This window comes from Pedobacter petrophilus (assembly GCF_009674725.1).
In the GTDB taxonomy this organism is placed as follows: Bacteria; Bacteroidota; Bacteroidia; order Sphingobacteriales; family Sphingobacteriaceae; genus Pedobacter; species Pedobacter petrophilus.
In genome coordinates this window covers 1-57,671 of sequence record NZ_WKKH01000009.1, presented here as the reverse complement: position 1 = coordinate 57,671, position 57,671 = coordinate 1, and the positions used below count along the sequence as shown (strand labels likewise).

Sequence of the window (57,671 nt, the reverse complement as noted above, 5' to 3'; positions counted from 1 at the left end):
TCGATGCTTTAATCAGACCGGAGTTGTCTTCATATTTATCCAGGCCCCTCGCCTGTTTAATGGCTGTATTTGCTGCTTCGTAGAATTTGTCTGAATTTGCTGCATCTGTATCTATTAGCGATGCATAAGAAGTCAGGTACGATTTAAGAGACCAGGTTTCTGCCCAATTCTTGGTTTTATTATCCTTTTCTGCTGATTCAATGGCTTTTAAACCTTCCGTAATAATAGCCAGTTGTTTCTTTTCGTCTTCCTTATTGGCTATTGACGCCTGAAGTTTCCCTACCGAGTTGCGGGCAATTAAAATCTGACTTTTTTGAGCGAAGGAATTTAATGAAGTGGAAATCAAAAGTGCTATTAATAGCTTAAAACCTTTTTGCATAATAGATCTATCTGTGATGATGGGCAAAAATACTAACGGGGTAAAAATAAGTAAAAAAAAAGAGTCCTGATAAAATCAGGACTCTTTTTTAAATTTTAGCACTTAATTACTGCTTAGGTAAGGCATCTAGCTTAGCCTTAACCTCATTATAGCTTTTTGTATCGTTTCTGAAAGCATAAATGGTTTTTAGCGTTTCTAATGCACCAACATTTTTGCCGTCAATTTCTAAAGCTTTTTTGTAAAAAGGAAGAGATTTATCTAGTAAACCATTCATTTTTACAGTTAACGCATTAAATTCTTTAACTTTTTTCTGATCAACTTTATTTCTATCTGCCTGAATTTTCAAAGCTTGTGAGAAATAAATGTTGCCCAATAATACCTGATAATTAGGATTTGTAGGCTCTTTAGTAGCTAAAGCGTTTAACATTTGCTCTGATTTTGCAACATCGCCTCTATCAATATAGATCTGAGTTTCAGTTTTAATTAATTCGGCGTTATCCGGATATTTAGCAACCGCTTCGGCAATAATGGCTAAAGCAGCAGTAGTATCTTTTTGCTTTCTTAAAGTTACATCAACCAATTCGTTATACAAATCTTTAGATTGTGGCGAGTTTAAAGAAATTACTTTCTTAAACTGCTGAATCATTCCAGGATAATCTTCCACGTTTCTGGCTGCAATACCTGCATTTAAATACATGGCAGTATCAGTTGGGTTAATGACTGTAGCCTGAACAAATTTTGTATAGGCTGTTTTATAATCCTTCTTATTGTAAGCCATTACCCCTGCATTTCTAACTGCGTTGGAAATGTTGGTTTCAGCCAAAGTGATGTTTTCTTTTTCTGCGCCTTTAGCATCTAATTTCTTAGCTTCAACAAGGGCATCCTGAGCAATTTTTAAGTTTGCATCAGCGTTTGCTACGTTCACTGTATCTAAAATAGCAGCAGAAGAAGCAAATAATGCACGGTAAGTCCAGGCTTCAGGCATTACTTTAGATTTCTCATCAGCAATAGCCTTATCAGTATGAGCCAAACCCGTTTTAACAGATTCTAACTTTTTATCTAAAGGTGTTGCACCTTGTGTAGTTAACTGGAAAATTCCCCATGCTTTTTTTGCTTCATTAACTTCACTTTTCTGAGCAAACGCAGAGCTTGCTGCTCCTGCCAAAATTATACCTAGAAATACTCTTTTCATAATTTTTATTCTAATTTTTATTTTAGTTAATTTTATTCTTCTGTTCGCTGATCAGCTTCACCTTCTTCTTCGTCGTCTTCAGTTTCTTCTGCTTCAGCAGCGGGGTCAGCTTCTAATTCCTCACCATCTACTACTAAAACATCTTCCAGATCAACAGTTTCTTCTTCATCTTCTTCGTGATCAATCTTGGTAACCGATGCAATTTCGTCATCACCTTTCAGCGAAATTAAACGAACACCCTGAGTTGCACGTCCCATCACCCTTAAAGCTGAAACAGGAATTCTAATTACAATTCCCGAACGGTTAATGATCATCAGATCCTCACCATCTGTAACGTCTTTAATCGATACTAATTGTCCGGTTTTCTCCGTAACATTGATGGTTTTTACACCTTTACCACCACGGTTTGTTACGCGGTAATCTTCAATGTCCGTCCGTTTTCCGTATCCTTTTTCTGATACTACTAACACCGTAACCTCCGGATTGTTTACAGCAATCATGCCAACAACTTCATCTTTATCGTGTGCAAGCCTCACACCACGTACGCCGGTAGCTGTTCTTCCCATTGGACGAACGGTACTTTCGTTAAAGCGAATAGCCCTTCCAGAACGCAATGCCATCACAATTTCACTTTGTCCGTTGGTTAAACAGGCTTCTAACAACACATCTCCATCATTAATGTTAATCGCATTAATACCATTAACACGCGGACGTGAATAAGACTCAAGAGAAGTTTTCTTAATGGTACCTTTTTTAGTACACATAATGATGAAATTGTTCTCCAGGTATTCCTGATCTTTAAGGTTTTTAACTTTGATGTATGCCTTAATTTTCTCGTCTTTCGGGATATTGATGATGTTTTGAATCGCCCTTCCTTTACTGGTACGGGAACCTTCCGGAATTTCGTAAACCCTCAACCAGAAACATCTTCCGGCTTCGGTAAAGAACAACATGTAATTGTGGTTTGTGGCTACCAGCATGTGCTCTATAAAATCTTCATTTCTAGAAGTACTGCCTTTTGATCCTTTTCCACCTCTGCCCTGTGCCCTGAATTCTGTTGCCGGTGTACGTTTAACGTATCCTTCATGGGAAATGGTAATAACCACTTCTTCATCATCAATGAAATCTTCCATGCTCATGTCTTCAGCTGAGTGAACAATAGTTGTTCTGCGCTCATCGCCAAATTTCTGCTGAATATCTGCCAACTCATCTTTGATGATCTGCATCCGCAAGCCTTCATCATCAAGAATAGATTTTAAGTATTCGATGGTTTTCATCAGCTCTGCGTACTCTTCTTTAATTTTATCACGCTCTAGTCCTGTTAAACGACGAAGTGTCATATCCAGGATAGCACGAGCCTGAAGATCGCTTAAGCCGAATTTTTCCATCAAGCCCAAACGAGCTTCTTCCGGCGTTTCTGAGGCACGGATTAACTTAATTACTTCATCTAAATGATCTAATGCAATTAAGTAACCTTCTAAAATGTGTGCACGTTTCTCTGCTTCTGCTAATTCATACTTGGTACGGCGAATCACTACATCATGCCTGTGGTCTACAAAATGCACAATTAAATCTTTGAGATTTAGCATTTGCGGACGACCTTTTACCAATGCAATGTTATTTACACTGAATGAAGTTTGTAACGCCGTATACTTATATAGGTTGTTTAGAACGATAGAGGCATTTGCATCACGTTTAATTTCATAAACGATGCGGATACCATCCTTGTTGGATTCATCTTTAATGTTTGAGATTCCTTCCAGCTTTTTCTCGCCAACTAATTCAGCAGTACGCTCAATCATCATGGCTTTATTCACCTGGTAAGGAATTTCTGTAACGATGATTACCTCGCGGTCTTTAATACTTTCAATTTCTGCTTTTGCACGCATTACGATACGTCCACGACCTGTTTCGAAAGCTTCTTTAACGCCGGTATAGCCATAAATAATACCACCTGTAGGGAAATCCGGAGCTTTTACAAACTTCATTAACTCCTCAATGGTAATGTCTCTGTTATCGATATAGTTTACAATACCATCAATACATTCGGTTAAGTTATGTGGCGCCATATTGGTTGCCATACCTACCGCAATACCAGATGAACCGTTAACCAAAAGGTTAGGAATTTTTGCAGGTAAAACCGTTGGTTCCTGTAAGGTATCATCAAAGTTTAACTGAAAATCTACAGTATCTTTATTGATATCGGCAAGCATTTCCTCTGCAATTTTAGAGAAACGTGCTTCCGTATAACGCATTGCAGCCGGCGAATCACCATCAATGTGACCAAAGTTTCCCTGGCCATCTACCATCGGGTAACGTAAACTCCAGTCCTGAGCCATACGTACCATGGTAAAATATACGGATGCATCACCATGCGGGTGATACTTACCCAATACCTCACCTACAATACGGGCAGATTTTTTATGTGGTTTATTACTCGTTACGCCCAGATCAAGCATACCATATAAAACACGGCGGTGAACCGGTTTCAATCCATCACGTACATCAGGCAAAGCCCTGGATACGATTACCGACATTGAATAGTCAATGTAGGCCGATTTCATCTGCTCCTCTATATTAATTTGGATGATTTTGTCGTTTTGTTGATTTTCTAAATCTTCTGCCATAAGTTATTATTCGTTATCGAAAACGATATTTAAAAAAGGTATTGTTATAACCTTGCGAATTTAGCAAAAATATGCCGAAATAAGGCATTGTGGAAAAGTTTTGGACATGGATAAGTGTTTTTAGGTGTCATATTTTTTTTAAGTTCTTACAGCCTTATTTAAATCATTTTTTAATTATAATCCTATTTTTGTATTAAACGCGAATACACAATGGCTAAGCAAAAACAATCTGCGATGGTTTTCATCATGATTACACTCCTGATCGATTTCACCGGATTCGGGATCATCATCCCGGTTTTACCCAAACTCATTCAGGAATTTACAGGAGGCAGTCTGAGTGTGGCTGCAGATTATGGTGGCTATCTGATGGTTGCATTTGCCCTGGCACAGTTTTTATTTTCGCCAATTATGGGTGGGCTGAGCGATCAGTACGGAAGGCGGCCTATTCTACTTTTCTCCTTATTCGGACTTGGGATAGACTATATTTTCCTTTCTTTTGCACCCAGCATCTTATGGCTTTTTGTCGGCCGTATTATTGCCGGAATTACAGGTGCAAGTTTCACCACCGCCATGGCGTACATTGCCGATATCTCAGCGCCGGAAAAGAAAGCGCAAAACTTCGGCTTAGTTGGCGCGGCCTTTGGTGTCGGTTTTATTCTCGGGCCGGTAATTGGCGGTTTATTCAGCACTTATGGACTTCGGGTTCCCTTTATGATTTCTGCCGGCCTGGCTTTGGTTAACTGGCTGTATGGTTATTTTATTTTACCCGAATCTTTACCCAAAGAGCGGCGAAGAAGTTTCTCCTGGAAGCGGGCAAACCCGGTTGGATCATTTTTAAACGCATCGAAATATCCTGCAATCTTAGGTCTGTTAGCTACTTTACTCCTTCTTTATATCGCCAGCCACTCGGTTCAATCTAACTGGTCTTATTATGTTATTGAAAAATTTAAGTGGGATGCCACCATGATTGGCTACTCGCTTGGTGTGGTGGGTTTAATGGTAGCTATTGTACAAGGTGGTTTAATTCGCTTCATTATTCCGAAGATTGGAAACAGAAAGGCCATCTATTTCGGACTGATGCTTTATGTTATCGGTTTTGTGTGTTTTGCATTTGCAAAAAACGGAACAATGATGATGCTATTTATTATTCCCTATTGCCTGGCTGGAATCGGCGGACCTGCAATGCAGAGTATTATTTCTAATCAGGTGCCTGAAAATGCACAGGGAGAAATCCAGGGAATTACGACGAGTCTACAGAGTTTAGCCGCCATTATAGGGCCCTGGGTGGCGAGCCATATTTTTGTATATTTCATTCAGGATGGAACACCAATGTATTTCCCGGGCGCACCATTTATTTTAAGTGCAATCTTAACTTTAATCGGGTTGTTCATCGCTATTCGTGCACTGCGGAAATATCACTAGCTAGCTTGGAGAATTTTGAATTCATTATAAGCCATAACAACGTTATAAACCAACAGGATGCTTCCCATAGTCAAAACTCTTTGATCTTGATTTATCTTTAAGGTAGCTATCATAATATAAATAGCGACTAGCAAAAATATTGAAATGATGAAGACCAATTTAAAAGACCGGTAAAGTATAGATAAGCGGAATAATATTTTTTGCTTGAATAATACCGGATCTTTAATCAATTGAACCATATTGCCGATTATGAAAAATAAAATCAGCACAACGGTAATTCCTGAAAGTATGCCCTGATTCAAATCCGGAATAACAAGATAACCGTTGTATATACAATAGCCTACAATTACAATACAGGCTAAGGTCTTCAACAGCTGCCAGTTCTTATTTCTCAACAACCAATTCAGCCAATTAAAATCCTGTTCTCCTGCGCTATCAATGATCTTTTTTCTCATTTCTGTGGAAAAAGATACAAACGGATTAATCAGACTGATGATATAGATTAACATCGTGCTAACAAACTGGAAAATTCCATCTGAAATCAGTAAGTTGATACGTGATCCGCTCATAATTCCCGGTATAAAACAAGAAAGCAAAATCAACGCAATGATGGTGAGGTGAAAAACCACTGGAAAATAACTGATAAGCTTATTTTCACCAAGATTTGGATTATTTAAAACCGCGGGCTGGGCAATGTCCTTATCCAAGTATTGGTTCATTAGTTTGATGGCAATCAAGAATAAGAATAGCGAAAATCCAGTGCCCATTTGAAAATAGTTGGTAATGAGTGTTAACGGTGCAATGTAATTATTTTCTTAAAATCTGAATTGCAACAGATTTTGTAATTGATTCGTCAGGCTTTGTTGGCCGAATAACAGAATCGTGTTGATGAAAAATCCCCAAACAAGTTTTGCATGGGGATTTAGTTCATAATCATCGGGTATTGTATCGACTCAAATACCCGATACAGCAATATATTTTACCCTTGCGGGATGAAACTTTCCGCTTTCTCCAGCACCTTGCCCAAACCAGCAGGATTTTTACCGCCGGCAGTTGCATAAAATGGCTGACCACCGCCTCCGCCCTGAATTTCTTTACCCAGCTCCCGGACAATGTTAGAGGCATTCATGCCTTTCTTTATCAGCTCTTCCGATAACATAACCGTTATCCCCGGTTTACCCTCAATTTCGGTGGTGAACACCAGAAAAAGGTTATCGACTATATCTTTTAATGAAAAAGCCAGGTTTTTAACAGCATCAGCATTTTGTAAATCAATATGTTTGGCAATTAAGTTCACACCATTTATTCCCCTTACATGGTGAACAATCTCATTTTTTAAATTACCTACACGCTCTAAAGTTGTTTTTTCAATTTCCTTTTTCAGTTTGGCATTTTCATCAAGTAATGCCTGAACCGATGCCGAAAGATCTTTTGAACCATTTAGAAGTGCTTTTAAGTGACCCAACTCTCTGCGCTGATCTAAAAAGTATTGTTCAGCTTTATCTGCGGTAATGGCCTCAATCCTGCGAACGCCTGCTGCCACTGCGCTTTCAGCAACAATTTTAAATGATCCGATTTGTCCGGTTGCTTTTACGTGTGTACCGCCACAAAGTTCTTTCGAGAAATGGTCATCAAAAGTAATCATCCGAACAAAATCACCATATTTTTCGCCAAACAAAGCAGTTACGCCACTTTGAATCGCATCCTGATAAGGTACATTTCTTTGTTCTTTTAACTTAATATTTTCTCTGATCTTCTGGTTGACAATTACTTCTACCTGAGCCAGTTCTTCATCAGTAACTTTCGAGAAATGTGAAAAATCGAAACGCAGGTAATCAGCATTTACCAAAGAACCTTTCTGGTTTACATGCTGACCTAATACTTGTTTAAGCGCAGCGTGCAATAAGTGCGTAGCCGAGTGATTATCTTCCGTTAGGATCCGTTTATCTTCATCTACAACCGCCCAGAATTTCCCTTCCAGATTATCGGGAAGAAGATCTGTGAAGTGGACTGTAAGGCCATTTTCTTTTTTAGTATCTGTAATGTCTACCCAAAACTGGCGACTATGATCTTCCAGTCGCCCGGTATCTCCCACCTGGCCACCGCTCTCCGCATAAAATGGCGTTTGGCGTAAAACAATTTGATATTGCTCTTTTCCTTTAGCTTTTACTTTACGGTATTTTAAAATTTCCGTTTCAATTTCTAAATCGTCATAACCTACAAATTCACTTTGATCGTCAGCGTTTATGATAATCCAGTCGCTGGTATCAATGGCTGTAGCGGCACGGCTGTCATCTTTTTGTTTTTTAAGCGCTTGCTCGTAAGCTTCCAAATCAACTGACCAGCCTTTCTCCCGGGCCATGAGTTCTGTTAAATCTATTGGAAAGCCGAAAGTATCAGATAGTAAAAACGCAAACCTTCCTGTTATCGTTCTATCCCTTAACTGCCCATCTTGTTCAATAGCATTTACAGCAAGACCATCCTCTTGATCCGAATCACTATTTATATGATTATTAAATAGATTTATGCCTTTTTCTAAGGTTCTTAGAAACGAAACTTCCTCTTCTAAAACCACTTTTTGAACAAAATCCTGTTGTGCAACCAATTCATCAAAAACACCTTTAAATTGTTCAGCTAATAAAGGAACCAATTGATTTAAAAATGGTTCTTTAAAGTTAAGGAAAGTATAGGCATAACGTACAGCACGGCGTAAAATCCTTCTGATCACATAACCTGCCTTATTATTTGATGGCAACTGACCATCAGCAATTACAAATGAAATTGCCCGGATGTGATCTGCCATTACCCGCATGGCAATATCCGTTTTTTCATTTGTACCATATACAATTCCGGATTTTTCAGCAATAAACTGAATCATCGGCTGGAAAACATCTGTATCGTAATTGGAAGTTTTTTCTTGTAAAATACGTACCAAACGTTCGAAACCCATTCCGGTATCTACATGTTTAGCGGGTAATGTTTGCAGTGAACCATCTTTTAAACGGTTAAATTGCATAAATACATTGTTCCAGATTTCTATTACCTGAGGGTGATCTGCATTTACCAGGGTAGCGCCATCAACTGATGCTTTTTCTTCATCCGTACGGCAATCTACATGGATTTCTGAGCAAGGTCCGCAGGGACCAGTTTCGCCCATTTCCCAAAAATTATCCTTCTTGTTTCCGGGTAAAATATGACTTTCATCAACATATTGTTTCCAAAGATCATAAGCTTCCTGATCTTTTGCCAAACCTTCTTTCTCATCACCTTCAAAATAGGTTACATAAAGTTTTTCCTTTGGAATTTTATAAACTTCTGTCAATAATTCCCAACTCCAGGCAATGGCATCTTTCTTAAAATAATCTCCAAAACTCCAGTTTCCCAGCATTTCGAACATGGTGTGGTGATAAGTATCAATCCCTACTTCTTCTAAGTCATTGTGCTTTCCAGAAACGCGTAAACACCGTTGGGTATCTGCAACTCTTGCGTATTTAATGGCGGCTTCTCCTAAAAACAAATCCTTAAACTGGTTCATTCCTGCGTTGGTAAACATCAACGTTGGATCGTTCTTAACTACAATCGGGGCCGAAGCAACCAGGTGATGTTGTTTTTGTTCGAAAAAATTCAGGAATGCTTGTCTTATTTCTTTAGCTGTCATTATTGTAAATCTTGGAGGAACAAAATTAAAATTTTATTGCGTTAATCAGGAAAAATCAAGCTACATTTGAATACTTTAATTAATCGATGTAAAACCCTAATAATCAAGCACAAGTTATGCCGTACAAAGAAAGAGACATTAATAAAATGTATTACACTATGGGCGAAGTGACTGAAATGTTTAAAGTAAACGCATCTCAAATCCGATTTTACGAAAAGGAATTCGACATTCTTCAACCGAAGAAAAACAAAAAAGGCAACAGGCTTTTTACTCCGGAAGACATTGAAAATCTTAAGATCATCTTCAATTTAGTAGATGAAAAAGGCTTTACCTTAAAAGGCGCCAAAGAACACCTGAAGCATAATAAATCTGATGTGAAGGAAAACCAAAAGATTATCGATTCTTTAGAAAAGCTGAAAGGCTTTCTGGTTAATCTGGCCAAGGAACTATAACAATATTCGTTAGTAAATGGCAGGTTTCTAGCCTTAATCAGGCGCTAGGTTTTAAGCTTTCTTACGTTTAAATTCTTTGGAAGAATGCGAAAAAATATCATTTTGTACCTGGCTAAGAAATCCCACACCCATCGGTTTCCATCTACGCCACGCTCGCCGCAATCCACTACCTCTGCACGTTCCAGCAGCTTGTTTACGATGTTCTGAATAAATTTAATCTTCACTATGCGATTGAAACGCAAGCCTAAGTAATCGCAATAGACATGAACGAGAATCTCTACAATTAGTGAATCATTGGTGATCTTAAGTTCGTTTCCAAAGGTAGTAGCATAATCATATTTGATGGTTTCAGCCAACAATTCAAATCTTTTTCCGGCATCAGTTTTCAGGAAAGTCCAAAGTGCAGTATCGCTATATACCCGCACCAGTTTGGGTTCCAGCCCTACTTTCACTTCACTATTTGCAAGATTGTAAATTTTCTCCATTAATTTTTTAGACCTCAGCTGTCTGCAATTGTTACTGATTTTATCATGAGCTAACAGCAGACCCTGCAAAATGTTTAACGCACAAGCGTTTATAGTGTGAGTAAAAAATTAGGGCCTTCATGAGTTATTTTCGCGATCTTTGAACTTTGAAAGACAAGCCAGATTCATGAAGATTGTAATTGCAGAAAAGCCCTCTGTTGGTCGTGAACTTGCCAAAGTTTTTGGGGCGACTACCAGAAAAGACGGATACATTGAAGGTAAAGGTTATTCATTTACCTGGGCATTTGGGCATTTGTTACAATTGGCTCCGCCTCAGGATTATGGCTTTATTGGCTGGAGAAGGCAACATTTGCCCATGCTACCCGCCAAGTTTAAACTCGCTATCCGTAAAATTAAAACGAAAGATGGTTTTGTAGAAGATCCGGCTGTACGCAAACAACTGGACACCATCAAGAAGCTTTTCGATGAGGCTACTGAAATCATCGTAGCAACGGATGCAGGGCGCGAAGGTGAATTGATTTTCCGCTACATTTACTATTTTTTAAAATGCAAAAAACCGTTTAAAAGGCTTTGGATTTCCTCTCAAACCGATGAGGCAATAAAAGATGGATTTCGAAATTTAAAACCCGGAACGGATTATGATACGCTTTTTAATTCTGCACATTGCCGCTCAGAATCAGATTGGCTGGTGGGAATGAATGCTACTCAGGCCCTAAGTATCTCAGCAGGCAACAGAACCGTTTTATCTTTAGGCCGGGTGCAAACACCTACCCTGGCCATGATTTGTGCCAGGTTTCTAGAAATTAAAAACTTCGTTCCGCAGACCTATTACCAGCTTAGCATTCTTTTGATAAAAGATGAACAAGTATTTAAGGCCGTATCCACCACTAATTATAAATATAAAGAAGAGGCAGAAAAACTATTTGCCCTTGTTGAGGACGTTTCTTCTGGCTTTCCGACGGGTGGAAACATTACTGCTGTGGAAGCCAAGCCAAGAAAAGAACCGCCTCCGCTGCTGCACGACTTGAGTAGCTTGCAACAGGAGGCAAACAAAAAGAAGGGATATACCGCTGATCAAACTTTGGGAATTCTGCAGAATTTATATGAGAGCAAACTGGTTTCTTATCCCCGTACAGGCTCCAGGTATATCGGAGATGATGTTTTTGCAGGTGTCCCAGACCTGATATCAAAGTTTACCAAACATCCTGATTTTGGCAGGCAGGCGCAGTTTTTGCAAACCATTAAGCTCAATAAACGGAGTGTGAACGCAAAAAAAGTGACAGATCACCATGCTGTTTTGCCTACCGGCGAAGAAGCTTATGGTTTAAGCAGCGATAGACAAGCCATTTACGATATGGTGGTTGGCCGAATGATTGAAGCTTTTCATCAGGAATGTTTAAAAGAGGTTACCAAAATAACTATTCAATCGGGCTTAACTTTCCAGGCCAATGGAACAGTGATCCGTTCTGCCGGATGGCGCGCTGTCTTTAATGAATCTGATGAAGAGAAAAAAGATGAAGATAATGCTGCTTTGCCAAAGGTGGCTGTGGGTGAGCAATTGCCCATTACGGAGAAATCCTTATTAGAAAAGCAAACCAAGCCAAAGCCGATGTACAATGAAGCTTCACTTCTTAAAGCACTGGAAACTTGTGGTAAAGAGATTGAAGATGAGGAGCTCCGTTACGCAATGAAAGACAGTGGATTAGGAACGCCAGCAACACGGGCATCTATCATTGAAACATTGATTACGCGAACATATATTACTCGGGAGAAACGAAATTTAGTGCCGACAAATAAAGGACTTGCGGTTTACGAGGTAGTTAAAGATAAACAAATTGCACAAGCTGAACTTACTGGTCAGTGGGAGAAAAGGTTAGAGGAAATCAGATCAGGATCTTCTGTTAAAGATTTCAAATCAGAAATTACAGAATATACCAAAATGATTACCAACGAATTGCTGATTGCCGGCGCAACAATTTCCGGAAAGCTTGAAGAAAATAAATTAGAAGTTATTGGCTAACAAATCTTATAAAGACGAAGAAATATTCCCGTCTTTGCCGGAAAACACACAGATCTTGAGATTATCCTGCATAGCCAAAATTTCTTTTACTGTACTTGGATTGCTATCTCGTTTAGGCATATTGATGTCTAATACTAAAATCGAAATGCTCTTTAGCCTGAAGATCAAAGGTTTCAGGTAAATTGTGAGTTTCAGAAATCTCGGGGGAACATATAAATTTACGAAGAAAACCTTTAATTAAAATTCGCAAAAGGTCGCTGTCATCTGCAATTAAAATTTTCAGACTTTGATTTATTAAAATTATTCTTAATCTCTAACATAAACCAAGGAAGGCAAATCATCCGTTTACTGGTCATCTAGTTATCAATATATTCCCATGCGCTATGGTAAGCATTTAGATTTTCTGCATAACCAATAAAATCAGCATAAAATTTAGCTTTAGAGAGTGTCGAACTGTCGCCGATAACAACCAGTTTCTTTTTCGCCCTCGTCATGGCAACATTCATCCGTCGGGTGTCTGCTAAAAACCCTATATTTCCATCAGAATTGCTTCTTGTCAAGCTAATATATACCACATCTCTCTCCTGCCCCTGAAAACTATCTATAGTATTTACGGCAATTTTACGCTGATACTTAGCTAAAATTTCTTCTTCTAAAACCAATGCTTTTAAAATCTGGATCTGTTGCTTATAAGGAGAGATAACGGCAATTGTAGGAAAATTTTCGGGAGTATAGATCGTCTCTAACGTGGTAACCAGGCCAACCAGATGCCGGATTAAAAATGCAGCCTCTTCCGGATTGGTGGTGCTGGTACCATCTAGCTTTTCATCATAGCTACAGCCTGCAGTATCGATAAAGTTAATCGGTTCATCACCATCAAAAAGCAGCTGGTTTGCCACAGATTGATGTGCAATTAATTTGTTATCATAAAAGACATTAGCAGAATATCCCATAATGCTTTTATTCATTCTGTATTGTTCATTTAATAACACAACAGATTCAGGATGAAGGTGTACGAGCTTTTCTAACAAGGTGTTACTTAAGCCATTTTTAGCTGCAACCATCGATTTTATTGTGGGTGATAACTGCAGATGATCTCCCGCAAGGACCACTTTTTGAGCCTTTAAAATTGGAATCCAGCAGGCGGGCTCCAAGGCTTGTCCGGCTTCATCAATTACAACCGTATGGTATTTTAGATTCCGAACAGTGTGGTGGTTGGCGCCTACCAGGGTTGCGGTAATAATTTGTGCTTTATTAAACAGACTATCCATGATGTAAGATTCTGTCTTTTCTATTTCTTTCCCAATCTTGTGGGCTTCATCAAATAGTGCTTTACGCTGGTCACGCTCCGCTTTTCCAAAACTTCGCTTATATTTATGAGCCATATTTTTGAACTCATTCGCTTGTTTCTTTAAAGCCTTGATCGTTTTCATCTCCGGATGATCTGCCATTTTATGATCCAGCGTCGCAGACAGCAATTTCTCGGAAACACGTGCCGGGTGACCCACCCGAATTACATTTAAACCTTCAATGGCAAATTTTTCAGTCAATAAATCGACTGCAGTATTGCTTGGGGCCACCACCAAAATCTTTTGATCATGGTGCTTCAGTAACGATTTTATGGCTTGTACAATTGTTGTTGTTTTACCGGTTCCCGGCGGGCCGTGAATAATAGCCAGGTGATCTGCCGAAACAATTTTATTTACCGCAAGCTTTTGAGATTCATTGAGCAGATTCGGTATTAAAAATTTCTCAACATTTTGAAAGGAAGGCTTTTCCTCACTGGTCAGAACTTTAATCAATTTATTTTCCGGAACCTGATCAGAAAGATTTGAGGCCAGCTTAAGTGCATGCTGCATTTCATCGTAGCTATTGTTATCAAACAATAGATCTACCCCCAATTTCCCATCTCTAGTCCAATCCGGTAATTCATCTATCCGAAGGCTTACTTTCATTTTACTGGAACTCTGGTGGGTGATGATTCCTTCGATCTTATCTACCTTTGGATCGTGATTTGAAAATAAAACCACTGCAGAACCGAACCTGAACTGATGTGAAAAATCCTGATGGGTGGTTCGCTCTAATTCTATACTCAGGTAATCGCCCCTGCCAATTTCGGTATTTCTGATCGCTATTGGGTACCAGGTTAAACCTAATGCTCTCCGATCTGCTGCAGAAGTATTTAAGGTAAGCTTGAGATAAGACTGTAAATCTTCTTCACGCTCCACATCGAGCAAATCCTGAAGATTTTTAAAGTATTCTTTTGACAATTGAATTCGATTAGGCGTTAACTTGTTATTTTAATTCTTATAAAACGAGTTCGTGGTGAAGTCTCATCATGGTTTGTTGTGCATCTGTGCAAAACCCAGGATGAACTTTGGAGCATTGTACCACTGTACTTCTGGTTGCTGTGAGCCACCTGAATCTTGATGCCTGATCATATTCGCCGATTGCGCCAGAGCCTTTTGCCCCTAAACTTATTCTTTGAAAAGCGTTTAGATTTGCGGTTAAATCATCCAGACCTATTTCGGAACAGAAGGCTTTTATCTTTTTTTCATTCAAAAAGAACACACTATTCAGGAACTTTTTCTTCGCGCAAAATAAAATGATACCAACGTTAATAAACTCTTCGCGTTCTACCCTCGGCATTACACGAATCACAGCGTACTCAAATAAGTATTTCTCTTGCATGCTGTGCTTCTTTTAAAAATATATGAGAATGGTTGAGTCTGGTTTCCAGGAAATAAGCATAAGCTTTCCGGTGCGCTTCCTTTGTTGGGAAGCTTGTTTCTCCCTCCAGCCAACCATCCGGGATTAAATCAATTACGGCATTAATTTTTTCGATATTTAGTATCGAACGAAATTCCTGGTCTGCCAGTTCAAGTTCTGATGCCCAAGGGAGTAGTACATGATCTTTTACTAAGCTGAAAGGACGAATGGCCTGTTCTTCCCAATTTTGCCAGGAGTGGTGAAAATATAATGCGGCACCATGATCAATCAGCCACAATTCTTTATGCCAAACCAACATGTTGGTGTTCCGGCAGGTACGATCCATATTGGTTAAAAAACAATCTAACCATACAATCTGAGATGCAAGTTTAGGATCTACTGTTGTTACGGTTGCATCGAAAGTGATCGCTCCCGAGAGGTAATGTAATGCCAGGTTCAGACCTACACTTGCTTTCAAAAGATCCTGAATTTCTTCATCAGGTTCGGTTCTGCCGAAAGCCTCATCTAAACTGGCAAAAACCAGTTCTGGTGCGCGCAAGCCTAATATCCGGGCAATTTCACCGCCAATTAATTCAGCAATTAATGCCCGCGGACCTTGTCCTGCACCGCGAAACTTTAAAACATATAAAAAACCATCATCCGCTTCAGCGATGGCTGGCATCGAGCCACCTTCGCGTAAAGGCGTAACATATCGGGTAACGTTAACGGTTCTGAGTTGCAAATCGTCCATAAGTGTAACCGGAATGGCATATAATTTGAAATTATGCTCATTCCAGACTTGCGGCAAATTTAACAGATTAAATCAATAATCAGGTTAAAGATTGTCAGCCTTTTTGCTTTAGTCGTGTCCAAGGTAAGCAATACCTGCAGGTGTGATCGAGGCTGACCACTGAACCGCTTCCCGGTGAATAATAATTAAACCCATGCTTTCCAGTTCTTCATAATCATCGTCTCTTCCGCCCAAAATGGCAGAACTTACCTGCTGATTAATAATCTCCAGAAGGTCTGTTATTTCTGATCTTTCCATAATATTCTAAATTGAATACTTAGCTAACAGCTCAACCCATAAAATGTTTAGTCGTATGCTAAACATTTGCAAGGCTAGAAGGTTATTACTGAAACAATTTATCCTTTCTATGGAATCACATATTTATTATCTTTTCATATTGGCCATTCCTGTAGCCTGCATTGCCTGGACGGTTACCAAAGAAGAAATTTTCAGGGAGGCAAGGGAATTTTGCGTCGATCGATCAAAACACGGCGAACGTTTGGTAAAAAGAAAATTTTTCTACGTTTTTACCTGTGAATATTGCTTCAGTCATTATGTAACTATTATTATTCTGCTGATCACCAATTATACCCTCCTCTATCAGGATTGGCGGGGTTATATTATCTCATTCTTTTCAATTGTATGGATTGCCAACGTTTACATGAGCTTATATAATATCATCCGGATTGATTTGAAAAAAGAAAAAATTAGGGTGGCAAAAGAAGAATCTGAATTACATGCAGATTAAAAGCCGGATTATTGATTGAGAAATCTTGATTATAAAATATGCCTTCGTCCGTCATCAAATATTTTAGCTATCAGCCGGAATCAAAATTGTTAACGATTACGTTTGTAACAGGATTGGTTTACCAATATACAAATGTTCCCGAACGAACTTTTAAATTATTCAAAGCGGCTACATCTAAAGGCAGATATTTCAACTACCATATTAAAGAAAAGTTTAAATTTCAAAAACTTGAAGATTGCTAATGTAATGCGTGCCGATCTTTTCAGGAAGCAGAGCAGCTTATAATTTAATGACAATTTTTGAATCAATAAAGGATAAAATCTTAGTTTTATTTTAACAATAGCATAAAATATTTTCGCAGCACTCAAAGAAATCAGAAATTAAGTTTAGACATAACTGCTTAACATATAATACATTAAGACAATAACAGCTTAATCTAACAGTTTTCAATATAATCTTAAAGTAAAAAAAATGTTAAGCAATTTGGAAATATCGGTCAACTAACCCTATATTTGCTTCCGAGAGCGTTAATTTAGATACGGGTATATGGCTTAGGCTGTATGCCCGTTTTTTGTTTTACCAGCTATTTTAACTGCTCAATTACCCTATCTAAACAGATCTTTAACCACGGGGTATAATGGTTCTGGTGATGTAAAAGTTCTTTCTCAAGCAAATCCATACTTATATATTTATAGTGTTCCACTTCCTCCTTATTGATGACTGGCAAAAGATCTGATTTCCCAAAGAAAACATAATCAAATTCATGCTCAATCAGGCCGTTTTCAAACTCGGCTCTATAGGTAAAATTAAACACCCCGGTTAGATTGACCTTCATTCCCATCTCCTCCATCAGACGCCGATTGGCGGCATCGAGATTGTCTTCTCCCGGCCGCTGGTGACTGCAGCAGGTATTGGTCCACAATCCGCCGGAATGATATTTATCTAAAGCCCGTTGCTGAAGCAGCAGTTCACCTTTAGAATTAAAAATAAAGATAGAGAATGCACGGTGCAGTTCGCCTTTCTGGTGTGCCTCCAGTTTTCCCATTTCTCCTATTGGCGAATCATTTATATCTACAAGAATTACCCGTTCTTCCATCCAGCCTAAATCACGTTCAACTTATGTCTGATCATCGAATCGAACATTAACCCAATTTTCAGGTGATTTGAAATTCGAATTCTTTCGGTCATGATTTTCTCTGCGCTCAAACCTTTAATTTTACAAAAAAGCTTTTTATAATACACATAAGATAGATATACCCCATTTCTTGAACTGATTGGCAACATCTTAATTCCAATCAAAGCTTCTGTAAATTCATCCTCAATTTCCTTTTCGATCGCACGTTTATCCAAATCACAGAATTTATTAAGGTTCACATTAGGAAAATAGCAGCGGTTGAGGCTCTGATAATCTGCCTTTACATCTCTTAGGAAATTGATTTTTTGAAATGCGGAACCCAACTTCATGGCATAAGGTTTTAAACGCTGGTATTCTGATTCATCACCACTGGTAAAAACTTTCAAACACATCAGTCCTACCACTTCAGCAGAACCTAAAATATATTCACCATATAATTCCGGCGTATAGGTGGTTTCCAGTAAATCCATTTCCATGCTGTTTAAGAAGAGCGAAATCAATTCATGATCAATTTGATATTGATTAACTACTTTCTGAAATGCATTTAAAATGGGATTCAAACTAATCCCAAGCGCGATCGCTTCGAAAGTATCTTCCTTGAATTTCTTTAGTAAATATTTTTTGTCATAATCGTGAAAACTGTCTACAATTTCATCTGCAAAGCGAACGAACCCGTAAATGGAATAAATAGGCTTCCGCAATTCCTTTCCTAAGAAATATATACCTAACGAAAAGCTGGTGCTGTAACGCTTAGTGGTGAGTTTGCTGAAATCTTCTGATAGCTGATCAAATATTTCTTTCATATATGGTTGGGATGTTGGATGGTAAATTCAAAATCATCAAGAGATTTTAAGCAATTGATGTGGCCGATGTGTTTAAGTTTGGTGATCACCTGCTGATTTCCAGCCAGGTGAATTTGAGCCGACATGCATAAGGCAGATAATTCAGCAATATATTTTTGTGCAGAATTCGTAAGCCTTGCGCCCACTAAAAAAGTCAAAAGGTGATTTACCTTGAGCGTGGACAATACATTTTTAATTGACTCGACTGGAACTTTACTGCCTAAATAGATTACTTTCTGATTGTTTAAGCGAAGGATATAATCTGCGAACAGCAAGCCAATTTCATGATCTTCGTCTTCTGGCAAAAATAGCAGCCATGTGGGGCTATCTCCATCAGGTGATACAAGATCGTTGGTTGCAGCGCACAGCTTTTTACGGATTATATTTGCCATAAAATGTTCATGAGCAGGACAAATATGATTTTTTCGCCACATGATCCCCAGGCGAACCAGTAAAGGATAAATCACGCGGCGGTAAACCTGCGCCACACCTAACTTCTGAAAGCCTTCTTCAATAATGGAGTTAAATTCACTTTCATGATAAGATAAGCCATGCTTAATCAATCTCGAAAGATAAAATTCGGTTAACTTATCATCTGATAGATTACTTTGTTGTTCGGCTAATAATTCTTCAACTGCCTGATCAGATAAACTGCAGATTTTAGAAATTTTGTAACCTGATTCATTCAGGCTAACAATATTGAGCAGTTTTTTTAAATGCCCATCATCATAAACCCGGGTGTTACCCTGCGACCGATGTGGAACCAATGCCTTATACCGATGCTCCCAAATCCTGATGGTGTGAGATTGTATCCCCGAAATTCTCTCCAGATCTGAAATGGTATAACTCATTTTTGTTTAAATATATCCAATAAAATCTAAACAGAAAATATATTCAAAAGTTTTGGACCGTTTGTTCACACCTGCTAGGAATACTACTTCCCATGTTGCCCGCTATCAATATGAAGAGGCCAATTTCAGGCGTAAACTTAGCAATTGTAATAGTTTTGATAGTTTGTGGCAAACGCAATTTATCCTATCTGCATTAGTGGTAAAATTGCCCTGTTTATTTAGTCTTCCGGTATAATATCTAAACCTAAGTTATCGTTTAAAGCACTGTTTCCGTAAGCAGCACTCCCCTTTCGCCGTTTCCGGTTTCGATAGTGTGTACGTTTTTGTAACTCTGGCTGAAGAAATCAAATCCATGTTCCATCATGTTAATAGAAACACTGCTTAGCAGATGTTTTGTGTTTGTCTGCATGCAAAGCAAGTTTCCGTTGTTAAGAAGTAAAAAGTCGCAGTCATATCCACGCTCCTGAAGTTCTATCACTTTATTGGTAATAGAGACATTTAATCTACTGATTTTATTTTTCATGAGCTTATGGCTTAGGTTTTCACAGGGATTGATGTAGTTTAAGCAAAATCTAATATACTGTATTACAAGTAATTAAATCTAATAATTTTATTCATTTTTAAAAACATTTACCAGTTCTATATAATAGTTACTTTGAAAATGAACACCGCGTGAACAGCCACCTTGATGGAAACAATATATTTAACCATAATTTAAGCTTCAATTACGCGTTCATTAAACCAACATAAGCCTCTGTTTACCCTTTAAGAGATCATTGTTATTACTAACGAATTTTTTTTCTATTAACTCTGCTAAATCGTAATTTGCAATAATCTAAACCTCAAAAAATGGCAATAAGTTGCATCGCGATTGATGATGATTTTCATTCGCTTGAAAATTTAATCTCTTACATAGACAAATTTCCAGAACTGGAGCTCAGGCAAACCTTTACAGAGCCGCTTTTAGCACTCAGTGAAATATCCGTCGCTGAACCTGTAGACATTATTTTTATTGATATTGAAATGCCATCTCTTTCCGGCATAGCGCTGGCTGGCTTGCTCAGACAAAAAGCAGAACACCTTATTTTTACCACCGCACATCCCAGGTATGCGCTTGATGCTTTTAAAGTAGAGGCAGATGCTTATCTGCTAAAGCCTTATTCAATTTTACATTTTGCAAAAGCGATTAACAGCCTTTATCCGGCAGGCTCAACAGCACATACCATTTTCCCGGTTTTTGAAGATCAGTTTTTCTATCTGCCTTCGCCTGAAAATGGCGAAGATTTAATGCGAATTGACCTCAACGATTTAGTCTCAATCGAGCATTTAGAGAATGAAATTAACTTCATAACCCTCCATCACTCTTTCTCCGCTCCCCGGATCAACTTTGCTAAAATGATTACCTTGTTAAAAAGGAATCTGGCTTTTATAGAAATTAGCGAACATATCACCATTGCCAAAAGCCATATTATAAGTGTATTGGATGATCAAATTTTATTATCCGGCGAAAGATTATACGAGGTTGCTGCCGATCATAAAGAACGGTTCGAGCAGTTCGTAGAAAACAATCGTTTGAAGGATTAACCATTGCATATGTAATTTTCTCTATTCAGTGAAACATTCTAACTAATACTTTGTATTAGGATAGTCCACTTAGTTATTAATTGATTGTCCGTTGTGAAAAGAATTTTAGTTGTAGATGATGATCCTGATATCTTGGAAGTATTTCAGCTTGCATTAGAGGCAGAACAATATGATGTTTACCCCTTACTCTCGCCAAGATATATATTTAAGACAATTAAAGATTACCATCCTGACCTGATTATTCTGGATATTATGCTGAACGGCATGGATGGGCGTGCTGTTTTTAAAGAGCTAAGACTGAACGAGGAAACCCGGAACATTCCCGTAATTATGGCATCTGCACGTTATAATGAAAATTACATTGCCTCCCAACAATATCACCCCGATGATTATCTGGAAAAACCATTTAACATGACTGATATGTTGCAAAAAGTGAATGCACTTACCAATAACTAACATATGAAACTAAGATTCTTAACTCCGTTGATATTGCTTTGCGCTGCAATATCTATTAACGCCCGCGCCCAAACCAGTCGCCCAGATAAGCTTTACAGCATGAGTGGTGTTGGTTTCTCGTTCCCTATGGGCGAAACATCAGATTATTTTAAACCGAAATTTTCCACCACCCTGGGGGTTAACCTTGGTTTAGGAGACGGTGGATTGTTCCTGTATCCGAAAGTGAGTTTACATGCCTTCACTTTTAATCAGATCACACCTGATCCGGGTTTCGCCTACACCATACAGAAAGGCAGATCTACAACGTATTTGCTTAACGTGGCCTTAGGTTACCGAAAGATTGTAAATAAATGGGCATTTTACGGTTTTGCAGGCGCCGGAGGTGGTTTTATTCTTACGCCACAAGCTGGAGTAAATGCAGCGACTATGCAGGTAAATATGGATAACAAATCCAATGCTTTAGGAATAGCAGAAGGTGGCGGAGGTATAGAATATAACCTTGGTGGTGCGAATCTATTTATAGAGGCAAGTTATATGTATGGTTTTAAGAAGATCCAGGACCGAACTTTTAATACCGTTCCTATTTCTATTGGGATTAAACCAAATTTGAGCAAACTGCTAAGCAAGCTTTAACAGCTTACCTATTATAATATAAAAGCGGGTGTACCAACGGTGCACCCGCTTTTTTTGTGCCAAAGAAAAGATCGAAAACATTGCATTGCTAACAATTTTAGTATAAATTTGTATTTCAATTAAACCTAATGTTATACGCAGTTGTAGATATTGAAACCACTGGTGGCCATGCGTCAGCAAATGGTATTACTGAAGTTGCCATCAATATTCATGATGGTAATCAGGTAGTAGAATCGTTCAGTACGCTTATTAATCCTGGTATTTCTATTCCAGATTACATTACCGCATTAACTGGTATTGATGATAATATGTTAGCTGATGCACCTACCTTTGATGATGTTGCTTTGCAGATTTATCAACTATTGCAGGATAAAGTTTTCGTTGCACATAATGTCAATTTCGATTATTCATTTCTTAAACATCACCTGGCTAAATCTGGTTTTGATTTGCAGTGCACGCGGTTATGTACGGTGAGGTTAAGCCGAAAGTTAATTCCTGGCAAGCCCTCTTATAGTTTGGGAAAACTTTGCAGCAGCTTAAGTATTCCAATTCACAATCGTCACCGTGCGGTTGGAGATGCCGACGCAACGAGCATTTTATTTAATATGCTTTTGGATAATGACCTGGAAGGTGTTATTGCTGAAATGCTGAAAAAGACATCAAAAGAACAGGTTTTACCGCCAAATTTGAACAAAGAATCGTTTGTACGACTCCCAAACCAGCCCGGCGTTTATTATTTTAAGGATGCCAAGGGCAAAATTGTATATGTTGGCAAAGCGAAAGATTTAAAAAAGCGTGTTGCCAGTCATTTTTCAGGCAGTAAACCCAATAAGCAACGTCAGGATTTTCTTAAAAATATCCACCACATTGATTATGTGCTTTGCGGTACAGAACTGATGGCACTTATATTAGAGGCAAATGAAATTAAACGCCTCTGGCCGGAGAACAACAGGGCAATGAAGCGATATGAACACAAGTACGACTTATGTGTTTTCGAAGATCAGAACGGCTATTTGCGCCTGGGAATTGATAAGCATAAACCCAATAGCAAAGCGATTCAAAGTTTTAATAACCTGCTGGAAGGATATAACTTTTTAAACCTCCTGATTGAAAAATACCAGCTTTGTGATCGCTTATGCTACCTGCAGAAAACGGCGTCGAAATGCAAAGCGCATGAAAACGGACAATGCTTCGGTCCTTGCAGCAGTATAGAAACAGTTGCCGTATATAATAAGAAACTAAATGCTGCGCTCGATGATATTCAAAACCTGCAGCCAAGCTTTGCTTTGGTGGATGAAGGGAGAGAACAAGATGAATTAAGCTGCCTATTGATTGAGAAAGGGAAGTTTTATGGGATGGGCTATTTTACAGATAAAAACTTCTTATCCGATGGCCTCGCTCCCATTAAAAATGATCTGGCAGTTTATCAATCGAATAGTTACATTTTAAACCTGATCCTGAATCACGCAGAACAGTTTCCTCAAAAGTTATATAAATTATAACGCTTGTGGCTTATTGCTGATATCAAACTTCTTTTAAAAGACTCGAGACACTTTATCTAACAAATTGATGTTTTTTAATTGCCGGAAAAAATCAAAATTGATGTAAGTTTGTTGAATTATTTCCAAGTATTCATTCCATTAAAAGAATAAATTTTAAACTTATATATTATGACTCCAGATTCTTTCAGAGATCTTGCGCTATCATTTGAAAATGTAGTTGAAGCACCTAATGCAAACAAAAATTCATTTAAAGTAGACGATAAAATTTTCATCACCATTGATAATTCAAATTTAAAAGCTGTTTTCAGGTTAAGCCCTAAAGACCAGCATAAATTTTCGGATTTAGACCCTTCAGCTATTTATCCTGCTCAGGCGGGTTGGGGAAAACAAGGTTGGACAATTTTCGAATTAAGTTTTATAGAACCTGAAACTTTACAGGATGCGTTAACTAAATCTTATTGCACGGTAGCGCCAGAAGAACTGGTAAAAAAGTACTCAAAGAAAGCAAGTAAGAAGTAACGTTTTTCTACATCCAAAGAAGTAGCCTCTGAAGATTTGTAAATGCTGAAATTAAATTTCTATTATTAAAAAAATATCATGACTAGATCAATCTGGATCAACCTACCGGTTAAAGACATTATCAAATCAAAAGCGTTCTTTACCAAAATCGGATTTACACTTAATACCAGTTATGGCATTCGTGAAGATTCTGCTTCTTTCTTAATTGGAGAAGATAAATTAGTAATGATGCTCTTTGAAAAATCTGTTTATGAGGGTTTTGCCGGAGTAGATCTTCCAGAGCAATTATCAGGATCAGAAGTTTTATTTTCATTAGACGCTGCAAGTCCTGAAGAAGTTGATGAAATTGCTAAAAATGTAGTTGAGGCTGGCGGAACCATTTATGGAGAACCTGGCTATAAAGATGGCTGGATGTATGGCTGCGGTTTTATCGATTTAGATGGTCAGCGTTGGAGCGTACTCTACATGGATACCAACAAGATGCCTTTAGGTTAGTAGATTTGGCGAGTTGGTTTAGGCAAAACCAATTCGCTAAATTAATTACATTCTGTTTTTAGGCGAGTTGCTTTAATTAAGTTACTCTAAATCAAAAAATTACTAAGGTTTTGCAAACTGATCTTTTAATAGCTGCGCAACAACCTTATCCGTTTTAAAGGTAATCTCGTCTATTGCTAAATCCTGAATTTTCACCCAACGAAATGCCTGTAAAATCTCTCCCTCAGAATCGAAATTAAATATTTTGGTTTTAAACACCAAGTCTAACGGTGCTTTTTCTTTTACCAGATAATAGATGCTAATTACCTGGCTATCATTAAATGATGATTTTTCAAAGAAATCCGTTGTATAAAAATGACTGATTATCTCCATCTCAGCATTGCATTCTTCTACAAACTCTCGCTTAAGACCATCTAACAGGCCTTCACCAAATTCAAGTCCGCCCCCGGGAAATTTACTGAACTGAATCCCATATTCTTCCTCATCGCTTACTAAAACTTCATTATTTTGGTTAATGAGTAAGCCATATACCCTTACATTAAAGTAGCTCATTTTCGAAATGTTTTTTATTTTTAATTACAATCTCGGGGGTCCAGGTGATTTCTTGCTTGAAGGCCTCTGCCCTAACTTTACACTCGCTCATGTGGCAATAGTGGCAACAAGCCGGCAAACATGGGTCGGCGTGAATAAATAATTCCGCTTTCCGGAATCCATTTTTATTAATCAGTTCATCTATTTGAGAGATTTCCCGGTGAACCTGGTTCAAATCAAAGTAGTAGGGTAAGGTAACATGGCAATCCACATGAAACTCCGGACCATATTGCTGCGTACGCAGGTTATGAACGTCAATCCAGGGGTTATGTCTGTTATTCTGTAGCACTTCTACAACTTCTTCTAAAAGGGTAAAGTCACTTTCATCCATCAAACCACCTACCGAGCCACGAACCAGTTTATAACCAGCGTAAATGATGTAAAATCCGACTAAAACAGACAGTAAACTATCCAGCCAAATAATATTCGTTAATTGTATCAAAATCAATCCAAGCACTACTCCTCCACTGGTATAAGTGTCTGTAAGTAAATGCCGACCGTCTGCCTGAAGCGTAACGGAGTGTTCATCTTTTCCAACCTTGATCAGGTATAATCCCACAAACATATTAATGAGCCCTGTAATGCCAATAATGAGTGTTCCCTGCAATAGTTGACCAACCGCGTGCGGATAAATCAGGTTATATGAAGATTTGAAGATGATGATGATACCGGCGATAAATATTAAGATTCCTTCAACAAAAACCGAAAAGAATTCTACCTTTCCATGCCCGTAAGGGTGATTTTCATCTCGCGGTTGCGTACTAAGATAGATACTGTAAAATGCGAAACTCCCGGCAATTACATTTACAATACTTTCTGCAGCATCAGTGAGAATGGCGTTTGAGCCTGTAATAAAATAAGCCGTAAATTTGGCCAGCATTAAAACAATACTAACGACTAACGACAATATAATAGCCTTCTTCTTTATCGACACCGCTTTTTTTGACAAAAATACGCTTATCAAATAAATTAAATGATAAAAAAATGTGATTTTTAGTGCAGAATAATATTTGGTTTATATATTTGCGTTCAAAGTAATTAACCATGAGCACCTTATCGAAAAGAATCAACAGTCTATCAGAATCTGCAACCCTTAAAATGACTAAACTTGGTCGCGAATTAGCTTCCAAGGGCATAAACATCATCAGTCTAAGTGTTGGCGAACCCGATTTTAATACGCCTGATCACGTAAAAAATGCTGCGAAAGACGCATTAGATGCGAACTACACCCGCTACTCGCCTGTTCCGGGATATCCGGATTTACGCCAGGCAATCGTTAAAAAGCTGAAGGAAGAAAATAACCTGGATTATGATATTTCTCAGATTGTAGTTTCAACAGGTGCTAAACAATCGCTATCTAACGTAATATTAACCCTTATTGATCCTGATGATGAGGTAATTATACCAACCCCATACTGGGTTTCGTATTCGGAAATGGTTACACTTGCAGAAGGTAAATCAGTTTTTATCAACACCGACCTGGAAAGCAATTTCAAGATTACACCAGCACAATTAGAAGCGGCTATTACACCCAAATCTAAATTGTTTATGTTTTCTTCACCATGTAATCCAACCGGATCTGTTTATAGCAAAGATGAGTTGGCTGCATTAGCGGAGGTATTCGAGAAACATCCCAATATTTATATTTTGTCTGACGAAATTTATGAACATATCAACTTTGTTGACAGTCATGAATCAATTGCCCAGTTCGATAGCATTAAAGACCGTGTAATTGTTGTTAATGGTTTCTCAAAGGCATTTGCCATGACCGGATGGAGACTAGGTTATATTGCTGCAAACAAAGAGATTGCAGCAGCAAATGATAAATTACAAGGTCAAACCACATCTGGTACTTGCTCCATTGCACAGAGAGCCGGAATTGTAGCTTACGAGCAAGGTTTGGAAAGCGTATTGAAAATGAAAGAAGCTTTCTCACGCAGAAGAGAATTGGTTTATAATTTATTGAATGAAATTCCTGGTGTAAAAACAAACTTACCTGATGGTGCATTTTATTTCTTCCCGGAAATCAGTTCATTTTTTGGAAAGAAAGATGCTGACGGAAACGTGATCAAAGATTCTTCAGATTTAGCACTTTACCTGTTGAACGTAGGTCATGTGGCAACCGTTGGCGGCGATTCATTCGGTAACAATAATTATATCCGCTTATCTTACGCCGCATCAGATGAAAGTTTGGTAGAGGCTATGAAAAGAATTAAAGAAGCGCTGGGCAAGTTAGCTTAATCAATACACTACTCACTCGTCGCCAGCAAACATAAATACAAAACCTCGTTAAATTATTTTAACGGGGTTTTGTGTTTAAAGCACAGTTGATTTGAGGAATACCAACTGTTAACTGAAACTATCGGCTAAAAACTGTTAACTGAAAACCGGTAACTGAAAACTGCTAACTTCTAATCGCCTCAACCGGATCTAATCTTGAAGCTGAATAAGCTGGCCAGAAGCCAGAAATGGTACCGATAATAATAGAAATTCCAATTCCTAAAATAATATTATTTAAGCCCAGGATGATGCTAAACCCTGTAGCGGCACCAATGGCCAGCGCCATCAGGTAAACCAATATTAACCCGAGTAAGCCACCCAATATGCAAAGAGATATCGATTCGAAAATGAATTGCAGCAAGATAAAATAGTTCTTTGCACCTAAAGATTTCTGAATCCCAATGATGTTGGTTCTTTCCTTTACGGAAACAAACATAATATTTGCAATACTGAATCCACCAACAAGAATTGAAAATCCGCCGATGATCCATCCGGCAATATTAACCATGGTAAACATCGAATCCAGCTGATTGGAAATGATGGTAGTTTTGTTCAAAGCAAAATCATCTTCCTGGCCAGGTCTGATTCTATGAATCGACCGCATCAATCCCTGTAATTCACTTTCAATCTCTTCTAATGATACATTGTCGTTACCGCGAACCGTTATTTGTGGGCCGTAGCGCTCGTTTTGAATGTCTAAAATTCCTTTGGCAAAATTTACCGGTACGTTTACGTTTTTATCCAGCGTACTGCCAAACATATCCTCCCCTTCTTTTTTAAACACGCCGATAACAGTTAATCTTCTGCCTAAAATCTGCACCTGTTTTCCAACCGGATCTTCAGATCCGAATAAGCCTTCAGAAATATCTGCACCCATTAATAAAACCGGGGCGCCGTTACTGCTTTCTGATTCGGTAAAATACCGGCCGGATTGCAATTCGAAGTTCCACGTTTTATCGAAATCCTGAGAAGCGGCTGTAACCGTTATTCCTTCCACAGAACTACTTCTGTATTTGATGGTTCTATCGCCTGTAGAAATCTCAAAAGTAATGCCCTGTGCATTTTCCATTCGCGCTCTTAATATTTCAAAATCACGCAATGAGGGTTGCGGACGGTTCATGTATTTCCACCAAGGGTAATTATCACCGAAACTCCATGGCCATTTTTGAATGAAGATGGTATTTGAGCCTAACTTATCTACACTGGATTGAAGTTTACCACGAAAGGTATCTACTGCAGAGAAAACGGTTATAATGGTAAAAATACCAATCGTTATCGCCAGAAGAGATAACATTGTTCGTAACTTATTCTGACGCAATGCATCAAACGCAAAACGGAAGCTTTCGCCTATTAGCCTAAAAACGATCATAATTAATGGTTAGATGCAAAGCGGTTGAAAAGGTTACACTACCCCTATCAAAACTAATTAAATTTTGCTTAAAAACGGTTTTAAACTGTTTTTAACTTAAATTCTTGATTACAAAACATAATATACGTTAAATGCGTTTGATAAAATAAGGAAAAGAAAAATTAAATTCGTATTTTTGCACCTCAAAAAATTCATCAAGAATGAAATTATCACAATTCAAATTCAACTTACCAGAATCATTAATTGCCAACAATCCGGCGGAACAACGCGATGAAGCTCGCTTAATGGTCTTACATAAAGACAGTGGTAAAATTGAGCATAAAATTTTCAAAGACGTTTTAGGTTATTTCGATGACAAGGACGTTATGATATTAAATAATACTAAGGTTTTTCCTGCCCGTTTATATGGAAATAAAGAAAAAACCGGTGCTACCATCGAGGTTTTTTTACTTCGTGAATTAAACAAAGAATTGCGTTTATGGGATGTTTTAGTAGATCCTGCACGTAAAATCCGTGTTGGTAATAAACTTTATTTTGGCGATGACGATTTATTGGTTGCTGAAGTTGTAGATAACACTACATCCCGCGGACGTACCATTCGTTTCTTATTTGAAGGTACAGACGAAGAGTTTAGAAGAAACGTTGAAATTTTAGGTGAAACACCGCTTCCTAAATACATTAAACGTAAAGCAACTGCTGAAGATAAAGAACGTTATCAAACCATTTTCGCGAAACATGAAGGTGCTGTAGCGGCTCCAACGGCAGGTTTACACTTTAGCCGTGAGTTAATGAAACGTCTTGAGCTAAAAGGCATTGAGTTTGCAGAAGTAACCTTGCACGTAGGTTTGGGTACTTTCAGAACGGTAGAAGTAGAAGACTTAACCAAGCACAAAATGGATTCTGAACAATTCATTATTGAGTCTAAAGATGCTAATATCGTAAACAAAGCTTTAGAAGAGAAAAGAAAAATCTGCGCGGTTGGTACAACTTCAATGCGTGCGATCGAGTCTGCTGTTTCTGCAAACAGAACATTAAAAGCCGCTAATGACTGGACCAGTAAATTCATTTTCCCTCCTTACGAATTTAACATTGCAAATTCGATGATAACTAACTTCCATACGCCAGAATCTACCTTATTGATGATGGTTAGTGCATTTGGCGGATATGAAAATGTAATGAATGCTTACGAGGTAGCCGTAAAAGAAAAATATAAATTTTATAGCTACGGCGATGCCATGCTGATTATCTAGAACAGACTCAAGTATTAAGTATCAAGTATTAAGGCTGAGTTCTTTTACTTGCTACTTGATACTCAATACTTGATACTTTTTGATGAAATATTACGCTATTATTGTAGCAGGCGGTTCTGGCAATCGGATGCAGACAGAAACCCCAAAACAATTCCTGATATTGAAGAACCTGCCGGTTCTGATGCACACCATCAAGGCTTTTGCGCAAAGCGATACACAACCTAAAATTTTACTGGTTTTAAATAAAGATCAACAGGGATACTGGAGAAGGCTTTGTGATGAATTTAACTTCCGCATTCCACATGAGGTAATTGATGGCGGAACAGAGCGTTTTTATTCAGTTAAAAATGCTGTCGATTGTATCAATGATGATAGTTTTGTTGCCATTCATGATGCCGTTCGGCCTTTGGTTTCAAAAGAACTGATCGACAACTGTTTTAAACGCGCTGAAGCATTTGGAAATGTGATCGCAGCTGTTCAGTCCAGTGATAGTGTCCGAATGCTTAGAAATGAAAAATCGTCGGCTTTAAGGCGCGATGAAATCTACCTAGTACAAACTCCTCAGACTTTTAGCCTGAAGATATTGAAGGCAGCTTATCAGCAGGATTTCGCCAGCCATTTTACAGACGATGCCAGCGTTGTTGAAGCGCTGAATGAAGAAATCAATATTCTAGAAGGTGAGCGAAACAATATTAAGATCACCTACCCAATAGATTTAGAATTAGCAGAACTTTTATTAAGAAGTTAATTCAAAAGAAAAGGTGTTTCACAAAAATGAAACACCTTTTCTAATTCGCCTGCCCGATAAACTTTATCTCAATAGGGCGAATATTCCTAAATATATCTTAGGTTGCTCTGCCAATAACTTTTAGCAAGATTGCAATTACTGCGATTACTAATAAAACGTGGATGATGTTACCTACATCTCCAAATCCGTGGAATAAAAATCCGATTACCCATAATATAACCAATACCACTGCTACTAAATACAATAAATTTCCCATAGTGTTAATTTTTTTAATTGAATGTTGATGTATTAACACGAACAAAATAGTTTTGTTTAGAAAATGTAAATATTTTTTTTCTATACTCACTTAATCATTTATTCTTCAAGGGAATGGGGGCTTTCAGGAATCAAGTATTATGATCCATAAAAGGAACAATCATTTAAAGGGACAGTGTAGGGCAACCAAACTAAGTAGCGTTAGCTTCTTAGCCATCTTGCAGAAGCCCATAAGCCATGGCACAAAAAAACCGCTCAACTTTTTGGCTGAGCGGTTAATATTTCTTTAATCCTTAGTATTCATCCTCATTAAAGAAGAAATCTTCTTTAGTTGGATAATCAGGCCAGATTTCTTCAATGGTTTCATAAGGTTCGCCATCATCTTCTAATGCCTGTAAATTCTCGATAACCTCAACAGGAGCACCAGAGCGGATACCGTAATCAATTAATTCATCTTTAGTTGCAGGCCAAGGTGCGTCTTCCAAGTGCGATGCTAATTCTAATGTCCAATACATATCTTCAATTCAATTAAATGCTTGTTCTTAATAATGCGCAAAGTATATTAAAATTTTTGAGCAAAACAAACTTATTTTTCAACTTTTAAACACGGGGGATCCAAATGTTTTCTTCCGCCGCAAAATCCATATTCAGTTTTCGTGCCAAAACGAATAGATAGTCGCTTAAACGATTTAAATATACGGTAACCCGCTCCTCTACAAAGCTATTTTCTGCCAGTTCTACAGTCAAACGCTCCGCTCTCCGGCAAACACACCTAGCAATATGGCAGTAGGAAACCACTGTATTGCCGCCAGGTAGAACAAAATGTTTCAGTGGAGGCAGCAATTCATTCATGCTGTCAATCTCATTTTCTAATAATGTAATGTCCGAATCCTTCAAATCAGGGATCTTCATTATTGATTTTTCCGGATCAGCAGCCAGTGATGCGCCGATAGTAAATAAACGATCCTGAATTTCTTTTAACAACTGCTGGTATTGCTCATTGATCTCCTGACACATAATTAACCCAATGTACGAGTTCAATTCGTCTACCGTGCCGTAGGTATCAATCCGCAAATGGAACTTTGGAACACGGGTGCCACCAATTAAGGAGGTTTGACCTTTGTCGCCTGTTTTAGTATAGATCTTCATTTAGAAAGGTTAAAGGTTGAAGGTATAAGGTTTAGGGTAAAACCTTACGCCTTAAACCTTATACCATACGCCTTAGTTAATTTTCTCAAAATCGCTGCCACTGTCTTGAAGTGCCTGCAATCACGGAGAAACATTTTTAATGTCTGTATTGAGGTAATCGTTTTCGATTAGTCCATCGCGCATCCGTACAATTCTGTGGGCATGCTGTGCAATATCTTCCTCATGTGTAACCAGAATGATGGTATTTCCTTTACTGTGAATTTCTTCCAGTAAACCCATAATTTCAATTGATGTTTTGGTGTCAAGGTTACCAGTGGGTTCATCGGCAAGAATGATGGATGGATCGTTAATTAACGCTCTCGCTACAGCTACTCTTTGGCGCTGTCCACCAGATAACTCATTTGGTTTGTGATCCATCCGGTTACCCAGGTTCACATTTTCTAACGCTTTAGCCGCCCTGGCCTGCCTGTCTTTTTTACTTGTACCGGCATAAATGAGCGGTAAGGCCACATTATCCAATGCTGTAGATCTTGGAAGTAAGTTGAACGTTTGAAAAACAAAACCTATTTCCTGGTTACGAACCTCGGCCAATGCATCATCTGTCATATGGCTAACGTTGGTTCCGTTTAAGATGTAAGTACCACTAGAAGGGGTATCTAAACAGCCTAATATATTCATTAATGTCGATTTTCCAGAACCGGAAGGGCCCATCAAAGCAACAAATTCTCCTTTATTAATATCCAAAGAAACCGACTTCAGGGCATGGATAACTTCAGATCCGATGACATATTTACGCCCGATTTCTTTTATGGTAATGAGTGGTTGCTCCATGGTTTTTCTTGTTTAGACAGGCTTAGCGGGTGAGATGTTACAAGTCTTTAAAAAAATGCCTGCGAGAAACTGGCTCATCTCCATTCGGCACATTTTCAAAGTTATTATTATGAAGTTATTTTTCGATGATTTTAGGTACCATAAAAAATTGATCATTGTGCTTCGCTGCATTTTTTAAGCCGTCTTCAGTAGAAATTTCTTGCTTAACAACATCCTCACGCCAAACATTTGTGGCTTCATTCATATAAACCAATGGCTTTACATCAGATGTGTCAAGTTCATTCAACTTTTCCATAAAAGATAAAATTTTATTCATCTCTGGAATCAATGTATCCACTTCCTTTTCATCGATGTGGATTCTGGCCAAATCAGCTATTTTGTATATTGTTTTTGCGTCTAAATTCATTTTATTAATTTACTATCTATTAATTTAAAAACCTGCTCTTTTAAAACATCAGCATCATCAATGGCCAAAACAGCGGTATTAATGGGTTTGTGGACGTAAATATCGCAAATTCCGGGCTTACTTCCGTATTGAGAACCATCATCCCAGTTGATTTTCCAAACATTGGTTATACTTACCGGAACCAGTGAGATATTTTTATCTATAGCCAACCGGAAAGGACCATTCTTAAATTCTCCTAATTTTGGTGGATAGTGAACGTCTATTTTCCCTTCGGGAAAAATAATGAGGCTCATCCCCTTCTCTAAATTTTCACCGGCTTTTTTAAAGGCCCTGAAAGCTGAAATCTTACTATCCCGGTTTACCGAAATATCTATCGTTTTAAAGAAAATTCCCAGCACCGGATGGTTTAATAATTCATCCTTTCCCATAAAATGAAATTTCCCATGTGCCATGATGCACATAATCATAATATCCAGATTAGAACTATGATTGGCGCAATAAATATAAGTCTGCTTATGATCCAGCTGCTCTTCATATTTGAAAGAAAAAAACACGCCCGAAAAGCAACTGCATAAGAAGCTATTCAACTTCCGGCATACATTGAGTATGCCATAATATTTTTCACTTCTGGAAGTAATATAGTAGAGCGGATAAAACAAGGCGAAAAAAAAGATGATCCAGAAAAGATACCAAAACCTGTGGAACTGCCTTAAGAGTTTAATCATATGTGATCAAAAATATAAATTAGCACGACAAATTCGCTTCTGATGTAAACTATTTTTTAAAATTAGGTGCATGAATCCTTTAAACTCTTTAACTGCCAATTTGGAAAACGAAGATGGAAACGACTATTTTAGCCGTTGAACAAGGCAATTGCCTGATTTAATGAGCGATTGTTTTTCTGGTTTCTGTATTCGTCCGCATGCAGATTTACAATGGTTTTTGCAGATTCGTCAGGTGTTCCCCATAAAGTGAATCTATTGATATAAAATTAACACGATCTTATACATTGCTTGTTTTTTATTTTTAATTTCGTGCCATTATGAAAGAAACAGTGGTGAGTGGCATTCGGCCAACGGGAAAGCTACATTTAGGGAATTATTTTGGTGCAGTGACCAATTTTGTGAAGATGCAGTATGATTATAACTGCTACTTTTTTATTGCAGACCTTCATTCTTTAACCACACATCCAACTCCCGGAGATTTACACGGCTATGTGCGCCATGTTTTGGTAGAATACCTGGCCTGCGGCATTAATCCGGAGGAGACGACAATTTACGTACAAAGTGACGTGCCTGAAGTTTCTGAACTCTACTTATATCTTAACATGAATGCCTACCTGGGTGAACTTGAACGCAGTGCATCCTTCAAAGAAAAAATAAGATCGAACCCTGATAACGTTAACGCAGGTTTGTTAACCTACCCGACTTTAATGGCTGCTGATATTTTAATCCACAGGGCTACAAAAGTTCCTGTAGGGAAAGATCAGGAACAGCATTTAGAAATGACCCGCAACTTTGGGAACCGTTTCAATAGAATGTATAACGCTGATTTTTTTCCTGAATCTTTTGCTTTTAACTATGCTGAGAACCTTGTTAAGGTGCCGGGATTGGAAGGAAAAGGCAAAATGAGCAAATCAGATGGCGACGGAAACTGTATTTATTTATCAGATAGTCCGGAGATTATCCGTAAAAAAGTTTCCCGGGCGGTAAGTGATAGTGGCCCGACGGAAGAAAACCAGGAAAAGCCGGAAGCTATTCAGAATTTATTCGATTTAATGAAGATCGTTTCTACTGCTGATACCGTTGAACATTTTGATGGCTTATACAATAAAATGCAAATCCGTTACGGCGATATGAAAAAACAGCTTGCAGAAGACATGATTGTTTTCAATTCGCCCATCAGAGAGCGTATCGAAGAGATTTCGAAGGATGATCTTTACTTAAGACAGGTGGCTAAACATGGCGCTTTAAAGGCACGCGAAAGTGCCCAACAAACCATTAGAGAAGTTCGTAAATTAATCGGGTTTAAGAGTTTTTAATTAATTAAATAGATTGGAAATATTGGATTAAGGGCAATTGCTTAAGCTCATATCCAATATCTCACATCTCATATCTAAAAAGAATGCACATAGCAATTGTAGGAAATATTGGCGCAGGAAAAACAACTTTAACAGGTTTACTAGCGAAGAATTACGGGTGGGAAGCTTTGTACGAAACCGTAGACAACAATCCTTATCTGGAAGATTTCTACAGCGACATGAAACGCTGGAGCTTCAATCTTCAGATTTATTTCTTAAATAGCCGCTTTCAGCAAATTACTGATATTGAGGTAAATAAAAGGAATGTAATTCAGGATAGAACCATTTATGAGGATGCGCATATTTTTGCGGAAAACCTGCATGATATGGCGCTGATGACTACACGTGACCACGATAACTACCGTGCCATTTTCGACAACATCACTTCATTCATTAAACCACCGGATTTATTGGTGTATTTACGCGCATCAGTGCCAACTTTGGTTAATAATATTCAACGTCGGGGCCGGGAGTATGAAGCGGGAATCAGAATCGATTATTTATCCAAGCTAAACGAAAAATATGAAGCATGGATTAAGGATTATGATTTAGGCAAATTGCTTATTTTAGATAAGGATAAACTGGATTTTACCAATAACCCTGAAGACCTGGGTGCTGTTATTCAATCTATAGAAGCTGAAATAAACGGCTTGTTTTAACACAAGTGTTGGGAATGTTGATGTGCGCCAGGTAAAATAGTTAAAATGTTTATGCAAACAAAAGTTGACGATCGTGATCCGTTGCACTGGAAGCTAGGGTTATTTTATTTCAACCTTAAAGATAAAAGAGTCTTCTTACCTAAAAGGATCAGGTTTCTGGGCTGGACCTTAAATCTTGCACATACGGCTTAATATTTCATTATAGCAATAATATTTACTTTCGTTTTTTACAAAATCTACCAGGCCTAACACATGAAGGATATTAATTCAGTATCTCCAACAACAGATTTAAAAATCATAGGAATTATTCCGGCAAGATACGCGTCTACCCGTTTCCCGGGGAAACCACTGGTAGATATTGCTGGTAAAAGTATGATTCAACGGGTTTACGAGCAAGCTTTAAAATCAAAAAGTTTAACTAAAGTTGTAATCGCTACAGATGATCAACGAATTGCCGATGAAGTTGAAAAATTTGGAGGTGAGTTTGTGTTTACGGCACCACATCATCAAAGTGGTACAGACAGGTGCGCAGAAGTAATTGAACAGTTACCGGAATTCGATATTGTAATTAATATTCAAGGTGATGAACCTTTTATTGAACCTGCACAGATTGATTTACTGGCAAGCTGCTTTGCTGAAGAAAAAGTGGAGCTAGCTACGTTAATTAAACCTATTCAAAGTCAGGAAAGTATCTACAACCCAAATAGTCCGAAAGTGGTAATCGATGTAAACGGTAGAGCGATGTATTTCAGCAGAAGTCCTATTCCCTTTATCAGAGGTGGAGAGCCCGGCGTTTGGGCAGAAAAGCATCAGTTCTATAAGCACATTGGCATTTATGGCTATCGCAAAGAATCCTTAAAAGCCATTACTAAACTACCACAATCATCTTTAGAAATTGCAGAAAGTCTGGAGCAACTTCGATGGATCGAAAACGGCTTCTACATCCAGACAAAAGTAACTGATTTAGAAACGGTTGCGATAGATACACCAGAGGATTTATTAAAGTTAAATAAGCTGTTAGAAGCTTTAAAACTGGATTAACCCGGTAGCTTAATTCTGGTAATATCTTAATCTGGTTTTAGAAAAAAATAAAATTCGTAAATTCGAACATGAGAAAATTTTCGCTTCCAGCCCTCACCTGCTTCATTTTACTTATTGGTTGTCAGTCAAACGATAAAAAAGATAATGCGCAGGCAGAATTCAAAAACGTTAATCAGCTTGTTACCAAATCGTTCTCTGATTTAAATGCTCAGGATACTTTCAAAATTGAACTGACCGGAAGAAAGCCGGAAGATATGGTGCTGACTTTCAACATCAGGAAATCCGACGGTAAAGAAATCTATAATGTGAAGATCAAAGGCACTGATTTACTGGGGAGTACTGATCCAAATGTTGATCTTTCAAAAGAAAAAGATCAGATTACATTTCTCAAAACCATTGCCGGGAACTTTTTCTCCGAAGATAATTTTCTGGAACCAGCAGTTATGCGTTCCGATAAGCCTGATGATTATGTGCCGGATAAGGCTTTTTATGAGGAACTTAAAAAATCACGGTTAAATGGTTTCAAATATCGCTTGGGTAAAGAAAACAACATGTATATTGCATGGAGCGAGAAAGAACAAAAAGTTAAAATTTATTATAATTGTTGTTAGTTTTAAAATGGTAAATTAACTACCATCTTTCTACAAAAAAAGCCTTTTAACATTTTCTAGGGTTTAAACGACATTACCCGTGTTCGGTAATACAACAACTGCTAGAAAAAGATCCTTCTTTCCTATTAATCACATTCCAAAGTAGCTATAATATAATTACTATGGAACGAATTACGAATAAAATTATCTGGAATATTTTGAATGAAGGAAAAGCCGTTTTACTTTCTTCGCATGCTAAATTATCAATACCAATCATTAATAGGATTTATAAAAAAATGATCAATAATATTAAATTTGATGATATTAAGGTATGTGATAATTTAATTATAGATGGTCATCATCGCTATTAGTTCAATTTTGGCAGAAATAGCGCTAGGGAGCGTTCCTTCTTTCAAAACAAGGGCCACGCTGGAATATGAATGGAAAAATGTAGAATTTGTTGAAGAAGAATGGGATACAGAAAATAAAATTATCATCTTAAATCAACAAGATGCAAAATTCAATAACATCACTATCGATAAAATAATTGAAATAACAAAATTAAAACATAAATTTGTGTATGCTTTTGTTGTTAGATATAGATGGGGTAATGACGCCTGCAAACTCATGGAGAAGTCCGGAGATTTTAGCGGATGGCTTTATTGAGTTCAATTCTAAAGCAATAAAGGCACTAAATAAGGTGCTTGCCAACACTGAAATAGAAATTGTACTTACTACATCTCATAAGTTTAAATATAATTTAAATGAATGGATTAATATCTTCAAAACCAGGAATATCAATTTAAATAAAATTAGCCGTCTTCCTGATAACATAGGGAATCTGGATAGAAACTATGAAATTTTGAACTGGTTCAATTCAAAAACAATTCAAGATAATTTCATTATTTTAGATGATGATAAATCACTTAATGCACTCCCCGCTTTTTTAAAAGCCAGATTAATTCAAACTAGTGCATCGGTTGGTTTCACTAATGATTTAGCGGATGAAATGCTGGCATTAATCCAAAAAGAAAACCACGAATTCGCATAATAATAATTTATTCTGTTAATATTCTGCGACTCTAAATATCAATAGGTATAAGGGCTGTCCGAACTTGATATTAGAAGTAAATTAGCAAAAAATGTTGTGATTAGTATCTAAAATCATCTGGTTCTGAAATCCAAAAGATTAAAAGGCAATCAAAATATCTCCTAATTTACTTAATCACATTACTTTATCATATTTCATTTATCTTTATTTTTAAATATTAGAAACAAGTAATTTTCGTACCTTTGTATCCCGTACAAAAAGCAGCAATTTTTATATATCTGCTGTAAAAAACCACAAACATGACTAAGTATATTTTTGTTACGGGGGGTGTTACTTCCTCTTTGGGTAAGGGCATCATTTCCGCATCTTTGGCTAAACTTTTACAGGCACGTGGCTACCGTGTAACCATTCAAAAATTCGATCCTTACATTAATATCGATCCCGGAACGCTTAATCCCTACGAACATGGCGAATGCTTTGTAACCGAAGATGGTGCCGAAACCGATTTGGATCTTGGTCACTATGAACGTTTCTTAAACGTTCCAACATCTCAGGCTAATAACATCACCACTGGCCGTATCTATCAAAACGTAATCAGTAAAGAGCGTAAAGGCGAATATTTGGGTAAAACCGTACAAGTTGTTCCCCATATTACCGATGAAATTAAGCGCAACATGCGCATCTTAGGCGATAGCGGTGACTACGATATTATAATTACTGAACTTGGCGGAACTGTTGGTGATATTGAATCTCTTCCTTTTATAGAAGCTGTTCGTCAGTTTAAGTGGGAAGAAGGAAGTTCAAATGCAATTGTAATTCACTTAACACTTGTACCCTACTTGGCCGCTGCCGGCGAATTAAAAACAAAACCAACACAACACTCTGTTAAAGCTTTATTGGAATATGGTATTCAGCCGGATATCCTGGTTTGCAGAACCGAACACCATCTTGGTCAGGATTTAAGAAAAAAAATTGCCCTGTTTTGTAACGTAAACATCAATGCGGTAGTCGAATCGATGGATGCATCTACTATCTATGATGTGCCATTATTAATGTTAAAGGAACAATTAGACAAAACAGTTTTAGCAAAATTAAAATTACCAACCAAAAACGATCCGGATATGGAAAGCTGGAAAGACTTTCTTGGTCGTTTAAAAAATCCGACTGCCGAAGTAAAAATTGGTTTAGTGGGTAAATATGTAGAGTTACCTGATGCATACAAGTCAATTATTGAGTCTTTCGTTCACGCAGGTTCAAAAAATGAATGTAAAGTTCGGGTAGAATATATTCACTCAGAAGGTATTTTCTCTGATAACGTACACGAAAAACTTGGTCATTTACAAGGTGTATTAGTTGCGCCAGGTTTTGGAAGTCGTGGTATTGAAGGAAAAATTGATACCATCAAATACGTTCGTGAAAATAACATTCCTTTCTTCGGAATTTGCCTGGGAATGCAATGTGCAGTAATAGAATACGGACGTAACGTTTTAGGTTTAAAAGGTGCACACACCACTGAAATTGACGCTGAGGCAGATCATCCGGTAATTAATATGATGGAAGAACAAAAGAGTATTGTAAACATGGGTGGTACAATGCGTTTGGGATCTTATCCATGTGATATCAAAAAAGGAACAAAAGCTTTTGCTATCTATGGAAAGGCGCATATCAATGAGCGTCACCGTCACCGTTTTGAATTTAATAATGATTATTTAAAGCAATATGAAGAAGCCGGTATGATTGCTTCCGGAATCAATCCGCAGACTAATCTGGTTGAAATTGTGGAGTTAAAAAACCATCCTTTTTTCATCGGCGGACAATTTCACCCTGAATTAAAATCAACAGTTGCTAATCCTCACCCACTTTTTGTTAAATTTGTCGCTGCTGCGATGGAGTTTGCTAAAAAGAAAACGAATTAAAAGCAGTACAATAGACTAATGGATAGAAATACCTTCACAGGATTATTCCTGATTATGATCATTTTGGCAGGATCATTTTACTTTTTACGGCCTACTGAGGCTGAAATTAAAAAAACCAAAGAAACTGAGCGTTTAGATTCTTTGAAAAAAGCCGGAGTGGTTCCTGCTGTAAAAGATACCACTGCAAAAGCTGCAACTGTTGTTAACCCAGTGGTAGATTCGCTTGCTTTAAAGGGCCCTTTTGGTACTGCTTTGGCCGGAACACAATCGAATACTGTTTTAGAAAACGAAAATCTATTAATCACCCTGAGTAATAAAGGTGGTAGAATTTCATCGGTTCAAATTAAAAATCAAAAAACTTACGCAGGAAAGCCACTTATTTTATTTACTGGCGACCAGAATAAATTTGGGTTAAACCTTAATGCTGCCGGCAAAACGATTAACACCAACGATTTGTACTTTACGCCAAATAAAACAGGGAATACGGTGAGCATGCGTGCTAACTATGGTTCGAATGCTTATGTGGAGTACGTGTATGATTTAAAAGGATTAAGCAATAAGGTAGATTTTAAAATTAATCTGGTTGGTTTGCAACAGGTAATTGCTGGTAACTCAGTTGGTTTAAACTGGCAGACTACGCTATTACAGCAAGAAAAATCAATTGAAAGTGAGCACCGTTATTCAGCACCTTATTATAAGTATGTGGAGGGTGACGTTGACCATTTAAGTGTATCTAAAGATGAAAAGGAAGACCTTGCTAAAGGTAAAATCCAGTGGTTCTCATTCAAACAACACTTTTTCTCTGCTTCTTTAATCGCTAAACAACCATTTGAAAAAGGAAGCTTAGAAGTAAAAATCCCGACCGAACCTGGTTTAGTTAAGTTCTATGATGCCAATATGCAATTGCCATACGCACATACTGCAAATCAGGCTTATGAAATGGAATTTTACTTTGGAACAAATAAGTTCTCTGCTTTAAAGGCACAGGGTTATGATTTAGAAAAGCAGGTAGATCTGGGCTACTGGCCATTAAAATACATCAACCGTTTCATTGTCTTGCCTGTATTTAATTTCCTTAATAACTTCGGCTGGAACTTCGGTTTAATCATTTTGGTCTTAACCATCTTGTTAAAAGTTGCTTTATCACCCCTTACCTACAAGTCATATTTATCGATGGCTAAAATGAGGGTTTTAAAGCCAGAAATGGATGAAATTAAAGCTAAAGTTGGTGAAGAAAATGCAACACTTGTTCAGCAGGAATACTTAAAACTTTATAAAAAAGCCGGTGTTAATCCACTGGGTGGCTGTTTACCGATGGTTTTACAATTACCCTTGGTAATGGCGTTCTTCTTCTTTTTCCCGAATTTGTTTGAATTGCGTGGAGAGAGTTTTCTTTGGATGAAAGATTTATCAACTTATGATGAATTTATAAAATTCGGTTTCAAAGTACCTTTCATTGGCGATCACTTAAGTTTGATGTGTGTATTGATGACCATCTCTACCTTAATCATGACTTACTTCAATAACCAGACGTCAGGTGCAACCGGCCAAATGAAATACATTGGTTATGTAATGCCGGTAATCTTTTTAGGGGTTTTAAATAGCTACCCTGCCGGTTTAAATTACTACTACTTCTTAGCCAACTTAATGACTTTTGGTCAGCAGATCTTAATTCGTAAAATGGTTGATGATGATAAGATTCATGCTTTGATTCAACAAAATAAAGCCAGACCTGCAGACGAGAAAAAGAAAAAATCAAAATTCCAACAACGTTTGGATGATTATATGCGTCAGCAACAACAAGCTAAAAAATAGAATTTAGCACTATAATATTTTTACCGGAAGCCTTGATTGCAAAAACAATCAAGGCTTCTTGTTTTACCGCCTCTATAAAATGATTTTATTGACCTGTTAATTGTAATATTTGGCATACATGTTTCTTAATAAGCTAAAAAATTCCAATTTTAGGAGCTTAATCACAACAGACTAATTAATTTATTTCCAGAAATGCAAAAAAGACTAACAATTATTCTATTTTTCGTTGTCAGCTTTGCTTATGCGCAAAAGAAACCCTTAGATCATACCGTTTATGATACCTGGGAATCAGTTGGAGCAAAGCAACTATCAAATAATGGGACTTGGGCAATGTATGGTGTCCTTCAACAGGAAGGCGATGCACAACTTTCCATCAGCAACCTGAAAACCAGTGCTAAAATTAATGTTCCGCGGGGAATGAATGCCCAGTTCAGCAACGATTCTAAATTTGCGGCTTTTACTATCCGACCGTTTAATAAAGATCTTCGCCAGGCTAAGATAAAAAAGAAAAAGCCAGAAGAGATGCCTAAAGATTCTTTGGGTATTACGAACCTAAGCACAAGTGCCGTTACAAAAATATCCCGGGTAAAGTCATTCAAATTTCCGGAAGAAGGTTCTGGTGTGATGGCGTACCTCACAGATAAGCCTGATACTGCAAAGAAAGCAGTTACCCCCGCAGAAAAAAAAGACACCGATGCTGATTTCCTTGCTGATGAACCAGCCTTAAAAGGCAAAACTGAAGAGGGAACCGATCTGGTGGTTAAAAATCTGACCACAGGAACTGATCGTACTTTTAAGTTTGTAATTGATTATGCCTTCAGCAAAGATGGTAAACAACTTGTGTTTAGTTGCAGCGGATCTAAAAAAGATAAGACCGCTCCGCAAGGGGTATACCTGTTGAATACAGAAAAAGGCATTTTAAAAACCTTAATCAAAGGGAAAGGAAGCTTTAAAAACTTTGCTTTTGATGAGGAAAGTGAACACCTTGCTTTCGTAGGCGGACAAAGTCCGGAAAAACAGGAAATAAAAAACTATAATGTTTATTATAACTCGCTAACTTTAGATACCGCACAAATAATAGTTGATTTTGATATGCCTGGCTTACCTGCAAAATGGTCTGTTAATGGCGATGCGAAAGTAACTTTCAGTAAGGACGGGAAGAAATTGTTTTTCGGGATCTCTCCTGTTAAAGCATCAAAAGATACAACAATTGTTGATTTCGAAGTGGCGAAAGTTGACGTTTGGAACTATAAGGATGATTACTTGCAGCCAATGCAACTCAAAAACGCAGACAGGGATAGTAAAAAAAGCTACCTATCGGTGATTGATGTATATAGCAGTGACCCGAAAGTGATTCCTTTAACGGACTTAACTTTACCGGATGCGAATCTAATTGCAGAAGGCAATTCAAACGCTGTGCTGGCAACAACAGATTATGGACATAGAATTGAATCGCAATGGAGCGGATCAACTTCGAAAGATTATTATCTTGTGGATACTAAAACAGGGCAGCGTAAAAAGATAATTGCTGAATTGAATGGTTATGCAATGGCTTCTCCAGGTGGAAACTATGTATTGTATTTTGACCGGAAAAGTGGAAATTGGTATACATACAATGTTGCAACTTCAAAAGCAACTGCACTTACCGAACGTTTAAATGTAAAATTTGTTGAAGAGGATAACGATGTACCTGATTTGCCTTCGGCCTACGGAATTGCAACGTGGACCGCAGATGATAAGGCGGTAATCCTGAACGACAGATATGACTTGTGGTCATTCTCACCAGATGGAAAATCTGAACCAAAAAACATCACTGCTGGTTTCGGCCGGGCGAACAAAATTACTTTTCGCTACGAAAGATTATCTGCAGAAAACCGTTTTGACAGAAATGCAGATAACAAATTTGTAAAATCAAATGAATTGGTTTGGTTGAATGGTTTTAATAATGCAACTAAAGAAAATGGCTTTTACCGCACCAATGTTGGGACAGTTAAGGCACCTGAATTGGTGGTAATGTCTAAACATAAATATTCTAACCTGGTTAAAGCAGAAGCTGCAGATATCTACATCTATGATAAAGCAAGTTATGTTGAATCTCCGAATGTATATGTTACCACAGATTTCAAAACAGAAACCAAATTAACCAACACCAATCCTCAACAGCAAAACTACAATTGGGGAACAGCAGAACTGGTGAAATGGACTACTCCGAAGGGCTATCAGGCTGAAGGTATTTTGTATAAGCCGGAAAATTTTGATCCGAATAAGAAATATCCAATGATTGCATATTTCTACGAAAAATTAACTGATGGGTTATACAACTATCAGGCGCCGGCCCCTACTCCTTCCCGTTTAAATATTTCGTTTTTCGTGAGCAACGGCTACCTTGTTTTTGCTCCTGATATCAGTTACGAAAATGGACATCCGGGACAATCGGCAGTAGAATACATCAATTCCGGGGTTGAAAACCTGAAAAAAAACAACTGGGTTGATGCCAAGAAAATCGGTATCCAGGGACAAAGCTGGGGAGGATATCAAGTGGCTTATCTCATTACTCAAAACGACATGTATGCTGCAGCCTGGGCTGGAGCACCTGTAGTGAATATGACGTCGGCCTATGGTGGAATTCGTTGGGAAACCGGGATGAACCGCCAATTTCAGTATGAAAAAACACAAAGCCGAATCGGTGCTACACTTTGGGAGAAACCAGAATTATACATCGAAAACTCACCATTATTTATGTTCCCGAAAGTGAATACACCAGTTGTGGTAATGGCGAATGACGCTGACGGAGCGGTGCCATGGTACCAGGGAATTGAAATGTTTACCGGATTACGCCGCTTAGGTAAACCGGTTTGGATGCTAAACTACAATGGCGAAGCCCATAATCTCGTTCAACGTCAGAATAGAAAAGATATTCAAATTCGTGAACAGCAATTTTTTGATTACTATCTTAAGGGCGCAAAGGCACCTGCCTGGATGACCAGTGGCATACCAGCAACCGAAAAAGGTAAAACCTGGGGTTTTGAATTAACAGACGGTAAACCGTGAGGCCATCGTCAGGAATGAATCCTTAGTCATAAGTCCATAGTTTGTAGTTTGAAAGCTATACACTATGGACTTTTATTTTTAGTATATTAGACTTGCGACTAAGGACTTAAACACTCCTGACTCATTCGCTAAAGCACCCTTTATACTTTCATTTAAAAAAGGTATTTTCAACCCTTTAAAATAAAACTGAACAAACCTAATGGCATTAAGCAGAATCTGGTCGGCCTTTATCATCGTTGCAATTGTTGTAGCAAGTATTAAATGTTTCTTTTTAGGACAAACTGATATCTTCAATTGGATGGTCATTGGTAAAGCTGATGATGCAGCTAACCCGCTTAAATTGGATGGAATTATTCAAACCTGTTGGGTATCGGTAGAACTTTGCCTGAAACTGATAGGTATTTTAGCCCTCTTTATGGGTTTGATGAGCATTGCTGAGAAAGCTGGTGGTATTAGATTATTATCCAGAATTGTTGGACCATTCTTCTCGAAATTATTTCCGGATATTCCAAAAGGTCATCCATCCATGGGACACATGATTATGAATTTCTCGGCCAATTTGCTCGGCCTTGATAACGCTGCAACCCCATTTGGATTAAAGGCTATGGAAAGTCTTCAGGAGCTCAATCCTCAAAAAGATACGGCTTCCAATGCACAAATTATGTTCTTATGTCTGCATGCTGCTGGTTTAAGTTTAATTCCGGTAAGTGTAATTGCTATTCGTGCTTCTCAAAATGCATCTAACCCTACCGATGTTTTTATTCCCTGCCTGATCGTAACATTTGTGGGTACAATGGCAGCAATGCTAATTGTTTCTTTCAAGCAAAAGATTAATCTGTTTCAACCTGTGGTAATTGGCTGGATTCTTGGCCTCTCTGCCATTATTGCCAGTCTGGTACTTTATATCAGGTCTTTAGATGCAGCAGGGATTCAGTCCTTTTCCGGACTGTTAAGTAATGGTTTGATTTTATTTATCTTTTTAATCATTGTATTGGGTGCACTATATAAAAAAATAGATGTTTTTGATGCCTTTATTGATGGCGCAAAAGATGGATTTAAAACCGCAATTAATATTATTCCTTATCTGGTAGGCATGTTGGTAGCAATAAGCCTTTTGCGTACCAGCGGCACTTTTGATGTGGTAATTAATGGAATCAAAAGCGTATTTGTTTATCTTAGAACGGATACCCGATTTGTAGAAGGCCTTCCAACCGCACTTATCAGACCTTTAAGTGGCGGTGCTGCCCGGGGGATGATGGTGAGCACGATGGAAACCTATGGTGCAGATTCGTTCGCAAGCAGATTGTCTGGCATTTTCCAGGGCGCATCAGATACTACTTTTTATGTCGTTGCTGTTTACTTTGGGTCAGTCCAAATCAAAAATACAAGATATGCCATTGGTTCCATGCTTCTGGCAGATCTGGTAGGGGTATGTACAGCAATTGGAATTTGTTATTTGTTTTTCGGTTAGGATTCTATTCTTTTCTATATTCAAACATTCCATATACTAAAAGCCTGTATAAATTGAATAAAAAGGAATGTTATGCCACGCGTTAAGAAGTTTTTCTTTTGAGGATTTTCTCTTTTGATTAAATGCTATTAGCCTTTGATTTGAGGTCGTTTTCTTCTGTCTTGAGGTTGCTATCTTGTAATTTGAAGTTCTTTAGTTTGGTTTTGAGGTTGTTTTCTTCTGTCTTGAGGTTATTATCATGTAATTTGAGGTTATTTAGTTTGGTTTTGAGGTTATTTTCTTAGAGACTGTTTAAATTTTCTTTTACTATATATTTACGTTGCTTTTATGTCATACTGAGGTTGCAGATAAATTGGGATTAATCTTCGAAGTATTTCCACATTATTTAAATAGGGTCTTCAACAGGCTCAGACTGACTTACAAATATTTTTCATTCAAATTTAAACAGGCTCTAAGTGTTGCAAATTTTAATTTATAACTTTTATTTAAGTTGTAAATAACTTCTTAATCCTATTCATGCTGCTGCAGTTATAGACTAGAAAACCTGGGCTACTCTTTGAGAGCAAAGATTTTTAGCAAGATTTGCTTAATAGAATCCATTCTAAAAATCAACGATTTAAGTATCTGTTTAAATTAAAAATGATTTACAATACTTTATAAATTCAAAAAAAATCACATTAAATACTACGCATGTTTTGATTTATGCTTTAATTATAGCTTTATTTGCACAAAATCGTATTTCATGGCCAAAAACTTATTAATTGTTGAGTCACCCGCAAAAGCCAAAACTATAGAAGGCTATCTAGGTAAAGATTTCCTGGTGAAATCAAGCTATGGCCATATTCGGGATTTGGTAAAGGGCGATATGGCTATTGATATCAAAAATAATTTCGCCCAGACTTACGAGGTACCTGCTGATAAGAAAAGTATGGTCGCCGAACTTAAAAAATTAGCTAAGGAAGCCGAAATGGTATGGCTAGCCTCCGATGAGGACCGGGAAGGAGAAGCAATTTCCTGGCACTTATTCGAAACTTTAGGCCTGAAAGCAGAAAAAACAAAAAGAATTGTATTTCACGAAATTACCAAGCCAGCCATTTTAAAAGCAATTGAGAGTCCAAGAAGTATCGATTATAATCTGGTAAATGCACAACAGGCACGCCGCGTTTTAGACCGGTTGGTTGGCTTTGAACTCTCACCTGTGTTATGGAAAAAAGTTAAACCTTCTTTATCAGCTGGCCGCGTGCAATCTGTCGCTGTGCGCTTAATTGTGGACAGGGAAAGAGAAGTTTTAAACTTTAAAGCTTCTGCAGCATTTAAAATCACTGCTCAGTTTTCAACCGGAAAAGGTAGAGAGCTTGTTAAAGCAGAATTACCGCAACGTTTCGAAAGCGAAGCCGATGCAGAGAAGTATCTTCAGGACTGTGCTACAGCTAAATTCAATATCACCAGTTTAGAAACAAAACCTGCGAAAAGAAACCCGGCTGCACCTTTCACTACATCTACTCTTCAGCAGGAAGCATCCCGTAAATTAGGTTTCTCCGTTGCGAGAACCATGCAGGTAGCGCAGAGATTATATGAGGCTGGAAAGATTACGTATATGAGAACGGATTCGGTAAACCTGTCCGATACGGCATTATCAGCTGCTGAACAAGAAATTAAATCGGCTTATGGTAACCAATACCATCAGCCAAGAAAATATAAAACCAAATCTGCCGGCGCACAAGAGGCTCACGAAGCCATCCGCCCTACTTATTTCGACAGGCATACTGTAGACGGCGACATTTCAGAGAAACGTTTATACGATTTGATCTGGAAACGTTCCATCGCATCGCAAATGAGCGAAGCTTTATTCGAAAAAACAACAGCTCAGATTACCGCATCTACCAGAAAGGAACATTTAGTTGCTGAAGGTGAAGTCTTGAAATTCGATGGTTTCCTTAAAGTTTATTTAGAATCTACAGACGAGGAAGAAGGCGAAGAAAAAGAAGGTGGCTCTATCCTACCGCCATTGGCTAAAGGACAGGAATTATTTTTGAATGAAATGCAGGCGACAGAACGTTATTCTCGGCCGCCTGCACGATATACCGAAGCCAGTTTAGTAAAGAAATTAGAAGAATTGGGCATTGGCCGTCCTTCTACTTATGCGCCAACCATATCGACGGTTCAAAACCGTGGTTATGTGGTGAAAGAAGACCGGGATGGTAAAGCGCGTAAATTCACAGCGATAGTTTTAAATAATGGTGCAGTAACGAAAGAGATTAAATCTGAGATTACCGGTGCTGAAAAATCAAAGCTCTTCCCTACTGATATTGGTGAAGTGGTAAATGATTTCTTAGTGGAACATTTCAAGGGGATTGTTGATTTTAATTTCACTGCGAATGTAGAAAAGGAATTTGATGAGATTGCCCAGGGTTTGCAGGAATGGACTAAAATGCTTCATTCTTTTTATAACCCCTTCCACCAGGAGGTTGAAAATACTTTAGAAACTGCTGAACGTGCAACGGGCGAGCGTTTATTAGGTTTAGATCCGGCTACAGGCAAAAACGTTTATACAAAAGTTGGCAAATTTGGTCCGCTGGTACAAATTGGCGAACAGGATGATGAGGAAAAACCTCGTTATGCAAGTTTAATGAGAACCCAGTCTGTTGCAACTATTCAGCTGGAAGACGCATTAGAATTGTTTAAACTTCCATTCTCTCTACCTGATTTTGAAGGCAAAGAAGTGATGATTGGTATTGGTCGTTTCGGACCTTATGTAAAGTGGGGAGAAAGTTTTATCTCACTTCCTAAAAATGAAGAGCCTTTATCTGTAACCTACGATAGGGCCGTTGAGATTATCCGTGAAAAAATGGATGCTGATGCACCAATTGCACATTATCAGGGCTTAGGCGTTACCAAAGGGAAAGGCCGTTTCGGTCCGTTTATTAAGTGGAATGATTTATTCATCAATATCCCTGCAAAAGGCTATGATTTTGATAACCTATCTCAGGAAGATATCGAAACGCTGATTGGCAAGAAAGTTGAAAAGGAAGCCAATCGTTTCATTAAAACCTGGGAAGCGGAGAAAATATCGATCGAAAATGGTCGTTGGGGACCGTTTATCCGTTTTGGAAAGTTGATGCTAAAGCTGAGGAACAACGAAGCTACAAAACAGAAATATACCCCCGAAGAATTGGTTGACATTGATTTGGAAGTAGTTAAAAAGATGATTGTAGAACAAGTGCCAAACGCTTTCGAAACGAAGAAAAAAGCACCGGCAAAGAAAAAGGCCCCGGCTGCAAAAAAGGCGGTGGCTAAAAAGAAATAAATTTTTGAAAAAAGAATAAGGAACAAGGATTAAAGATTAAGCGTTTAAAACCTGATAATTCATTGTCTTTATTCTTTGATCTTTTATCCTTAATCCAAAATGAAAGCAGATTTACCAGAAAATACCGTTGAAGATATCGCGATGGCAGTTGTACTGATGGGTGAAACTCCGGAGGTAAAGAACTGGACGGTTTATCTTGTTAACCTTAAAGATGAACCGATTACGAATGTTTTAATTAGTTCTAAGGGTTATGGTGAAAAGGATGGAAAGCAAGTTAAAACATCTGTACTGAGGCACTTCGTTGGCGATATGGAAGCACAAGGCTTTAAAGGTGTGGAGGCAATCGACCCGGAAGTTTTTGGCTTAACAAATGAGTATTGGTTGAGTTATTATATTGGCTCTACCATTTATGATAAAAAATTCATTTTCCTTCCTGAAAGTATTGTAGATACGAACCTGATTAAAATTCCCCTGGTAAACAGACCTGGCGTGATGATTAGATAGTTTTCTGTAGGATTTAGTCCTAAGTCTTTAATCTAAAATCCATCACACTTAGTGCGCAGCCGTTATGAAGTAAGTTGATACTTATTTTTTAAAAGGTTTAGATGGAAGGGAAAATTGAAGTTTACCACTCCATTCTGTTGGCAACCGTTCAAAATAAGGGATTCGCGGTTGCCTTTTATATCGATTGAATGAAGAGTTCAGGACGCTAGACTTGCTACCTCATAAAACCACTCAAGACTCTGGACTCTGGACTAAAGACTTAAAACAACCCCTACTTCTCCGGTACCTTAACCGCTTGTCTGCCGAGTAACTTCCACCCTGCCTTCTCCTTACTCCAAATTAATAAGATATACAGTTTCACATTTCCGGGAATATTTTTATCGTTTGTTTTTGCATTTAAAGTGTGGCGTACTAAGGCTGTTTTATTTTGAATGATTACAGTTTGGTCTGTTAGGCTTATATCGACAAAATCAGATTCTGCCGACAATAAAGAATGCATAAACTCTTGTTTGGTTTGAACCTTGCCACTGGAGTGGCCGTAACTTAAATTGTTAAGAATTAGTTTATCTAAGGCTATGCTATCAGGATTAACCATTAATCGGGAAAGTTTGGTCACGGCTTCCTCTACCGCAGTTTTTTGAGCAAAGGCAAAATTTACACTTATTATCAGTGATGCAAAAATAAATAGTTTCTTAATCATATCTGGTAGAATTGGATTGATGTGGTAAACTTATCTAAATCATCTTAAAGGAACAAATCAAAATTCCCTGAATATTTAACTTTATTGTTTAGAGGATTTATATACCGAAACAGTTACCTCTTCATCCAAAGATTATTTAAAGGCAGACAACATTGAGATTAAACAAGGACAACATGCCTGTTAAAACGGACAAAAAAATTCCAATTGATTCTTAATTTTCCACATAATTCCATTTACTCAGAATTTTAATCTACTTTCATTCCCATCTAATTAATCTGAAAAATGGAACAATCATCTAACTATCAATCGTCCTCTAAGAAGAAAATTATTTTTTTAGGCTTATTGGCAGTTTCAATCGCTGCGATATTATTTATTTATTTCCGACATAAAAAGAAATCAAATGAAGATAATCAAGCCTATGCAAAGTACATTGAAGCTTATACATCAGGAACAATCTCAAAAAAGAGTTTTATTCGTGTGCATTTAGCCAATGCGGCAACAGGTATGCAGGATTTGGGAAAAGCTGATTCTCGTGAATTATTTGATTTTTCTCCATCCATTTCAGGAAAAGCCTTTTGGATCGATCCGCAAACAATAGAATTCAGGCCAGATGAAAACCTTAAACCAGGTAAAAAATATGAGGCAAGTTTCAAATTATCGGAAGTTTCGGCTACGGAAAAAGGTTTAGAAGATTTTGACTTCGAATTTAAAGTGATCACACCAGGCATTATGCTGGTTCAAAATGGCTTGGTTTCACAAAATAATACGTCTTTAGATTATATGAAGCTTACCGGAGAGGTGGCAACTGCAGATGCGGAAGAAACTTCGAAAGTTGAGAAAATAATTGAACTTGATTTCGACCAGAAGCTCAAAATAAAATGGCAGCATGATCCGGCAAAAAACACTTCAAAATTTACCATCGATAGCATCAAAAAACAAGGTGCGGATCAAACCCTTAAATTAGATTGGGATGGTGACGCGATCGACGCTGAAGAAAAAGGCAAGGAAGAAATCCGTATCCCTGCGTTAAATAAATTCGAGGTTTTAGATATCAAAGCCATTCAGGGCGAGGAAGATTATGCCCTGGTTCAATTTTCAGAACCCATTGGCGTAGGCCAGGATTTAACCGGAATGATTTCTCTTGGAAATTTGAGTGATTTGAGGTATACAATCGATGCAAGTCAGGTGAAAGTATACGCGGCTGAAGAGCTTAAGGGAAATTACGCGTTAAACGTAAACAATGGTATAGAAAATATAAATGGTAAAACGCTTTCTGGCGGAAAAACGGCTAACCTTGTTTTCGAAGATAAGCTGCCGGCGGTTACCATTTCAGGTGCAGGAACAATTTTGCCAAATTCAGATAAACTGGTATTGCCATTCGAGGCCATCAACTTAAAAGCGGTTGATGTCACCATTATTAAAATCTACGAAAATAACATCCCTCAATTTTTCCAAACCAATAATTACAAAGATGGGAATGAGCTTCGCAGGGTAGCAAAGCCAGTATTGCAGAAAACCATTCGCCTGGATGAAGACAAAGCTTTAAATCTTCATAAAAAGAACCGGTTTACTTTAGATCTGGATAAGATGATTCGGACCGAACCAGGTGCCATGTACCGCGTTACGATAGCGTTTAGAAGAGAATACAATGCTTATAACTGTAAAGCCAACGATGAAAAAGCTGAAAGTGACGGAGAAACTGAGGAAAGCTATGGAGAGAAGATAGACGAAGACGACGATTTTTGGCTTCATTATAATAATTATTATATACCTGATTACCGCTGGGGTGACCGCGAGAACCCTTGTACGCGATCGTTTTATTCATCCGAACGCTGGGTGAGCCGAAACTTGCTGGCTTCAAATATTGGTTTGGTTGCTAAACGTGGGAACGATAATAGTATGCTCATTGTAGCAACAGATTTGCTAACAGCGAAACCATTAAGTGGTGTAGAACTCGAACTGATGGATTACCAGAAGCAGATCATTTTTACAACTAAAACCGATGGTGATGGCTTTGCAAGATTTGATTTGAAACGCCAGCCGTTTCTGTTAATTGCTAAAAAAGGATCGGAACGTGGCTACCTGAAACTGGATGATGGAACTTCACTTCCTTTGAGCAGATTTGATGTGGGCGGCGACGTTGTTCAAAGTGGAATAAAGGGCTTCATTTATGGGGAACGTGGCGTTTGGCGGCCTGGTGATAGCTTATTTGTTTCCTTCGTGCTTGAAGATAAGTTGAAGAAATTGCCAGCTAATTATCCGGTTACGATGGAATTATCTAATCCCAAAGGACAATTATATAAACGACTGATTAATGGTAAACCCGTTAATGGTTTCTATACTTTCAAAATCGCGACTGAAAGCACCTCACCTACTGGTAACTGGACGGCGAAAGTTAAAGCCGGTGGTGCAACATTTACTAAAACCTTAAAAATTGAAACGGTAATGCCAAACCGTTTAAAGATCGATTTCAATGTAGGCAACAGGCCATATTTAAAAGCCGGAACTTCTGCGGCTACCCTAACCGCCAAGTGGTTGTTTGGTGCAGCTGCTCAAAATTTAAAAGCGAAAGTGGATGTAAATCTGAATACCACAGAAACTAAGTTTAAAGGTTTCGACGGCTATAGTTTCGATAATCCGACGGTGAACTTTGAATCGCAAGTAAAAACTATTTTCGAAGGAACTTTGAATGCAGCTGGAACGGCTCAGATTAATACAAATCTAAATGAGAATAACACTGCCCCCGGTATTTTAAGAGCAAACTTCACTACCAAGGTTTTTGAACCAGGTGGTAATTTCAGTATTGATAATTTTAGTATCCCGTACCATGTTTACAATAGCTATTTAGGTATCCGGCCGGAAAAAGGTGATAAACTAAGTGGTATGTTAGTTACTGGTAAAGACCATAAAATTGAGATTGTAAATGTAAATACTGATGGAAAACTATTAGCTGGTACCAAAACCGTGCAGGTAGAATTATATAAAACGCAATGGCGTTGGTGGTGGGAACAAGATGATCAATACACCTTCGCAAACTTTACTCAAAATCAATATAATAAGCTTATTGAAACCAAACAGGTTACCTTATCTAACGGAAAAGGCAGCTGGAATTTAAGAGTTGATGAACCGGAATGGGGCCGTTATTTAATTCTGGTTCGTGATTTAAATGGCGGACATGTAACCGGGAAGTCTGTTTACGTGGATTGGCCGGGCTGGGCACAGCGAGAGCAGGGAGCTAATCCAACTGAAGCGTCTATGCTATCTTTCACAGCGAACAAAGAAAAATTTACCGTTGGTGAAGATATTACCCTCACAATTCCAACTGCAGAGAACGGAAGGGCATTGGTTTCTATTGAAAACGGCAGTCGTGTTTTAAAAACTTTTTGGATAGATACGAAGGCTGGTCAAACACAGTATAAGTTTAAAGCCGAGAAAGAAATGGCCCCTAATGTGTTCGCAAACATTACGCTATTGCAACCACATGCACAAACGGTGAACGATTTACCCATCCGGATGTACGGTGCTATTCCTATACTGGTGGAAGATCCTCAAACGGTTTTAAAGCCAACCATTAAAATGCTGGATAAGATTAAGCCAGAAACAGAAAATACCATCACCGTTGGCGAGCAAAACGGGAAAGCAATGACTTACACCATCGCTTTGGTTGATGAAGGTTTACTGGATTTAACCCGTTTTAAAACACCAGATCCGCATGGTGCATTCTATGCCCGGGAGGGATTAGGCGTTAAAACATGGGATTTATTCGATTATGTTTTAGGCGCATGGGGAGGAAATTTAGAAAGAATTTTAAGTATTGGAGGTGATGGATCGATCAATAAAAATTTAAACCCTGCAAAAGCCAATCGCTTTAAAGCAGTGGTGAAATTTATGGGGCCATTTACCATCGGCAAAGGCGAAAGTAAAACGCATAAGTTCAAACTGCCTCAGTACATTGGTGCAGTCCGGGCCATGGTTGTTGCTGGTCAGGATGCAGCTTACGGTTTTGCTGAAAAATCTATTCAGGTTAAAAAGCCATTAATGGTTTTGGCCACCCTACCAAGGGTGATTGGTCCGGGTGAAACGTTTACCCTACCCGTTACTGTTTTTGCAACTGAAAAAAATCTTAAAAATGTTTCAGTTCAGCTTCAGGCGAGTAATTTAATTGTTCAGGGAACTAACAAACAACAACTCTACTATAAGCAAACTGGCGAACAAATGGCTTATTTTGAGGTGAAAGCACCAAACACTGTTGGTATTGCTAAAGTTAAAGTAGTGGCTCAAAGTGGTGGCGAAAGGACAGATTACGATGTGGAAATGGATATCCGAAACCCAAATCCTTACATCACGAACGTCGTTTCTGCAACCGTTCAGCCTGGACAAAAATGGGCAATAAATTATTCGCCAATTGGTATGACGGGTACCAATTCAGGAGCGCTGGAAGTCTCTTCTATTCCGGCGATTAACCTTAAACAACGATTAAATTATTTGATTCAATATCCACATGGATGTATCGAACAAACCACTTCAGGTATATTTCCTCAGTTGTACCTGGATAGATTAAGTCCATTGAATGAGCAACAGAAAGCCATGACTGAGAAAAACATCAAGGTCGGAATTACCAAAATAAAAGATTTCCAAACCACTGATGGTGGATTATCTTACTGGCCTGGAGATGCGAATGCCGATGAATGGGGCAGTAACTATGGCGGACACTTTTTAGTAGAAGCACAAAATGCAGGTTATACTTTACCTGTTGGGTTACTCGACGAATTGTTGCGCTATCAAAAAACAAAAGCGGCCAACTGGGCACCAAATAGCAACAATTTCTATGGAGGTGATTTATCACAGGCATACCGCTTATACATGCTCGCCCTGGCAAAAAAACCAGAAATGGCAGCAATGAATAGATTGAAAGCTTTCGAATATTTATCTGTTTCAGCAAAATGGCGTCTGGCAGCTGCTTACAAACTTGCAGGTCAGAATGATGTTGCTCTAAATATGATCAGAGGTTTAGAGACTTCTATAAAGCCATATAAGCAATTGGGTGGAACATTTGGTTCAGATGTTCGTGATCAGGCGATGATTTTGGAAACCCTAACCTTATTAGGTCAAAAAGCTAAAGCGGCGGGCTTATTACAATCAGTAGCTGTAAAAATTGGGGAAAATACCTGGTATAGTACGCAAACCACTGCGTATAGTTTATTGGCAATTGCGAAGTTTTGCGGAACAAATCAATCTTCAAATAAATTGCAATATCAATATGTTTTAGATGGGAAGTCAGCGCCTGTTAATTCTGGACAGTACATTAATAGCACTGCTATCAATTTCAAAGGGAACACAGCATCCGTAACGAATAAAGGAAATAATGTATTATTTGTTCGTTTAGTATTGCAAGGACAACCAGTTGCTGGTCAGAATAATTTCTTGCCAAACCGACCAGATGTGTTAGATATGAATGTTGTTTATAAACGTTTAAACGGAACCGTTCTGGATCCGACAACATTAAAGCAGGGAATGGATTTTTATGCTGAAGTGACGGTGAAAAACCCTGGAAACATGGGTTATTATGAGCAAATGGCATTGACGCAGATATTTCCATCGGGCTGGGAAATTATCAATACAAGGGTAAATGATAATCAGAGTATACTTGCTTCCTCTCCTTTCACTTATCAGGATATTCGCGACGATCGGGTATTTACTTATTTCAATATCAGGGAAAATGAAAGTCTGGTTTACAAGGTATTGCTAAATGCATCGTATTTAGGCAAATATTATTTATCAGCTGTTCAGTGCGAAGCCATGTATAACAATGACATTTCTGCTACGCAGGATGGAAAATGGGTGCAGGTGGTGAAGTAATTTTGAAACGTAACTATATCTGTTATGGTTCGTGGGGACACGAACCATGGCGGGTTAAATCATCCTAAACGATAGCAATGTGAGGTATTGTTATCTTTTGAACGGGCGAGACTACTTTGCCTCGGTTCGTGTCTTCATCAACCGAAATATAAGTGGGAACTAAATAGTAACCTGTTATGGATGATTTATTTCAGCAAAAGCGCCAAAGTTATATCGAGATAGGACAAATATATTTTTGGACAGCAACAA

General features: G+C 38.1%; 53 protein-coding genes (1 of these 53 running past the window's edge). 29 read left to right on the top strand and 24 right to left on the bottom strand.

Features of this window, described 5'->3' with window-relative positions; translation table 11 throughout:
* The 3 genes from GJU39_RS07895 to gyrA form a co-directional block, all read right to left on the bottom strand.
* Positions 1-379, bottom strand: partial view of a tetratricopeptide repeat protein gene (locus GJU39_RS07895; RefSeq protein ID WP_154280244.1) — the start only. It extends 767 nt beyond the left edge of the window; the window shows 379 of its 1,146 coding nt (coding positions 1-379); its start codon is at positions 377-379; its stop codon lies off the left edge, out of view.
* Positions 380-485: 106 nt separating this feature from the next.
* Positions 486-1,571, bottom strand: coding sequence for a tetratricopeptide repeat protein (locus GJU39_RS07890; protein WP_154280243.1), 1,086 nt, complete (start codon positions 1,569-1,571; stop codon positions 486-488).
* Between the two features lie 32 nt (positions 1,572-1,603).
* Entirely contained in the window at positions 1,604-4,198 is a 2,595-nt protein-coding gene (gene gyrA / locus GJU39_RS07885; RefSeq protein ID WP_154280242.1) for a DNA gyrase subunit A, read from the bottom strand.
* Positions 4,199-4,408: 210 nt separating this feature from the next.
* Here gyrA and GJU39_RS07880 point away from each other — a divergent pair, with 210 nt between their 5' ends.
* Entirely contained in the window at positions 4,409-5,620 is a 1,212-nt protein-coding gene (locus GJU39_RS07880) for a TCR/Tet family MFS transporter (RefSeq protein WP_154280241.1), read from the top strand.
* Here the strand turns inward: GJU39_RS07880 and GJU39_RS07875 are convergent.
* Both GJU39_RS07875 and alaS read right to left on the bottom strand, forming a co-directional pair.
* Positions 5,617-6,387, bottom strand: a complete 771-nt coding sequence (locus GJU39_RS07875) for a hypothetical protein (protein WP_154280240.1) — start codon at positions 6,385-6,387, stop codon at positions 5,617-5,619. The genes GJU39_RS07880 and GJU39_RS07875 overlap by 4 nt on opposite strands.
* Positions 6,388-6,599: 212 nt before the next feature.
* Positions 6,600-9,278 carry an alanine--tRNA ligase gene (gene alaS / locus GJU39_RS07870; RefSeq protein WP_154280239.1) on the bottom strand — a complete coding sequence of 893 codons (2,679 nt, stop codon included), beginning with the start codon at positions 9,276-9,278 and terminating at the stop codon, positions 6,600-6,602.
* A gap of 116 nt (positions 9,279-9,394) precedes the next feature.
* Here alaS and GJU39_RS07865 point away from each other — a divergent pair, with 116 nt between their 5' ends.
* Positions 9,395-9,730, top strand: coding sequence for a MerR family transcriptional regulator (locus tag GJU39_RS07865; protein ID WP_154280238.1), 336 nt, complete (start codon positions 9,395-9,397; stop codon positions 9,728-9,730).
* A 44-nt stretch (positions 9,731-9,774) separates the two neighbouring features.
* Here GJU39_RS07865 and GJU39_RS07860 read toward each other — a convergent pair whose 3' ends face one another.
* Positions 9,775-10,215 (bottom strand): hypothetical protein, encoded by a 441-nt coding sequence (locus tag GJU39_RS07860; RefSeq protein ID WP_154280237.1) that lies wholly within the window; start codon positions 10,213-10,215, stop codon positions 9,775-9,777.
* Between the two features lie 166 nt (positions 10,216-10,381).
* Here GJU39_RS07860 and topB point away from each other — a divergent pair, with 166 nt between their 5' ends.
* Positions 10,382-12,235: a DNA topoisomerase III gene (gene topB, locus GJU39_RS07855; RefSeq protein ID WP_154280236.1), complete on the top strand. Its 1,854-nt coding sequence runs from the start codon at positions 10,382-10,384 to the stop codon at positions 12,233-12,235.
* A gap of 356 nt (positions 12,236-12,591) precedes the next feature.
* Here topB and GJU39_RS07850 read toward each other — a convergent pair whose 3' ends face one another.
* From GJU39_RS07850 to GJU39_RS07835, 4 genes are all read right to left on the bottom strand, one after another.
* Positions 12,592-14,505 carry an AAA domain-containing protein gene (locus GJU39_RS07850; RefSeq protein ID WP_154280235.1) on the bottom strand — a complete coding sequence of 638 codons (1,914 nt, stop codon included), beginning with the start codon at positions 14,503-14,505 and terminating at the stop codon, positions 12,592-12,594.
* A 37-nt stretch (positions 14,506-14,542) separates the two neighbouring features.
* Positions 14,543-14,926: a DUF3037 domain-containing protein gene (locus GJU39_RS07845; protein WP_154280234.1), complete on the bottom strand. Its 384-nt coding sequence runs from the start codon at positions 14,924-14,926 to the stop codon at positions 14,543-14,545.
* The gene (locus tag GJU39_RS07840; RefSeq protein WP_154280341.1) at positions 14,904-15,695 is read right to left on the bottom strand and encodes a HipA family kinase; all 792 of its coding nucleotides are present in this window, start codon (positions 15,693-15,695) and stop codon (positions 14,904-14,906) included. The genes GJU39_RS07845 and GJU39_RS07840 overlap by 23 nt, the downstream gene beginning before the upstream one ends.
* A 108-nt stretch (positions 15,696-15,803) precedes the next feature.
* Positions 15,804-15,992: a hypothetical protein gene (locus GJU39_RS07835; RefSeq protein WP_154280233.1), complete on the bottom strand. Its 189-nt coding sequence runs from the start codon at positions 15,990-15,992 to the stop codon at positions 15,804-15,806.
* A gap of 109 nt (positions 15,993-16,101) precedes the next feature.
* Here GJU39_RS07835 and GJU39_RS07830 point away from each other — a divergent pair, with 109 nt between their 5' ends.
* Positions 16,102-16,482: a hypothetical protein gene (locus GJU39_RS07830; protein WP_154280232.1), complete on the top strand. Its 381-nt coding sequence runs from the start codon at positions 16,102-16,104 to the stop codon at positions 16,480-16,482.
* 38 nt (positions 16,483-16,520) lie between these two features.
* On the top strand, positions 16,521-16,724 hold the full coding sequence (locus GJU39_RS07825; RefSeq protein ID WP_154280231.1) for a KTSC domain-containing protein: 204 nt from the start codon (positions 16,521-16,523) through the stop codon (positions 16,722-16,724).
* A gap of 341 nt (positions 16,725-17,065) precedes the next feature.
* On the opposite strand, the gene idi is transcribed toward GJU39_RS07825, so the two are convergent.
* The 4 genes from idi to GJU39_RS07805 form a co-directional block, all read right to left on the bottom strand.
* Complete coding sequence (gene idi / locus GJU39_RS07820) at positions 17,066-17,578, bottom strand: isopentenyl-diphosphate Delta-isomerase (protein WP_154280230.1); 513 nt, start codon at positions 17,576-17,578, stop codon at positions 17,066-17,068.
* 5 nt (positions 17,579-17,583) lie between these two features.
* Positions 17,584-18,420, bottom strand: a complete 837-nt coding sequence (locus GJU39_RS07815) for a phytoene/squalene synthase family protein (protein WP_154280229.1) — start codon at positions 18,418-18,420, stop codon at positions 17,584-17,586.
* A complete protein-coding gene (locus GJU39_RS07810; RefSeq protein WP_154280228.1) occupies positions 18,417-19,310 on the bottom strand; it encodes a MerR family transcriptional regulator in 894 nt (297 codons plus the stop codon). Before GJU39_RS07810 ends, GJU39_RS07815 begins: the two co-directional genes overlap by 4 nt.
* Positions 19,311-19,566: 256 nt before the next feature.
* Positions 19,567-19,833, bottom strand: a complete 267-nt coding sequence (locus tag GJU39_RS07805) for a hypothetical protein (RefSeq protein ID WP_154280227.1) — start codon at positions 19,831-19,833, stop codon at positions 19,567-19,569.
* 326 nt (positions 19,834-20,159) lie between these two features.
* Here GJU39_RS07805 and GJU39_RS07800 point away from each other — a divergent pair, with 326 nt between their 5' ends.
* The 6 genes from GJU39_RS07800 to GJU39_RS07775 all read left to right on the top strand — a co-directional run bounded on the left by GJU39_RS07800 (position 20,160) and on the right by GJU39_RS07775 (position 24,499).
* Positions 20,160-20,894 (top strand): LytR/AlgR family response regulator transcription factor, encoded by a 735-nt coding sequence (locus GJU39_RS07800; RefSeq protein ID WP_154280226.1) that lies wholly within the window; start codon positions 20,160-20,162, stop codon positions 20,892-20,894.
* Between the two features lie 93 nt (positions 20,895-20,987).
* On the top strand, positions 20,988-21,350 hold the full coding sequence (locus GJU39_RS07795; protein ID WP_167515665.1) for a response regulator: 363 nt from the start codon (positions 20,988-20,990) through the stop codon (positions 21,348-21,350).
* A gap of 3 nt (positions 21,351-21,353) precedes the next feature.
* Positions 21,354-21,983, top strand: a complete 630-nt coding sequence (locus tag GJU39_RS07790; RefSeq protein ID WP_154280224.1) for a hypothetical protein — start codon at positions 21,354-21,356, stop codon at positions 21,981-21,983.
* Between the two features lie 128 nt (positions 21,984-22,111).
* Entirely contained in the window at positions 22,112-23,485 is a 1,374-nt protein-coding gene (locus GJU39_RS07785) for an exonuclease domain-containing protein (RefSeq protein WP_154280223.1), read from the top strand.
* 168 nt (positions 23,486-23,653) lie between these two features.
* Complete coding sequence (locus tag GJU39_RS07780) at positions 23,654-24,004, top strand: MmcQ/YjbR family DNA-binding protein (RefSeq protein WP_154280222.1); 351 nt, start codon at positions 23,654-23,656, stop codon at positions 24,002-24,004.
* 78 nt (positions 24,005-24,082) lie between these two features.
* On the top strand, positions 24,083-24,499 hold the full coding sequence (locus tag GJU39_RS07775; protein WP_154280221.1) for a VOC family protein: 417 nt from the start codon (positions 24,083-24,085) through the stop codon (positions 24,497-24,499).
* Positions 24,500-24,601: 102 nt separating this feature from the next.
* On the opposite strand, the gene GJU39_RS07770 is transcribed toward GJU39_RS07775, so the two are convergent.
* Together GJU39_RS07770 and GJU39_RS07765 are read right to left on the bottom strand one after the other, a co-directional pair.
* Entirely contained in the window at positions 24,602-25,051 is a 450-nt protein-coding gene (locus GJU39_RS07770) for an NUDIX domain-containing protein (protein ID WP_154280220.1), read from the bottom strand.
* Positions 25,038-26,024, bottom strand: coding sequence for a cation diffusion facilitator family transporter (locus tag GJU39_RS07765; RefSeq protein WP_342448188.1), 987 nt, complete (start codon positions 26,022-26,024; stop codon positions 25,038-25,040). Before GJU39_RS07765 ends, GJU39_RS07770 begins: the two co-directional genes overlap by 14 nt.
* Before the next feature lie 110 nt (positions 26,025-26,134).
* Between GJU39_RS07765 and GJU39_RS07760 the strand changes: the two genes are divergently transcribed.
* The gene (locus tag GJU39_RS07760; RefSeq protein WP_209437606.1) at positions 26,135-27,331 is read left to right on the top strand and encodes a pyridoxal phosphate-dependent aminotransferase; all 1,197 of its coding nucleotides are present in this window, start codon (positions 26,135-26,137) and stop codon (positions 27,329-27,331) included.
* 163 nt (positions 27,332-27,494) lie between these two features.
* Here GJU39_RS07760 and GJU39_RS07755 read toward each other — a convergent pair whose 3' ends face one another.
* Positions 27,495-28,739, bottom strand: a complete 1,245-nt coding sequence (locus GJU39_RS07755) for an ABC transporter permease (RefSeq protein WP_154280218.1) — start codon at positions 28,737-28,739, stop codon at positions 27,495-27,497.
* Between the two features lie 200 nt (positions 28,740-28,939).
* On the opposite strand from GJU39_RS07755, the gene queA reads away from it, so the two are divergent.
* Positions 28,940-29,989: a tRNA preQ1(34) S-adenosylmethionine ribosyltransferase-isomerase QueA gene (queA, locus tag GJU39_RS07750; RefSeq protein ID WP_154280217.1), complete on the top strand. Its 1,050-nt coding sequence runs from the start codon at positions 28,940-28,942 to the stop codon at positions 29,987-29,989.
* A gap of 82 nt (positions 29,990-30,071) precedes the next feature.
* Complete coding sequence (locus GJU39_RS07745) at positions 30,072-30,737, top strand: 2-C-methyl-D-erythritol 4-phosphate cytidylyltransferase (protein ID WP_154280216.1); 666 nt, start codon at positions 30,072-30,074, stop codon at positions 30,735-30,737.
* Between the two features lie 97 nt (positions 30,738-30,834).
* Here GJU39_RS07745 and GJU39_RS07740 read toward each other — a convergent pair whose 3' ends face one another.
* The 6 genes from GJU39_RS07740 to GJU39_RS07715 form a co-directional block, all read right to left on the bottom strand.
* The gene (locus GJU39_RS07740) at positions 30,835-30,993 is read right to left on the bottom strand and encodes a lmo0937 family membrane protein (protein ID WP_010603502.1); all 159 of its coding nucleotides are present in this window, start codon (positions 30,991-30,993) and stop codon (positions 30,835-30,837) included.
* A 292-nt stretch (positions 30,994-31,285) separates the two neighbouring features.
* Positions 31,286-31,507, bottom strand: a complete 222-nt coding sequence (locus tag GJU39_RS07735) for a DUF2795 domain-containing protein (protein WP_010603503.1) — start codon at positions 31,505-31,507, stop codon at positions 31,286-31,288.
* A gap of 85 nt (positions 31,508-31,592) precedes the next feature.
* Positions 31,593-32,141, bottom strand: a complete 549-nt coding sequence (locus GJU39_RS07730; protein WP_154280215.1) for a cob(I)yrinic acid a,c-diamide adenosyltransferase — start codon at positions 32,139-32,141, stop codon at positions 31,593-31,595.
* Between the two features lie 120 nt (positions 32,142-32,261).
* On the bottom strand, positions 32,262-32,972 hold the full coding sequence (locus GJU39_RS07725; RefSeq protein WP_154280214.1) for an ABC transporter ATP-binding protein: 711 nt from the start codon (positions 32,970-32,972) through the stop codon (positions 32,262-32,264).
* A gap of 115 nt (positions 32,973-33,087) precedes the next feature.
* On the bottom strand, positions 33,088-33,378 hold the full coding sequence (gene gatC, locus GJU39_RS07720; protein ID WP_154280213.1) for an Asp-tRNA(Asn)/Glu-tRNA(Gln) amidotransferase subunit GatC: 291 nt from the start codon (positions 33,376-33,378) through the stop codon (positions 33,088-33,090).
* On the bottom strand, positions 33,375-34,103 hold the full coding sequence (locus GJU39_RS07715) for a lysophospholipid acyltransferase family protein (RefSeq protein ID WP_154280212.1): 729 nt from the start codon (positions 34,101-34,103) through the stop codon (positions 33,375-33,377). The genes gatC and GJU39_RS07715 overlap by 4 nt, the downstream gene beginning before the upstream one ends.
* Before the next feature lie 317 nt (positions 34,104-34,420).
* Here GJU39_RS07715 and trpS point away from each other — a divergent pair, with 317 nt between their 5' ends.
* The 14 genes from trpS (at position 34,421) to GJU39_RS07655 (ending at position 50,863) form a co-directional block, all read left to right on the top strand.
* Positions 34,421-35,419 (top strand): tryptophan--tRNA ligase, encoded by a 999-nt coding sequence (gene trpS, locus GJU39_RS07710; protein WP_154280211.1) that lies wholly within the window; start codon positions 34,421-34,423, stop codon positions 35,417-35,419.
* Positions 35,420-35,502: 83 nt separating this feature from the next.
* Positions 35,503-36,117: a deoxynucleoside kinase gene (locus GJU39_RS07705; RefSeq protein WP_154280210.1), complete on the top strand. Its 615-nt coding sequence runs from the start codon at positions 35,503-35,505 to the stop codon at positions 36,115-36,117.
* Positions 36,118-36,162: 45 nt separating this feature from the next.
* The gene (locus GJU39_RS23805; RefSeq protein WP_342448187.1) at positions 36,163-36,309 is read left to right on the top strand and encodes a DUF5808 domain-containing protein; all 147 of its coding nucleotides are present in this window, start codon (positions 36,163-36,165) and stop codon (positions 36,307-36,309) included.
* A gap of 60 nt (positions 36,310-36,369) precedes the next feature.
* The gene (kdsB, locus tag GJU39_RS07700) at positions 36,370-37,158 is read left to right on the top strand and encodes a 3-deoxy-manno-octulosonate cytidylyltransferase (RefSeq protein WP_154280209.1); all 789 of its coding nucleotides are present in this window, start codon (positions 36,370-36,372) and stop codon (positions 37,156-37,158) included.
* 68 nt (positions 37,159-37,226) lie between these two features.
* Positions 37,227-37,769 (top strand): hypothetical protein, encoded by a 543-nt coding sequence (locus GJU39_RS07695; protein ID WP_154280208.1) that lies wholly within the window; start codon positions 37,227-37,229, stop codon positions 37,767-37,769.
* A 161-nt stretch (positions 37,770-37,930) separates the two neighbouring features.
* Entirely contained in the window at positions 37,931-38,119 is a 189-nt protein-coding gene (locus GJU39_RS07690; protein ID WP_154280207.1) for a hypothetical protein, read from the top strand.
* A complete protein-coding gene (locus tag GJU39_RS23405; protein ID WP_167515663.1) occupies positions 38,100-38,414 on the top strand; it encodes a hypothetical protein in 315 nt (104 codons plus the stop codon). Before GJU39_RS07690 ends, GJU39_RS23405 begins: the two co-directional genes overlap by 20 nt.
* On the top strand, positions 38,359-38,799 hold the full coding sequence (locus GJU39_RS07685; protein WP_209437605.1) for an HAD domain-containing protein: 441 nt from the start codon (positions 38,359-38,361) through the stop codon (positions 38,797-38,799). The genes GJU39_RS23405 and GJU39_RS07685 overlap by 56 nt, the downstream gene beginning before the upstream one ends.
* Before the next feature lie 299 nt (positions 38,800-39,098).
* Positions 39,099-40,715, top strand: a complete 1,617-nt coding sequence (locus GJU39_RS07680) for a CTP synthase (RefSeq protein WP_154280205.1) — start codon at positions 39,099-39,101, stop codon at positions 40,713-40,715.
* A gap of 18 nt (positions 40,716-40,733) precedes the next feature.
* Positions 40,734-42,530 carry a membrane protein insertase YidC gene (gene yidC / locus GJU39_RS07675; protein ID WP_154280204.1) on the top strand — a complete coding sequence of 599 codons (1,797 nt, stop codon included), beginning with the start codon at positions 40,734-40,736 and terminating at the stop codon, positions 42,528-42,530.
* A 192-nt stretch (positions 42,531-42,722) separates the two neighbouring features.
* Positions 42,723-45,581, top strand: a complete 2,859-nt coding sequence (locus GJU39_RS07670) for a S9 family peptidase (protein ID WP_154280203.1) — start codon at positions 42,723-42,725, stop codon at positions 45,579-45,581.
* Positions 45,582-45,780: 199 nt separating this feature from the next.
* A complete protein-coding gene (locus tag GJU39_RS07665; protein ID WP_154280202.1) occupies positions 45,781-47,052 on the top strand; it encodes a nucleoside recognition domain-containing protein in 1,272 nt (423 codons plus the stop codon).
* A gap of 742 nt (positions 47,053-47,794) precedes the next feature.
* On the top strand, positions 47,795-50,359 hold the full coding sequence (topA, locus tag GJU39_RS07660; RefSeq protein WP_154280201.1) for a type I DNA topoisomerase: 2,565 nt from the start codon (positions 47,795-47,797) through the stop codon (positions 50,357-50,359).
* A 99-nt stretch (positions 50,360-50,458) separates the two neighbouring features.
* A complete protein-coding gene (locus tag GJU39_RS07655; RefSeq protein WP_154280200.1) occupies positions 50,459-50,863 on the top strand; it encodes a hypothetical protein in 405 nt (134 codons plus the stop codon).
* 271 nt (positions 50,864-51,134) lie between these two features.
* Here the strand turns inward: GJU39_RS07655 and GJU39_RS07650 are convergent, their stop codons facing one another.
* Positions 51,135-51,563, bottom strand: a complete 429-nt coding sequence (locus tag GJU39_RS07650) for a nuclear transport factor 2 family protein (RefSeq protein ID WP_154280199.1) — start codon at positions 51,561-51,563, stop codon at positions 51,135-51,137.
* 282 nt (positions 51,564-51,845) lie between these two features.
* Between GJU39_RS07650 and GJU39_RS07645 the strand changes: the two genes are divergently transcribed.
* Complete coding sequence (locus GJU39_RS07645) at positions 51,846-57,422, top strand: alpha-2-macroglobulin family protein (RefSeq protein ID WP_154280198.1); 5,577 nt, start codon at positions 51,846-51,848, stop codon at positions 57,420-57,422.
* Positions 57,423-57,671 lie beyond the last annotated feature (249 nt).

Coding starts and splice junctions, on each gene's coding strand:
- GJU39_RS07800 (WP_154280226.1), top strand. CDS start 20,160: ATGGCAATAAGTTGCATCGCGATTGATGATGATTTTCATTCGCTTGAA.
- kdsB (WP_154280209.1), top strand. CDS start 36,370: ATGAAGGATATTAATTCAGTATCTCCAACAACAGATTTAAAAATCATA.
- topB (WP_154280236.1), top strand. CDS start 10,382: ATGAAGATTGTAATTGCAGAAAAGCCCTCTGTTGGTCGTGAACTTGCC.
- GJU39_RS07805 (WP_154280227.1), bottom strand. CDS start 19,833: ATGAAAAATAAAATCAGTAGATTAAATGTCTCTATTACCAATAAAGTG.
- yidC (WP_154280204.1), top strand. CDS start 40,734: ATGGATAGAAATACCTTCACAGGATTATTCCTGATTATGATCATTTTG.
- alaS (WP_154280239.1), bottom strand. CDS start 9,278: ATGACAGCTAAAGAAATAAGACAAGCATTCCTGAATTTTTTCGAACAA.
- GJU39_RS07680 (WP_154280205.1), top strand. CDS start 39,099: ATGACTAAGTATATTTTTGTTACGGGGGGTGTTACTTCCTCTTTGGGT.
- GJU39_RS07835 (WP_154280233.1), bottom strand. CDS start 15,992: ATGGAAAGATCAGAAATAACAGACCTTCTGGAGATTATTAATCAGCAG.
- GJU39_RS07875 (WP_154280240.1), bottom strand. CDS start 6,387: ATGGGCACTGGATTTTCGCTATTCTTATTCTTGATTGCCATCAAACTA.
- GJU39_RS07755 (WP_154280218.1), bottom strand. CDS start 28,739: ATGATCGTTTTTAGGCTAATAGGCGAAAGCTTCCGTTTTGCGTTTGAT.
- GJU39_RS07705 (WP_154280210.1), top strand. CDS start 35,503: ATGCACATAGCAATTGTAGGAAATATTGGCGCAGGAAAAACAACTTTA.
- GJU39_RS07645 (WP_154280198.1), top strand. CDS start 51,846: ATGGAACAATCATCTAACTATCAATCGTCCTCTAAGAAGAAAATTATT.
- GJU39_RS07745 (WP_154280216.1), top strand. CDS start 30,072: ATGAAATATTACGCTATTATTGTAGCAGGCGGTTCTGGCAATCGGATG.
- GJU39_RS07785 (WP_154280223.1), top strand. CDS start 22,112: ATGTTATACGCAGTTGTAGATATTGAAACCACTGGTGGCCATGCGTCA.
- GJU39_RS07775 (WP_154280221.1), top strand. CDS start 24,083: ATGACTAGATCAATCTGGATCAACCTACCGGTTAAAGACATTATCAAA.
- GJU39_RS23405 (WP_167515663.1), top strand. CDS start 38,100: ATGGTCATCATCGCTATTAGTTCAATTTTGGCAGAAATAGCGCTAGGG.
- gatC (WP_154280213.1), bottom strand. CDS start 33,378: ATGAATTTAGACGCAAAAACAATATACAAAATAGCTGATTTGGCCAGA.
- GJU39_RS07830 (WP_154280232.1), top strand. CDS start 16,102: ATGGAATCACATATTTATTATCTTTTCATATTGGCCATTCCTGTAGCC.
- GJU39_RS07880 (WP_154280241.1), top strand. CDS start 4,409: ATGGCTAAGCAAAAACAATCTGCGATGGTTTTCATCATGATTACACTC.
- GJU39_RS07670 (WP_154280203.1), top strand. CDS start 42,723: ATGCAAAAAAGACTAACAATTATTCTATTTTTCGTTGTCAGCTTTGCT.
- GJU39_RS07735 (WP_010603503.1), bottom strand. CDS start 31,507: ATGTATTGGACATTAGAATTAGCATCGCACTTGGAAGACGCACCTTGG.
- gyrA (WP_154280242.1), bottom strand. CDS start 4,198: ATGGCAGAAGATTTAGAAAATCAACAAAACGACAAAATCATCCAAATT.
- GJU39_RS07650 (WP_154280199.1), bottom strand. CDS start 51,563: ATGATTAAGAAACTATTTATTTTTGCATCACTGATAATAAGTGTAAAT.
- idi (WP_154280230.1), bottom strand. CDS start 17,578: ATGGAAGAACGGGTAATTCTTGTAGATATAAATGATTCGCCAATAGGA.
- GJU39_RS07845 (WP_154280234.1), bottom strand. CDS start 14,926: ATGCAAGAGAAATACTTATTTGAGTACGCTGTGATTCGTGTAATGCCG.
- GJU39_RS07665 (WP_154280202.1), top strand. CDS start 45,781: ATGGCATTAAGCAGAATCTGGTCGGCCTTTATCATCGTTGCAATTGTT.
- GJU39_RS07790 (WP_154280224.1), top strand. CDS start 21,354: ATGAAACTAAGATTCTTAACTCCGTTGATATTGCTTTGCGCTGCAATA.
- GJU39_RS07770 (WP_154280220.1), bottom strand. CDS start 25,051: ATGAGCTACTTTAATGTAAGGGTATATGGCTTACTCATTAACCAAAAT.
- GJU39_RS07825 (WP_154280231.1), top strand. CDS start 16,521: ATGCCTTCGTCCGTCATCAAATATTTTAGCTATCAGCCGGAATCAAAA.
- topA (WP_154280201.1), top strand. CDS start 47,795: ATGGCCAAAAACTTATTAATTGTTGAGTCACCCGCAAAAGCCAAAACT.
- GJU39_RS07725 (WP_154280214.1), bottom strand. CDS start 32,972: ATGGAGCAACCACTCATTACCATAAAAGAAATCGGGCGTAAATATGTC.
- GJU39_RS07810 (WP_154280228.1), bottom strand. CDS start 19,310: ATGAGTTATACCATTTCAGATCTGGAGAGAATTTCGGGGATACAATCT.
- GJU39_RS07860 (WP_154280237.1), bottom strand. CDS start 10,215: ATGGAGAAAATTTACAATCTTGCAAATAGTGAAGTGAAAGTAGGGCTG.
- GJU39_RS07865 (WP_154280238.1), top strand. CDS start 9,395: ATGCCGTACAAAGAAAGAGACATTAATAAAATGTATTACACTATGGGC.
- trpS (WP_154280211.1), top strand. CDS start 34,421: ATGAAAGAAACAGTGGTGAGTGGCATTCGGCCAACGGGAAAGCTACAT.
- GJU39_RS07655 (WP_154280200.1), top strand. CDS start 50,459: ATGAAAGCAGATTTACCAGAAAATACCGTTGAAGATATCGCGATGGCA.
- GJU39_RS07890 (WP_154280243.1), bottom strand. CDS start 1,571: ATGAAAAGAGTATTTCTAGGTATAATTTTGGCAGGAGCAGCAAGCTCT.
- GJU39_RS07760 (WP_209437606.1), top strand. CDS start 26,135: ATGAGCACCTTATCGAAAAGAATCAACAGTCTATCAGAATCTGCAACC.
- GJU39_RS07815 (WP_154280229.1), bottom strand. CDS start 18,420: ATGAAAGAAATATTTGATCAGCTATCAGAAGATTTCAGCAAACTCACC.
- queA (WP_154280217.1), top strand. CDS start 28,940: ATGAAATTATCACAATTCAAATTCAACTTACCAGAATCATTAATTGCC.
- GJU39_RS07690 (WP_154280207.1), top strand. CDS start 37,931: ATGGAACGAATTACGAATAAAATTATCTGGAATATTTTGAATGAAGGA.
- GJU39_RS07740 (WP_010603502.1), bottom strand. CDS start 30,993: ATGGGAAATTTATTGTATTTAGTAGCAGTGGTATTGGTTATATTATGG.
- GJU39_RS07780 (WP_154280222.1), top strand. CDS start 23,654: ATGACTCCAGATTCTTTCAGAGATCTTGCGCTATCATTTGAAAATGTA.
- GJU39_RS07715 (WP_154280212.1), bottom strand. CDS start 34,103: ATGATTAAACTCTTAAGGCAGTTCCACAGGTTTTGGTATCTTTTCTGG.
- GJU39_RS07685 (WP_209437605.1), top strand. CDS start 38,359: ATGACGCCTGCAAACTCATGGAGAAGTCCGGAGATTTTAGCGGATGGC.
- GJU39_RS23805 (WP_342448187.1), top strand. CDS start 36,163: ATGTTTATGCAAACAAAAGTTGACGATCGTGATCCGTTGCACTGGAAG.
- GJU39_RS07730 (WP_154280215.1), bottom strand. CDS start 32,141: ATGAAGATCTATACTAAAACAGGCGACAAAGGTCAAACCTCCTTAATT.
- GJU39_RS07695 (WP_154280208.1), top strand. CDS start 37,227: ATGAGAAAATTTTCGCTTCCAGCCCTCACCTGCTTCATTTTACTTATT.
- GJU39_RS07840 (WP_154280341.1), bottom strand. CDS start 15,695: ATGGACGATTTGCAACTCAGAACCGTTAACGTTACCCGATATGTTACG.